This is a genomic window from Flagellimonas baculiformis (assembly GCF_033441575.1).
GTDB classification, from domain to species: domain Bacteria; phylum Bacteroidota; class Bacteroidia; order Flavobacteriales; family Flavobacteriaceae; genus Flagellimonas; species Flagellimonas baculiformis.
Map to the genome: position 1 here is coordinate 346,030 of NZ_JAUZVW010000002.1, position 57,671 is coordinate 403,700.

Sequence of the window (57,671 nt, forward strand, 5' to 3'; positions counted from 1 at the left end):
GACCACTGAAAAACTTTTTAATTCAATCTTTTCAAACTTCTCATATGCTCTCAAATAAAGGTTTAATGTTTTGGGGTCGTGGCTATGATATCCATAGAACTGAATGTCTCCTAGAAATGAGAGACTCAATGCTTGTTTTTCTATTGATTGGCTTGAAAAAGAAAGATTGTCAAAAATCGGCAGTGCTTTTTCAAAGTCATCATTCAAATAATATTTCATTGCCAAATGAAAATCATCTTCATCATCCTTATCTATGGTTTTAATTAAATTGTTCAATCGTTTTTTTGGGATGCTCAGCCGATTAGCAGCAAGAGTTAAAAATTCCTTTTTATTTAAACTAGGATAAACCCTTCTTAGTTCTATGAGCCTTTCAATTAAGAGATTATCTTCCAATTTATCTTGACGTTCATCGGAACTTTGATTTATTTTCCAACCTATTCCGGAAAGTATAATGGCAAATATTATACCGAGCACCAATTGTAAAGTATTCAATTTCATTATGAATTTTAACTTTAAAGATGTAATTTAAGTAAAAATAGGCAGACAATTCGGATAACTAAAAAACAGATACATTGTAAGGCTTTGGTAATCAATTCCCTAAAATCCTTGGTTCGAGCCCAAGAGGGGGAGCAGAAATGAAAGCCCATTCCAAAAGGAGTGGGCTTTTTTGTTGAATGTCTTTCCCTCTAAACCAATAACAACACAACCGTCAACAGAAATCCCGCTACGGCAAAGTACAGTCCTTTTTTATAGATCGGGGCGCTGGGCCGGAACATAAAAAAAGCGGAAACCGCAAAAAACAATAAGGCGACCCCAAAGAAAATCCCCAGCCAGAACAAAGGGTGGCCCGAATGCATTTTGTGTAGCTTGTTCATATTGTCCAGGATCTTTGGCAAACGTTTTTCGGTATAGGAAGCCTCTCCGGTTTCCATATTGTATGTGCCCCCTTCAAAATACACGATATCGCCCTCTGTTCTGTCCACTTTGAAGCCACGTTTCCGCAATGCGGCACCCAAAGCCTCTTCATTGAGGTTGGGTTCCAAGGTGGTGATCACCTGCACCTCGCTTTTCATGTAATCCGTATTTCGGAACGTCAGCACAATGCCGCTGATGGCATAAACGGCCATGATCCCGGCCAAAAAGAACCCCAGATAGCGATGGAACTCCCTAAACGTGTTTTCGGATTTTCTTCCCATAAGAATAAAAATAAATGGAGAAAGGTGGCCATGGACCAACCTTTCTCCTCAAAATAGTATTGATTGTTATTGTTGTGCCATTTCCAGATTGATGGTCAGGTCAACCTCGTCGCCCAAGGAAGCGGTTTCCCCGCCAACACCAAAATCCAATCGGTTGATGGTGCCGGTCAGTTTGAGTCCCGCTTTTAGTTTTTGGCTGCGCTGATCGGTGATGACACCATTCACCTTACCTTCGAGGGTAATCGGTTTGGTGACCCCGTGCATGGTAAGGTCCCCTGTCAATTTAAAGGTCTTGTCCCCTGTTTTCTCATAACCGGTACTTTTGAAGGTGATGGAGGGATACGTTTCGGCGTCAAAAAAGTCCGCACTTCTCAAATGGTTGTCCCTCCTTTCGTTATCGGTATCGATGCTAGTGGTCTTGATATCGACCATAAATTCGGCATCCCCAAACGTATCGGATGCGGTCGCCGTGATGTCAAAATCACTGAAATGGCCCTCTACCTCGGATATCATCAAGTGGGTAATGGCAAAACCGACCTTGGAATGTGATTTGTCGGATTTCCATGAGGATTGCGCAGTCGCAAACAGACCTGTCAAAAACGCAAGTGCAATGATTGTTTTCTTCATAGTGTAAAATTTAGTGTTAGTGGTGTCGTCAAATTGTTCTGAAAAATAGTGATATTAGGAATATGCTGTATCCAACAGCAAAAAACCATATCCAATTTGGGCATTTTTTTGATGGCCAGGAACTATTTTCCACAAACAACAGGGCTGGTCCCGTGACCGACCGATTCATGGTGAAAAACACGCCACAAATTGTCGTTGGGGGGAATAATAATGCTGTTCATAAACCTGTTTTTTTTAAAAAGAGGTTTAATGCATAGATTTGATTTTGAATTAATTGAAAGGCATTGATTTCCAAAAAGGAACTTCTTTTTCAGATAGTGCTCCATGTTCTTGTCCTGCTGTTTTTTTCTTTTGACAGGGTAGAGGGGGGCATCGTTGTACACAAGGCTATTTTTTTGCTGTTCTATAGTGCTGCGACTATAGTGGTCACCTATTTCTTGATGCCAAGATTTCTCTACAGGAAAAAATACTGGCAATTTTTTCTCGGGTTCATAGTGGTGGTCGTGGCAGTCATAGCCATAGAGGAATTGATCATGGAGCCCATCATGTTCCCCAATACCAAACGGGCGACCACTTTCCCCGGCATTTATATTTCGTTGTTGGGCGTGTTGCCGGTCATGTTCATTCTTTCCGGTTGTAAATTTGGCTGGGACGCCTTGCAGAAACAAGACCAGATAGATGAGTTGCAAAGTACCATACAGGAAAGCGAGCTTCAGTTCCTGCGATCACAGATCAACCCACACTTTTTGTTCAACAACCTGAACAATCTCTATTCCTACGCATTGCAGAACTCCCCAAAGACCCCGGAGATCATCTTGGAGATGAGTGGTGTTTTGCGGTACATGCTGTACGAATCCAAGGAACAGTTCGTACCTTTAAAAAAGGAACTGGAACAACTGGGCAACTTTATCCGGCTGTACCGATTACAGATTGAGGACAGGGGCAATGTCCGATTCGAAGTGGGCGAGATGGAAGGGGAGCACCGAATAGCCCCTTTGATATTGATTGTGTTCATAGAAAATGCATTCAAACACAGCCAATCGGGACAGTCCTCCAACATCGAGATCGACATTTCGGTGCAGATGAAAGGCCCTGTTCTGGAGTTCCACTGTAAGAACAATTTTGAAACCGTGCCCAGTCTTGATACCGTGGCCAAGGGGATAGGTCTCAAGAACGTAAAGAAACGATTGGAGCTTTTGTATCCCAAGAAACATCTATTGGAGATCAAAGAGAAGGATAACAGCTACGAAGTATACCTGAGACTGGAACTGGAAAAAATATAGCCGTATGAGATGTATCATTGTTGAGGACCAACCACCAGCGCAACGGATCCTTAAGAAGTTCATTGATGAAGTACCTGCCTTGGAACTTGTAGGGGTCTTTTCCGACGGTATCCAGGCCATGCAGTTCTTGAATGCCGAGCCGGTGGACCTTATGTTTCTGGACATCCATTTGCCCAAGATCAATGGATTGGACTTTCTGAAGAGCATCCCAGAGCCGCCACAGGTGATTTTGACCACCGCTTTTTCCGAATACGCCCTGGAAGGATATGACCTCAATGTAGTGGACTATCTGTTGAAACCATTTTCTTTCCAGCGGTTTTTACAGGCAGTGAACAAAGTAGGGGCAAAACAGGAGAACGGTGCATCGGGCAATGGGAATGCACCCATTAGCGAAATCTATGTGAAATCCAGTCATGAGCACATCAAGGTTTTGGTGAAGGACATCTACACCATTTCCTCGGATTCCGATTATACCGAGATCCATCTAAAGAACAAAAAGATCCTTTCCAATGAACCCCTACGCCATTGGTTGGACATTCTTGGGGCTGGCCAGTTTTACCAAGTACACAAATCCCACATCATCAACACCCAAAAGATAGACCGGATATCCGGCAACATGGTATTGTTGACGGACGGCTCAAAAATTCCCCTCGGCCGGGCATACAAAGAACATTTCCTAAAAAGTATCCTACAGCAATAAAAAAGCCCTGACGAAAGTTCAGGGCTTTTTTGTAAAATCTTTTATAGTGACTACTTGGCAAAATACACATAGATGGCAATCACGGCCACACAAATGAAGGCACTGGCCAATTTGACGTGCTTCCATGGTTCTATGGACACTTGCTTGGTGTATTCCAGTTCGAAAGGTTCCTTTCTTGGATATATCTTGCCTATGATGAGCATGATAATGATGTTGGTGATGAACAGTATCGCCATCACGTGGAGGTAATGCGGATAGGCACCCGCTTCCACCATGTGCAGTGCTTCCGGATCCGTGACACCGTTTGCCTTGGCCTCCGCCAAGGCATTGGCCACCATTCTTGGGCCCACGATGAACTGGCTGATGATGTATAAAATGGAACCTGAGAGGATGCCGATTTTGGCCGCAATGGCAGGGACCCTTTTGGTCAGATATCCCACTACAATGATGGTGAAGATGGGGATGCTATAAATACCGTTGATTTCCTGTAAATAATTGAAAAGACTACCGGCATTGGCAATCAGCGGCGCAATGAACATGGCGGCCAGTGCCAAACAGATCCCAAAGATCTTTCCATATTTCACGATGGTCATTTCGGAAGCCTCCTTGTTGATGTGCTGCTTGTAGATGTCGATGCCGAAAAGCGTCACCGAACTGTTGAGCACACTGTTGAAGGAACTCAGGATAGCCCCAAAGAGCACGGCGGCAAAAAAGCCCATCAAGGGTTTTGGCAATACGGCCCTTACCAGTTCGGGATAGGCCAAGTCACTGCTGGACAATCCGCCTTCAAAATAATAGTAAGCGATCATTCCGGGCAAGACCAAGATAATGGGCCCCAAGATCTTTAAAAAGGCGGCCAATAAAAGCCCCTTTTGTCCTTCGGCCAGGTTTTTCGCACCCAATCCCCTTTGAATGATCTGCTGGTTGGTCCCCCAATAAAACAATTGGACCAACATCATGCCCGTAAAAATTGTCGAGAAGGGGACTTCCTGCCCTGGATTTCCGGTAGAATCGAAACGTTCCGGATTTGCTGCCATCAAGGTGTCCAAGCCGTTCAAGACACTGCCATCACCAATGGCGATCAATCCAAATACCGGAATGAGCAATCCTCCAATGATGAGGCCTATCGCATTGATACTATCGGAAACGGCCACGGCCTTCAGTCCTCCAAAAACCGCATAAATGGAGCCCACGATACCGATGCCCCAAATGCAGATGAGCAATGCCGTGGAATCCGAAACACCGAGCAATTGGGGCACATCGAACATTCCGCTGATGGCCACGGACCCTGAATACAAGATCACTGGGAGAAGCACCACAACATAACCCGTCAAGAACAGTCCCGAAGTAATGGTTTTGGTGGTAGTATCGAACCTTTTGGCCAAGAATTGCGGAACAGTGGTCAAGCCACCCTTCAAATAACGGGGCAACAGGAACATGGCCGTTACCACAATGGCCAATGCGGCCAAGGTCTCCCAGGCCATTACCGACAGTCCATCCTTGTAGGCGCTACCATTGAGGCCCACAATCTGTTCGGTCGAAAGGTTGGTCAAGAGCAATGAGCCGGCAATGACTCCGGCAGTCAGGCTCCTTCCGCCCAAAAAATAGCCATCAGAAGATGTTTCGTCCGTTTTTCTGACGGACCACCAGGAAATGAACGCCACCAGAAGCGTAAATCCTAAAAATGAGATAAGTGCCATGTGTTACATTTTGATTTTTTGGCCCAAGGTGAAAGGCCGAAAGGGTTAGTTTGTTCTGTTAATTAAATTGGTCATTTGTATTTCAAATAACTCCGATGATCGTCTCCTCTTTTTGAGTGCAAGCCGTTTCAAAATTCAAGAGGGGTATGACGGTCTCTTGCCTGCTAATATAATCGGAATTTTCCAAAATACGGTTGACCGTCAATAATCAGGTGCTTAAGGTTTCCATTACAGAATTGGATCTACTCTTTAAAGTTATGGGCCATTTTTATAAAAAATGAGGGTGGGGAGACCATCTGTTTATTGCTAACCTTTTTTTAATCTTAAAGAGAAGATGGGTTTATACTAATTTGAGTTATTTGAAAAATAATTTTAGTATTTGTAAACTTTTTTTCAACTAAAATATGCTCAAAAAACGGTCAAGCTTGGTCTTTGTGCTCCACGCATCGCTCGCAGCTTTTGGCGCCTATTTTTGCATGTACGCTTTTAGGAAGCCATTTTCGGTTGCCACTTTTGAGGGGATGGCCTTTATGGGAATCAACTACAAAATTTTGTTGGTCATAGCACAGGTTTTGGGATATGCCCTCTCCAAATTTGTGGGGATAAAGATCATATCAGAACTCAAATCCAACAAAAGACTGTTTTTTTTCATCGCATTGATCCTATTGGCCGAACTGTCGCTCATTTTGTTCGCCCTTGTCCCTGCACCCTATAATCTCGTTTTCATGTTCCTGAATGGCCTTCCCTTGGGGATGATTTGGGGCATTGTGTTCTCCTATATCGAAGGAAGAAAGTTTACCGATATCTTGGGCGTTGTGCTATGTGCCAGTTTTATCGTGTCCAGCGGGGTGGTCAAGTCGGTGGGGCTTTCTGTGATGGATTTTTGGGGTGTGAGCGAGTTTTGGATGCCCTCCGTCACAGGTGCGATGTTCTTTCTGCCCCTGCTGCTGTGCGCTTACCTATTGCAAAAAGTACCACCGCCCACTGCAGAGGACATTGAATCACGTACTGAGCGTGTGCCTATGACGGGAGCGGACAGGAAACATTTGGTCAAGCAATTCTTTTTTCCTCTGCTGTTGGTGGTCGTGTTTTATACTTTTCTTACCGCTTTCAGGGATTTTAGGGACAACTTTGCCCGCGAGCTTTGGGACAGCATTGGGTACCAAGGGGACATTTCGGTATTTTCCACATCGGAGATCATCATCGCCATTGTGGTGCTCGTGATCATTGGGTCCATTTTTTACATCAAGGACAATTATCGAGCCTTGTTGACCTATCACTTACTGCTCTTGTTGGGGGCATTGGTCCTTGGCATCTCCACGTTGATGTTCCAAATGGGAGTCTTGGATTCTTTTCTATGGATGGTCTGCACAGGTTTTGGGCTCTATATCTGTTATGTGCCCTTCAACTGTCTCTTTTTTGACCGATTCATAGCCACCTTTAAAATCAAGGGAAACTCAGGTTTTCTGATCTATATTGCCGATGCCTTCGGGTATGTGGGGAGTGTTCTGGTATTGCTGTACAAAAACTTTGGACAGGCCAAACTATCCTGGCTGAATTTCTTTGTGTATGGCACATATGCCGTGGCACTTATCGGTATAGGAATTACCATCGTACTGTTCCTTCATTTTGGGGCAAGACGAAAATCTGAACAGACCAACAAACAATTGGATTATGGACAATAGATACGATGTTGCGATAGTGGGCGGGGGCATTTTGGGCACTTTTCATGCTTATCACGCACTGGAACTGGGCCTTAAGGTCTGCTTGCTGGAAAAAGATGCCTATCCGCAAGGGGCGACCACCCAAAATTTTGGGCAGGTGGTACCATCTGGAATGAACTCCAAATGGCAAAAATTGGGTAGGGAGAGCCTCCGCATCTATAAGGATATCCAATCCCAGTTTGACATCAGCATTCGCCAAAACGGAACGGTCTATCTGGCCTCCAACGAAGAAGAGGAACAGCTTTTGGTAGAGCTCAGGGCCATAAACAACAACAATGACTATGCTTCCCGAATGCTCACCAAAGGTGAATGTCTGGACCGGTACCCGGGACTGCGAAAGGAATATGTGAAGGCCGGACTTTTTTTTCCCGATGAGGTCACCGTGGAACCAAGGACCATGATCCATAGACTACAAGAGTATTTGACGACCCAAAAGGGATTGACCATGAAGACTCATTTCACCGCCGTGTCCTGCGAAAGAAACGGGGATTGGACAACGGTGAGGAGCACCGGAAATGAAACTGTGTTGGCCAAAAAAGTCATCATCTGCAATGGCAGTGATTTTAAAAATCTATATCCCGAAGTGTTTGCCCAGAGTGATCTGGAAGTGTCCAAATTGCAGATGATGCAGACCAAGCCGCAGAAAAGCTATTCCTTAAAAGGTTCCATCTTGACCGGGTGGTCCATCCGAAGGTACGAGGCGTTCCATGAATGTCCATCATTTGCACAAGTAAAGCAAAATGAGCCGGCGGACAGCCTTCAAAAAAAATGGGGAGTACACATCCTTTTCAAGCAGGCGGTGGACGGTTCGGTGATCTTGGGCGATTCGCATCAATATGCCGATGTGGACCACATGGAAGACCTTGGGTATGACCTGGATATGGACATAGATCATTTCATGCTGGAAGAGGCCAAAAAAATAATGGAACTCCCTACTTACGAGATACACAGAAGATGGTATGGGATGTATTCGCAGTGCAAAACAAAGGATATTTTTCAAACGACCATTGACGAACATATCCACATTGTCACCGGAATTGGTGGTAAGGGCATGACCGGAAGTGCGGGTTTTTCCAAAAAGAATATTGCAACTATTTTTAATAAAGAGAGAATCAATTTATGAAGGAAATAAAACTTGCGGTTTTTGATATGGCCGGCACCACGGTGAACGAGGATAATGTAGTGTACAAAACCGTCAGGAAGGCATTGGCCCGATCAGGAGTAGAGGTCACATTGGACACCGTTCTGGAATTTGGCGCCGGAAAGGAAAAGTTCAAGGCCATATCCGATATCCTGGAAGAGACGCAAACCAATGGGGTGGATGCCAAGGCCGTTTTTGAAGATTTCAAAGTGCTGCTGAAAGAGGCTTATGAAAACCTTGAAGTGACATCCTACGATGGCGTTGAGGAACTGTTCGGGGTTTTAAAGGCCCATGGGGTGAAGGTCGTGCTCAACACGGGCTATGATAGGAAAACAGCACAGTCCCTTTTGGATAAATTGGGCTGGGTCGTTGGACTTCAGATCGATGGCCTCATCACGGCCGATGATGTGGAGCAGGGAAGGCCTTCTTCGGAAATGATAGACGAGGCCATGGAAATGTTCCGAATAACAGATTCAGGACAGGTGCTCAAAGCCGGCGATTCCGTGATAGATATTGAAGAGGGCAAGAACGCCAATTGCGGCATCACCGTGGGAGTACTGACGGGAGCTCAGACCCGTGAGCAATTGGAGACTGCTCACCCGACCATGATTCTCGATTCCTTGAGCGAACTGGTCAAGGTTTTGTTCCCTTGATCAAATAAAGAAATAGACCACCAACATCTTCGAGGCCACGTTGCCCCGATTTACTGGAACATGGGGGATTCTGCCATCAAAGAAAATGGAATCCCCTTCTTGGAGCAGCACCTCTTGGTCCCCGATCTCATAATAGCATTCCCCGCTTAGCACATATTTGAACTCAAACGCATCCGTGACCACCTTCTCACGTTTGGAATTGGGCTTTACCTCCAGCAATACACTTTCAAACCCTACCGAGTTCAATTGCTTTCCAAAAATGTAACTGTAGCTGAACCCTATCGCCTCATCCTCCTTTTCAATAAGGGTGTGGTCGTCCTTTCGGGAAACCAGGAAATTTTGGCCGTTCACCTTGGGCATCCCATCAAAAAATGCGGTCATTTCGGTCCCCAGTGCACCCACAATCTTCAGGAACACGGGCAGGGAGGGAATGGTCCTTCCGTTTTCGATGCGGGAAATGAGCCCGGCGGTCACCCCAGCATCGATGGCAACTTCACTGATGGTCTTTTTATTGCCCTTTCGGATTTCCTTGATCCGCTTTCCTATGCCGATGAGATAATCTTCCATGATATGTCTTTAATAGGTGTGTCCATTTTCAATATCCATAAATACTAAAAATACGGCGTAAACTGCGCAGTAAGCCCAAGAAACATTGAAAAGTACTGTTTTTGAAGCAGTTTAAAAAGTGAATATTTGTAAATAATGTTTACCTAACATTCAAAGGATTCTTTTAACCATTCCATATCCTTTTTTTAATCTGTACAAAGGCATGCCTTAACTCTTGTGTTGGATATTTGTTGATAAATAATTAACCAATTTTTACAAATATTCAACAAATGAAAAAATCAATCGTAGCGTTTTTACTTGCCTTTACCGTAAGTATCATAGGCTATTCGCAAGGCACCTTTTCAGGAAAGGTGGTGGATGAGAACAACGTGCCGCTGCCAGGGGCATCGGTGGTTGTAAAAGGTGGTAGCGCAGGTGTGGCCACTGATTTTGATGGAAATTTCCAGATTGAACTTTCGCAAGGAGGTGAAATATTGGAGATATCCTATATAGGATATGTGTCCCAAGATTTTGACACAACGGGAAAGACCTCCGCAACCATTTCGCTGCAACCCGATTCACAACAATTGGATGAGGTGGTGGTAACGGCCTTGGGCATCCAAAGGGAGACCAAGAAGCTGGCCTATGCCGTGCAGAAAGTTTCCGGGGAGGAAATATCTGAGGCAAAGGAGACCAACGTAGTGAACTCACTGGCCGGTAAAATGGCCGGGGTGCAGGTCACGGGCGGGAACTCGGGCGTTGGGTCCACTTCGCAGATCATCATCAGGGGTGAAAACTCATTGAACCCCAGTCCAAATGCCAATTCCCCGTTATTTGTGGTCGATGGTATCCCCGTGAACAACAATGTGAACAATACCGGAAGCGAGGGCAACATGGGCGTTGATTATGGCAACGGTGCCATGGACATCAACCCGGACGATGTGGAAACCATGACCGTGCTGAAAGGCCCCAATGCCACCGCACTTTACGGTTCCAGGGGAGCCAATGGCGTCATCTTGATCACTACCAAATCAGGGAAGGGTTCCAAAGGAATCGGTGTTACATACACCAACAATACCACGTTTGAAGACCTTCTGACCTTGCCAAAATACCAGAACCGCTATGGACAGGGATCCAATGGTCAGTTTGCCTTCAATGATGGTGGCCAGAACCGTTCCTTGACCGGTGGGATCAATGATCACGTGGATGAAAGCTGGGGCCCTGCCTTGAATGGACAACTGATCCCGCAGCACGATAGCCCCACCACAAGTGGTCTGCGTGCAGGAGATGTCCATGTAAGGCCAAGAAACCCCGATGGCACGTTTGCCGATGAGATCATCGCCACTCCCTTTTCACCGCAACCAAGTAATATTGACGATTTCTTCAGGACCGGTTTTACACTGAGCAACAACATTGCCCTTACCGGGGGGAATGAGGACGGGAATTTCAGGGTGTCCTTCACCGATCTTCAGAGTGAGAGTGTAATCCCGAATTCCAACTTTAAAAGAAGGACCTATCAAGTGAACGGGTCCTATAACCTGACCGATTGGTTAAAGGTGACCGGTTCCATGAACTACATCAATTCCAATTCACGCAACCGTCCGAACAACTCCTACGGTACCGAGAACGTAATGTACCTATGGATCTGGTTTGGCCGCCACATCAACATGAACAGTTTAAGGGATTACTGGCAGCCCGGTCTGGAAGGGGTGCAGCAATTCAACTACAACTACAACTATCACGATAACCCGTTCTTCACGGTTTTCGAAAATACCAACGCCTTTAACAAGGACCGTTTGATCACCAACCTGAGGGCGGATATACAATTGGCCAAAGGATTAAGCTTCATGCTGCGTTCCGGGTTCGATTATTCCAACGAATTGGACAGGCGCAAAAGGGCCTATTCCACCCAGCGTTTCCCCAACGGACAGTATCGGGAGGATTTTATTTATGCCTACGAGCAGAACACGGATTTCTTGTTGGCCTACAACACGGAGATCAATCAAGATTTTGATTTCGGTGTTTCGTTTGGTGGAAACCACCGTTCTGCAAAGAACAGGTACCAACGGATCAGTGCCAACTCACTGTCCATTCCTGGGATCTACAATTTTGGGAATGCTGCTGAACCGTTGACACAGAGCGATTATGACGGCAAGTTTACCGTGAACAGTCTCTATGCCTTCTCGAACGTTTCCTACAAAGACTATGCATTTTTGGATGTGACCGCACGTAACGACTGGTCCTCCACATTGCCCGATGGCAACAACAGCTACTTCTACCCCTCCGTGGGATTGAGCTTTATCCTTTCCGATATGTTCACCATGCCCCAAGCCATCAGCTTTGCAAAACTTAGGGGAGGTTGGGCCAGTGTGGGTAACGATACGGATTCCTACAATTTGGCCGCCACCTACGGTTTTGGAAACACGTTCAATGGTTTTTCAAGGGTGTATTCACCTTCCGAGTTGAAGTTGGCCGATTTGAAACCCGAACGTACCAACTCCTTTGAGGTAGGTGCCGATGTGAGGTTCTTTGGTAGCAGACTGGGCTTGGACGTAGCCGCCTATACATCGGTGACCAACAACCAGATACTTTCCCTTCCGGTTTCCAATACATCAGGTTATAGTAGCAGGGTCATCAATGCCGGGGAAGTGGAGAACAAAGGTTTGGAGATCACCCTGACCGCAACACCAATTCAAACCGACAGCTTTAGCTGGGATACGAACATCAACTTTACCACCAACCGTGGAGAGGTCAAGGAACTTACCGAAGGGTTGGATAGTTATTTGGTGAAATCCAACTATCTGCAAGTGGTAGCCGAGGTAGGTGGCCGTATGGGAGATCTGTACGGAACTGGTTTCGAACAGGTAACCGACAAGAGCAGTCCTTATTATGGACAATGGATCATTGATCCCAATTCCGGTCTTCCCATCAGAAGCAATGAACTCAGAAACTTGGGGAACTACAATCCAGATTTTATGGTCGGTTTCCAGAACAGCTTTAGCTACAAAAATTTTAGGTTTGGATTCTTGTTCGATTGGAGACAGGGAGGTGTTTACCATTCCAGAACAGTGGCCATTGGAGGAACAACAGGGATGCTGGACTTTACGGTTCCCGGACGTGAATCAGGAATTGTTGCACAAGGTGTCATTGACAACGGAAACGGGTCATACACCCCCAACACCACCAGTGTGAATGCTTCCAATTACTATTCCCATGTGTACAACAGAAGCAATGAGCAAAGCTCCATGTTCGATGCCAGTTATGTAAAACTGAGAGAAGTGAAACTGGGATATACCTTCCCAAGAAAATTATTGGAAAAGACCCCGCTGAAATCGGCATCCGTGGCATTGGTCGGTCGTAACCTGGCCTTGTGGACAGAGAACGACCATGTAGATCCCGAGACCATTTCCTTGTCCGGTGGCTCCATTGTTCCCGGGGTAGAGGATATGGCCCTGCCAAGCACCAGAAGCTTCGGTCTGAACCTAAACGTAGAATTTTAATACCCAAGAATCAAGAAGATGAAAACATCAAACGTCATAACATCACTATTGTTCGCAGGAAGCGTTTTGGTTTCCTGTACGGAAAATTTTGAGGAAATCAACTCCAACCCCAACGCCCCTGAACAAGTAAGTGCCAACCTGTTGTTGTCCACCGTGACCTCCGAACTTACCAGGCAGCTTACCCAAGAGGGCTACAGCGACGGAAACACCATTACCCAGTTGATGGCCAAGAACAACTTTCCCGGTTTTAGCCAGTTTGACTGGGGAGATCAGGGAATGTGGAACCTGTTTTACAGCTATTTGCCCGAGATCAATGATATTTTGGAAATTTCAAGGGCCGAAGGCACACAGAATGCCACCTATGAAGGCATTGCCCTGACCATGCGCGCCCTTTGCTTTGCCAATCTTACAGATCTTTATGGCCATGTACCCTACACAGAGGCCATGTCCGGGGAAAGTTCGGGCATTTTCACCCCAAAATATGACGACCAGGAAACCGTGTACAACGGCGTGCTCCAAGATTTGGCAGATGCCGATGCAGCCCTGGCCAAAGGCGAGACCATTACAGGGTCAACAGGCGATGTCATCTATGATGGCGATGCAGCGCAATGGAGAAAATTGGCCAATTCACTCCGACTCCGCTATTTGATGCGAATTTCGAAAAGAAGGGATGTTTCGGCAGAAATGCAGGCCATCGTCAACGCTGGAAACTACATCAGCACCAATGATGACAATGCAGTTTTGGTATACAGTGGTACATCCAATGCCGACTCTTGGCCCGAAAGCACAGGTCGTATCGGTGGGTTCGATGAAAAGAGTTTATGTACCACTTTATTGGGCTATTTTGAAAACTTCAACGATCCAAGATTGGATATCTGGTTCGACCGCAACAGTGATGGCGAATGGGTGGGAATACCCATCGGCCTCAATCAGGACAATGCCCGTGCCTATGATGACCAATTCAGCCCAAGCCGCTTGGATGTGGAACTGTTCTATTTTTCAAGAACGGCTGCCCAGGCATACATCATGAAAAATTCGGAAGTACAGTTCATCTTGGCCGAAGCTGCAGAAAGAGGGTTTATCACAGGAAATGCCGAAACCTATTATAATGAAGGTATAAGAGCCAGTCTGTCCTACTGGGGAGTTCTAGATGCGGACATCGACACCTATTTGGCAGGGCCAACGGTACAATACGATGGCACTTTGGAATTATTGTTGACCCAAAAGACCATAGCGCTTTGGAATGTGGATTATCAAGGTTGGATGGATTACAGAAGGACCGGACTACCCGCTTTGGAAACCGGCCCAGACGATTTGAACGGAGGACGCTATCCCGTTCGCTTCCTGTATCCTTCCTCAGAACAGACCTTGAACAAGGCCAATTACGATGCAGCGGTCCAGGCCATGGGCGGTGAAGGTGATAACATCAATACCCCGGGTTGGTGGGAAACTGGAAACAGGTATTAAAACGATTCAATCATTAAATAACCGACAAATGGTTGCCCTGGAAACGGGGCAGCCATTGTTGTTAACATACAAATACATGTGGAAAAACGTATTTTTTGCGACCACTTTGGCTACGGTGGTTTTATCGGGTTGTTCTCAAAACACGGAGAATAATGCTGATATACAACACATTGTGATCATTGGTGTGGACGGGATGAGTCCCAACGGCATTCAAATGGCACATACGCCCATGATGGATTCCATGATCCAGAACGGAGCGGCCACCATGCATTCCCGTTCTGTGCTGCCCTCAAGCTCCAGCCCCAATTGGGCCAGCATGATCATGGGTGCCGATACCGAACAGCACGGCATCACCTCGAACGGATGGGAAAAGTTCGACCACCAGTTGCCCTCCGTAGTGGCGACCAAAAATGGAACCTTTCCTACCATTTTCACCTTGTTCCATGACCAACAGCCCGATGCCCATGTAGGGGCCATTTACGATTGGGATGGGTTTGGACGCTTGTTCGAAAAAGAGGATGTGGATTTCGACATTGACGGCGACCACGAGGACAATACCACAAAAGAAGCGGTAAACTACATTAAGGAGCACACCCCAAAATTCACTTTTGTGCATTTGGACCATGTAGATCATGCAGGCCATGCCTTGGGCCATGGAACTCCTGAGTATTTCAAAGCGGTGGAAAAGGCCGACTCCTTGATCATGGAGATTGTCAATGCCACCAAAGAAGTGGGCATTTTCGAAAAGACCCTGTTCATCGTTTCTGCAGATCATGGAGGAATCGGTTTTGGGCACGGGGGTGAAAGCTTGGCCGAAATGGAGATTCCCTTCATTCTTTTTGGGGCCGGCATCAAAAAAGGGTACGAAATTGAAGAGACCGTGTACCAATATGATAATGCACCGACCGTGGCCTATGCCATGGGACTGCAAACACCCCAATCGTGGATCGGGAGACCAGTAAAAGGAGCTTTTATTGGCAACGAAAAACCCAATTTGATATATAAACGAAAAGAACGGATCGCCAAACCCAAGATTCTTCCCGACGCAGGCCATTTTGAACCAGCAGGAGGTGTTTTTAAGGCAGATTCGGTGGCCGTGGTGATGCAAAATCCGAACAATCTGGGTGAAATCAGGTATACTATTGGCAACGCTGTTCCGACTATGGAGAACAGTAAAGTCTATCAAGATACTTTCTACCTGAATCAAACAGAAATTGTCAAAGCGGGGATTTTTCAAGATGGCCAATTGGTGAGCACCGTTGCAGAGGCCAATTTCCGATTGGTTTCTGAAACCAAAGAAGATCCTGTTGCCTATACCTTTTATTATGGCGAAGGGATGGACAAATTACCCGATTTCGCTACCTTGAAACCTGTAAAAGAAGGTTTTGTGACAGAATTCTCCCCGAAAGCGATATTGATGGAAGGTGTCCAACAAGAACAAGTGGCCTTGGTGCTGGAGAGTTATTTGGACATTCCCGAAGAGGGGAAATATGGGTTTTTTACCAACAGCGATGATGGGAGCAAACTCTACGTGGATGGAAAATTAGTGGTGGACAACGACGGCGACCATGGCGTTATGGAACGCGGAGAGGGTGTGGAATTGACCAAGGGCAAACATTTGATCAGGATTGAATATTTTAACGGCGGTGGAGGCTACCACTTGGATGTGAAATACCAAGGTGCCACTATTCCCAAGCAGATCATTCCTGCCAACCATTTGTACAGGGAAAAATAGCATAAAATCAACCATATGAAGCACGATAGGCACAACGCAGAATCTGTTGTGGAAGGCGACATCAACCTTACCTCTGCAAGGAGCGAATGGTTAAAGGAAGAAGTGAACGACCAGACCAAGGAACTGCTGGAAAAGGATGCCAAATACTTTTTGCACCAATCCATGTCCACCCCGTGCTTGGACGTTTTGAAAAATTGCGAAGGTTCTTATTTGGAGAGTATTTCAGGGAAGCGCTATCTGGATTTCCATGGCAACAATGTGCACCAAGTAGGATTTTCACATCCCAAAATGGTGAGTGCGCTCATGGGACAACTTCAGGAGCTCACGTTTTCAACCCGAAGGTATACCAATGAAAAGGCCATCCAGTTTGCGGAGAAATTGACGTCCTACACCCCAAAAGGCCTGAACCGTATTTTGCTTACCCCAAATGGCAGCTCTTCCATTAGCATTGCCTTGAAGTTGGCCCGTGCGGTGACCGGAAAACATAAGGTGGTTTCTTTTTGGGATTCGTTCCATGGTGCCAACTTGGATGCCATCAGCGTAGGAGGCGAATCCATTTTTCAAGAGCATATGGGGCCGTTGATGCCAGGAGTGGAGCGCATTCCGCCTCCTATAACCTATCGCGGTATTTTTGAAGGGAATGAAGAAAAAGCCTTGGAATATTTGGAGCACGTATTGTCCAAAGACGATGAGGTCGGTGCCTTTTTGGCCGAGACCATTCGCAACACCGATGTGCAGATTCCATCCGCCAATTATTGGCAAGGAGCCCGTGAACTTTGTGATAAATATGGGGTGCTGTTGATTTTGGACGAAATCCCGATTGCTTTCGGGCGCACCGGAAAAATGTTCGCTTACGAACTTTTCGGTATTGAACCGGACATTCTCTGTCTGGGCAAAGGCTTGGGCGGGGGTATTGTTCCCCAAGCGGCCATTGTTACCCGAGAGGAGTACAATCGATTCGGGCATATCTCCTTGGGGCATTACACCCACGAAAAAAGCCCGTTGGGATCTGTCGCCGGATTGACCCTTTTGGAAATCATCGAAGAAGAAAATCTATTGCAAAAAGTAAAGGCAGATGAGGAATTCATGAAAAAGGCCCTTTACAAAATGCACCGAAAATACTCTCTAATTGGAGATGTAAGAGGAGTCGGGCTTTTATGGGGCATCGAATTGGTGACCAATCGGACCACCAAGGAAAAAGCGACCGCCGAAGCTGAGGAAATCATGTATGAATGCCTGAAAAATGGGTTGAGTTTCAAAGTTTCCAAAGGAAATGTATTGCAACTTTCCCCGCCTTTGACCATATCCAGGGAAGAACTGGAAAAAGCCCTGGAAATATTGAACGAAGCCTTTTTAAAAACCAACGCCATAGCCTAATGAAAAAAATCAACCAACTACTGATCTACCTATTTGTGGGCATTGCCCCGATGATGGCCCAAACGGAGCCAAAGATGTTGATACAACCCTATCTACAGGATGCCGAGCCCCATTCCATCACCATCATGTGGGAGACCACCCATGGCGAGGAAAGCATTGTGGAATACGGAACTTCGCCAAAACTGGGCAAAAAGACCCAAGGCAAGGCCGAGGGCATCAATTTTTCAGCATCCAGGGTACATACCGTAAAGTTGACAGGTCTGGACCGCTTTACCGAATATTACTATCGGGTCAGGACGGGCAAGGCGCAATCGGAAATCTTTCAATTCAAGACACCGCCGTTTGCCAGTGATGAGGAATCGTTCAATATTGTTGCCATGAGCGACATGCAATACGACCATCAAAACCCGAATAAATTTTCAGAAGTCGTCAATCAAGGCATTATTCAATATTTGGAAAAGGAATACGGCGGCAAATTGCCCGATAATTTGGCCATGGTGATGATTCCGGGAGATTTGGTGGCCAGTGGGAGCGAATACTACCAGTGGAAGGAACACTTTTTTGACCCCGCCCAAAAATTATTTGCCAAGGTGCCCGTGTATCCAGTTTTGGGCAACCACGAACGCAACTCCATTTTTTACTTCAAATATTTCAGTCTGCCCGAAAACGGCACCCCCGCCTTTGCGGAACATTGGTGGTACAAGGATTACGGCAATACCCGTGTGATCGGACTCAACTCCAACGAAGGGTATCGGGATTTGAAAGATCAATACCAGTGGTTGGAAAAGGTGTTGGCTGACACGGAAAAGGACAACAACATCGATTTTGTCTTCGCCCAACTCCACCATCCCCACAAATCGGAGCTTTGGATTCCCGGGGAAGAGGAATCTACAGGAAAAGTGGTCAAAATGCTGGAGAAATTCTCCACAAAGACCGGAAAACCAAGCGTTCACTTTTTTGGCCATACACACGGATATTCCCGTGGACAGTCCAAAGACCATAAGCATTTATGGATCAATGTGGCCTCCGCGGGGGGCTCCCTAGACAATTGGGGCGAGTTTGAAGGCAGGGATTATGACGAGTTCACCGTTTCCCAAGACGAATATGGTTTTGTGATGGTGGAAGTGGATGGCAACCGAAACGACCCCAAATTTACCATCAAACGGATTAGTCGTGGCAATGAGTCCAAGTTTAGGGACAATGAGCTCCGCGATAGCATCACCATTTGGAGATTGGGAAAGAAACCCGAAACACCACAAACGATTTCGCCTACGAACAATGAAACGGTGGAAGGGGAATTTACGATGCTGAAAGCTGGGGAATTTTCAAGTCCGATCAACGGAGCTTTCCATGCCGCCGCCCATTGGCAGGTTTCCGAAACCAAGGGTTTTGAAAAATTGGACCTGGACAGTTGGAAACAACATGAAAACTGGTATTATGAGGAAGACCGTCAAAAAAATGACGATCTTACCGATGAAAGGACCAAACGCTTGAAATCGGGGACCACTTATTATTGGAGGGTCCGCTACCGGGATCAAAACCTCAATTGGAGTGATTGGTCTGAAACAGCATCATTCAAAACCAAATAGAAGATGAAAAAGAAGATATTACTTTTTGTTGCCCTAGCGGCTTTTCTAAAGATCAATGCACAGGATTCCGACACCAAGGTCATTTTGATTACTTTGGATGGCTACCGTTGGCAAGAGCTCTTCACGGGTGCCGATTCCCTATTGATCGGCAATAAAACCTATGTTCACGAAATGGACGCGTTGAAAGCGTCTTTTTGGAAAGAAACCCCCCACGAGCGAAGAGAAGCTTTGATGCCCTTTTTCTGGGCCAAAGTTTCCAAAATGGGCCAATTGCACGGCAACAGGAACTTGGGGAGCAAAGTGGACCTGACCAACACCCTATGGTTTTCCTATCCAGGCTACAACGAAATCCTGACCGGGGCTGCCGATGACAAGAACATCCGCAGCAATGATAAGGTGCCCAATCCCAATACCACCATTTTGGAACGCTACAATAACACCCCGAAGGGCAAGGATAAAGTGGCCGCCTTTGGCAGTTGGGATGTGTTTCCGTCCATCATCAACGAGGAGCGTTCCGGTGTTCCTGTGAATGCCGGTTTTGAAACGGCCACCGAAAATCTCACCGAAAGGGAAAAATTCCTGAACCAACTTCAGGTTCAAATTCCAAGTCCTTGGGGCAGCGTTCGTTTGGATGCCTTCACCCATCACTATGCCTTGGAGCACATGAAAAAAGCGCATCCGAAGCTGGTATTTGTCTCTTATGGGGAAACGGATGACTTCGCCCACGATGGCGATTATCAAGCGTATCTGAAATCGGCCCACAACACAGATGCTTTGATCAAGGAGCTATGGGACTTTACCCAACAGGATGATTTTTATAAGGACCAAACCGTTTTTATCATCACTACCGACCACGGTAGGGGAACCGAACCTTTGGATACTTGGAGAAGCCACGGGAGTGATATCAAAGGGGCCAATGAGGTCTGGATGGTCACTTTTGGAAAGGGGATCAAAGCCCTGGGCGAGGTAAAACAAGAAGAACAATTGCATTCCGATCAGATCGCACCCACCATATTGAAGATATTGGACGTCCCTGTACCCAAAGAAATGAAAGGGTTGCCCCTAAAGCTTTAGTTTAAGTAGGTTTTATTTCAGTTAATTAGTATGTTCAAGGCCCATACCTTAAGGTATGGGCCTTGCAATTGATGGGAATGCGAAAACAGCCCATCTTTTTTTCAAAATGGTTACCTTAGGAGGGCGATTTCTACACCATGAAAGAAGAACTTTTAGAGACGTTCAGGGGACATTTTGAACAACCACTGATGGAGGAGATTTTGGAAGTAGGAAAACTTGTGGAGGTGCCAGCGGGCGAGACCATCATGGATATCGGCCAGTACATCAGGAGTATACCCCTATTGTTGTCCGGGGCCATAAAGGTCCTTAGGGAAGATGAGGAAGGGGACGAACTACTTTTGTACTATCTCGAACAAGGGGAGACCTGTTCGGTCACTATGGCCTGCTGTATGGGACAGACCAAGAGCGAGATCAGGGCCATTGCCGAGACCGATACCAGCATTGTGATGGTTCCCGTGCAGAAAATGGAGGAATGGATGGGCAAGTACAAAGGATGGCGCAACTACGTTTTCGAAAGCTACCATAACCGCCTGAACGAGCTGTTGCAGACCGTGGACAGCATTGCGTTCAAGAATTTGGACCAACGTTTGGTGGACTACCTCAAAAAGAAGGTGGAAGTGACCAATGACAACAAGATCCAGAGCACCCATCAAGAGATTGCCTATGACCTGCATACCTCAAGGGTCGTGGTTTCCAGATTGTTGAAAAAGCTCGAAAAAATGAAAAAACTGGTGCTGCACAGAAGTTATATCCAAGTGGTGGACCTGTAACTTTGTGCCCTAAGTTACCGTGGGTTGCCCTTGGGCTCCCTATTTTTGTATAAAACCTACCGCATGATCAAGAGGTTCTTTCCATTTTTAGCATGGATGGCCACATACAACAAGGCACTGCTGCGCGGGGACCTCACTGCAGGCCTTACCGTGGGAATCATGTTGGTGCCACAGGGAATGGCCTATGCCATGATTGCGGGAATGCCCCCTATTTATGGACTATATGCCGCTTTGGTGCCGCAGTTGGTGTATGCCCTCATGGGAACGTCCCGACAGTTGGCCGTTGGCCCGGTGGCCATGGATTCCTTGTTGGTCGCAACCGGCGTAGGTGCCCTGCGGTTGCTCAACGAAGAGGACTATGTGGCCGCCGTACTTTTCTTGACGCTGCTCATTGGGGGGCTGCAACTTTTAATGGGCTTCTTCAGGATGGGTTTCTTTGTCAACTTTTTGTCCAAACCGGTCATCAGTGGATTTACATCGGCCGCCGCCATTTTGATCAGCTTGGGACAATTGAACCATATATTGGGCACCAATTTTGAACAGACCAGCAGGGTACATGAACTGATCCCCAATATCATCGGAAGTTTGGGGTATATCCATTGGCTTACCTTTGGACTTGGCGTGGGGTCCATCGCATTGATATTCCTGTTGAACAAGTTCAACAAAAAACTGCCGGTTCCATTGCTAATGGTGGTCCTTGGCATCTTGGCCGTGGTAATTTTTGGCTTGGAGACCAAGGGAATCCACATTGTGGGCGATATTCCAAAAGGGCTTCCCGGTTTTCAGGCCCCTGAATTCCAGTGGGACAAGATGGGCCAACTGATGCCCATTGCCATCACCGTGGCATTGTTCGGGTTCATGGAGTCCGTCTCCATCGCCAAGACCGTTGAGGAAAAACATCCGGAATACGAACTGGATCCCGATCAGGAACTTCTGGCATTGGGCCTTTCCAATGTTTTGGGGTCGTTTTTCCAGTCTTTTTCAGTATCGGGAAGTTTCTCTAGGACCGCAGTGAACGATCAGGCCGGGGCCAAGACGGGAATGTCCCTGATCATCAGCACCCTGATCATTGCAGGGGTACTGCTATTCCTGACCCCTTTGTTCTATAACCTGCCCGCAGTGATCTTGGGTGCCATCATCATCGTTTCCGTGATAGGACTTATCGATATTCAATACCCTTTGGCCCTCTGGAAAAACAGAAAGGACGAGTTCCTGCTGCTGGCCGCCACTTTTTTGATGACACTCTTTATCGGGTTGATGGAGGGAATCCTGTTCGGGGTATTGCTGTCCCTGATGCTGGTGGTGTATCGAATATCCAAACCGCACATGGCGGTCTTGGGAAGAATCAAGGGCACCAACTATTTCAAGAATATCGACCGTTTTTCGGGAGATGTTGAAGTGGATGCCGACAAACTGGTCATACGGTTCGATGCCCAATTGTATTTCGGGAACAAGGATTATTTCAAAAAGCAACTCTATCGGCAAATGGCGAAAAAGGGCCCCGTTCTGAAGTATATCATCCTGAATGCGGAACCCATCAACTATATAGATAGCAGCGCAGCGGCCATGCTGGAACGCCTGATTTTGGACTTTAGGCAAAGAGGAATCCACTTTATGATCGCTGCGGCCATAGGCCCCACAAGGGACATTCTGTACAGTAGCGGAATCGTTGATATCCTAGGGGAGGAAAACCTGTTTGTCCAGACCTTTGACGCGGTGGCTTCCTGTTCCGAAAAGAAGGAAAGGAGTGTCATGCAAAAAAAGATAACATTACAGTCCAAGACAAAGAGTTTGTAACTTTGGTGACTGTGCAGTACGCTGCACCCTATTAATTTTGATGAAAAATCAGAGGAGATGAAAATAGAACAGATATATACCGGATGTTTGGCGCAAGGAGCCTATTATATTGAAAGTGAAGGAGAAGCTGCCATTATAGACCCACTTCGCGAAGTGGAGCCCTATCTGAAAAGGGCCAAGGACGAAGGAGCCGTCATCAAGTACATTTTTGAGACCCATTTCCATGCCGATTTTGTGAGCGGTCACGTCACCCTTTCCAAGGAAACGGGCGCACCGATCATTTATGGCCCAACGGCCCAACCCGCTTTTGAAGCCATTATTGCCAAGGATGGACAGGAGTTCCCTTTGGGAAAATTGACCATCAAAGTGCTGCACACCCCGGGACACACCATGGAAAGCACCACTTTTTTGCTGAAGGACGAGTCAGGAAAGGACCATGCCATTTTTAGTGGGGATACCTTGTTCCTAGGGGATGTAGGTCGTCCGGACCTGGCGCAGAAAGCGGCCCATATGACCCAGGAAGAGCTGGCCGGAACCCTTTTCGACAGCCTTCGCAGCAAGATCATGCCCTTGGCCGATGATGTGATCGTATATCCGGCCCACGGAGCCGGTTCCGCTTGTGGAAAGAACATGATGAAGGAAACGGTGGATACCTTGGGCAACCAGAAAAAGATGAATTATGCCCTAAGGGCAGACATGACCCGAGAAGAATTCATAAAAGAAGTGACAGATGGCCTTTTGCCGCCCCCACAATACTTCCCCTTGAACGTGAAAATGAACAAGGAAGGTTACGAAGATATTGACACCGTTCTGGAAAGAGGTACGCAGGCCCTGACACCAGAGGCTTTTGAAACAGCCGCCAACGAAACCGGTGCTATGGTTCTTGATGTTCGCCATCAAGATGATTTTGCCAAAGGGCATGTGCCCCGCTCCATATTCATCGGTCTGGATGGAAGCTTTGCCCCTTGGGTAGGCGCATTGATCGCCGATGTGAAGCAACCCATACTCCTCGTGACCCCCGAAGGCAGGGAGGAAGAGACTGTTACCCGGCTTTCAAGGGTCGGTTTTGACCATACCTTGGGCTATCTGAAAGGAGGCATTGCGGCTTGGAAAGAAGCGGGCAAGGAAATCGATACGGTGGACAGCGTGAATGCTGGGCAATTGGAAACCCTTATGGAAAAAGGGGTGCCTGTGTATGATGTGAGGAAGGAATCCGAGTTCATTGCGGAGCATGTGGAGGATGCCCATCTGACCCCGTTGGACTTCATCAACGACCATTTGGCGGAATTTCCAGAGAAGGAAACCTTTTATGTGCATTGCGCGGGAGGCTATAGGAGCATGATCGCTTCTTCCATCCTCAAGAGCAGGGGCATCCATAACCTGGTCGATGTGGCAGGAGGTTTTGCCGACATCAAAAAGGCCGGGATCCCTGTAACGGACTATGTGTGTCCTACCACCTTGAAATAAAGAAGAAAGACAAAAGAAAAGGCCCTTTATCGGGCCTTTTTTATTTGCGATAGGGGTCGTGGTACTTTTCTTCTTTTGAAACCATAGGTCAATTGGCCGTAGAATCCTTTCGGCAGTTTCTCATCGCCCGGAAAACCGAGTTCAATTTTCCCACTGCTCTCCGGAATGTAATTTGTTTTGAACAGATAGTCCCAAATACTCAGACTGATCCCAAAATTCACCCCATAAGAACCTTCGGGGATGGTATAGGCATGGTGGTACAGGTGCATCACGGGATTGTTCAGGATATATTTCAACGGACCATAGGTCAGTTTGATGTTGGAATGGTTGAAATGCCCAATGGCAATGGCGGCAAAATGCACAACATAGGCCTGCTCAGGCTCAAACCCTCCCAATACCATCACCCCCAAGGTCTTTAGCGGCTTGTAGAGGATGTTTTCCATCCAGTGGTACCTCAAATGTGCCGCAAACCCCATTTCCTTGACGCTGTGGTGCACTTTGTGGAACTCCCAGAGCACGGGATATTTATGCAACAATATATGGGTGAACCATTGCACAAAATCCAAAATGATAAAAAACACCAAGAGCTGTGCCCATTGCGGCCAATGGCCCATTTCCAAGAGGACCAACGTTTTGGAAGAAATGCCCAAATTCAAAAAAAGGACGCCAAGCAGCTTGTACACCCCATTGATGACGATGGCGAATAGGAAAAAATTGAAGAACATATAAAAGGCATCCAGCCAAAAGTCCTTTCGGAAAACAGATTGTTCCTTACGCCAAGGGAATAGGATTTCCAAGCCCCAGACCAGTAGGGAAATCAAGATGAGACCCCAGAAATAGTTGGTGTACCAAGGCACTTCGAACCAAATGGATTTCCAGGTCCACTTGACCGTTCCCCAAAAACCGTTCATAAAGGCATCTACATAAGCTTCCATAGTTCACTTTAGTTCATACCAATCAATATTCTCCAAGTTTTGCCTTCTTCCCTGCTCTTTTGGGGCATAGTTTTTTGACAAATAGGACAAAATCAGTGTTTCGTTCGCCCCCAAATCCCATAGGTTTTGGGTTTCCTGCATCCATTCAATGGTAGCTTTCCACCCCTCCAGGTCCATTCTGTTCTGGGTCACCAATTTGGCGGAATGGCAACCGGTACAGTTCTGGATGGTTGCCTCCATCCCTTCATCCACCACAAAACCGGTGGCCACATGGACACCGTTTTCAATTTGGTCGAAATCGGCAACAGCTTCTTTCATCGGAACTTCTTCATAGGTTGGGGGAGGGGTATGGTTCGCCCAATAGAAAAGTCCTGCGAAAAGGACCACGATCACTCCCAAAAATGCCCAAAGTGCTTTGGACAGTGCACCGACCTGTTTTCGAAAATCCTCCATCATCCTAAACGATTTTGACCGCTATGCGATGACAGGCATTGTTGAGGTAGCCTTTGGGGTTCCATCCAGGCAAAACCATAGGTTGCCCCTTTCCATTGGAGTCCGTGGCCTTGGCCCAAATTTCATAATATCCCTTCTGTGGGAAGGAAATCGTGGCCTTGAAATGTTGCCATGCCAATCGGTTTGCGGGTTTTTCGAGTGAGCAAGAATGCCAAGTGCTTCCAAAATCAATGGAATATTCCATTTTGGAGACCTCAAGCTCTCCGGCCCATGCATGTCCGTTTATGGTCAAGGATTTTCCATTTTTGATCAATGCACCGCTTTTGGGAAATGTGATCAACGATTTTACGGGCATGGATTCGATGATGCACATGTTGGCATCGTCCACTTCACTACCAGGAGCCACGGTCTCACAGGGTACCCGGTACGAACTGCCGCCCATCTTTTCTCCATCGTGTTCTTTATTTCGGACGCTGATGCGTGTGAGCCATTTGCCCGATGTGGAAGCGGGCCAACCACCACAGACCAATCGCAATGGATGACCGTGCGCCAGAGGGATGTCCTCACCGTTCATGGCAAAGGCGAGCAGGGTTTCGTCTTGCAATGCCTTGGCAATGGGAACGCCCCGGGAGATGGGTTCTTTTTTCGGATCGCCGCTCAAATGGGTATCCGCGGCATGGTAGCCAATGTAAACGGCATCGGATGTGATTCCGACATCCTCCAGCACATCGCGCAAACGAACCCCGGTCCATTCGGCGCACGAAATTGCCCCAACGGTCCATTGGTTTCCCTTGGCCGGCGGATTGAACTCGCTTCGGCCATTTCCGCCACATTCCAAGGTCAATTGGTAGGTATGGTGCCGAAACTTGGATTTTAGTTCGGAAAGTGAATAGGTTTTTTGGCGTTTAACGGACTCTCCATCGATGGTAAGGGTCCATTTGGACACATCAATGCTTTCAGGGATGTTTCCATTGTTTCGAATGAACATGTATTGGTTCGGCGTCACCCTATCGTTCAATAGATGGGCCTTTGCCTCCATGTTCCAAGGGCGGTCATTCAAAACGACCATTTCCTTGTCCTTGTGGAACATGGTAAAAGGGTCTGGGTCCTGAAGGCCCAAAGGACGGTATCCTTCGGGCATGAGACTTCCATATACAATCTCAACACCCAAGATACTCGCCATGCTGGCCAATGATATTCCCAGAGTGAATTCCCTCCTTTTCATCAAACAAAGAATTAAATGTACCGTAAAAATAAGTAAAGCTATGTAACCCATGTTACCTTTTGCTGTTGGATGGATTCCTACCTTTGAAGTCATGCTTTGGGAAGCATCAAAAACTGAAGATCATGAAAAAAAACATGGGCGGCGCGGACCGCACGATTCGGATAATCTTGGCACTTGTAGTAGTAGTTCTGTACTACTTCAATGTGATCACAGGAACTTTGGCATATGTGCTGTTGACCTTGGCGGCCATATTTGTCCTGACAAGCTTTGTTAGTTTTTGCCCTTTGTACACCCTTTTGGGGATCAATACATGCAAGGTCAAAAACTAAGTTTTCTTGGTTGGTTGATACAAGGCCGCTCTGTTATGGGGCGGCTTTTGTTTTTTACCAAAGATTTTGAAAGCTGTTATGGCATTTGAGTATCGATAGGATCCCAAACATGAGAATTGTCATGATTTGAAAGTAAGATTACCTTTACTTTTAGCTTTGTAAAACCCATACTTATGAAAACATTTTTATCCTTTGCCTTGGTCTCTTGGGAGAACGGCATCATTATGATCGCTGTATTTGGTGCTGTTTCCGTGGCCTTGGTCCTTGCTGTTCTGCTGATGATGAACAGTGGCAAAAAATAAATATCTCTTCCTTCTACTACTCATATTTTTTTTGTGCTCTTGATGGTGGGTTGACCATTAGGAACAGTTACTGTTGGGGCCATTGACAGCTCCCGTGCCATTTGGATTTCAAGGTAACCAAAGTTACTGTGGGCGCAGTTGTACCATCTTAATTTTGCCTCAAAACAGAATAGAAATGAGGCATATTTTCACTTTTATCGCATTTGGTTTGATACAGCTGGCACATGCCCAGAACCCTGTCCCAATTTCTCTGGAAGAAGTATTGGCAAAGGTACAGGAGTCCAATGCCAGTATTAAGGTATCCGAGCAGGAAGCCAAGATGGCGAAATATGACTACCGGTTTTCAAGTTCCATTTTTTTGCCACAGATCGCTGTGTCACATACGGGAATGGCGACCACAAACCCATTGATGGCTTTCGGTTCCAAACTGAACCAAGAGATATTGACACAGGCAGATTTTAACCCTGCCTTGTTGAACGACCCTGACCAGATCCAGAACTATGCCACCAAAGTTTCGGTGGAACAACCCTTGATCAATCTGGACGGTTTTTATCAACGTAAAGCTGCCAAGACCACCATGGAAGCCAAGGAACTCCAGGCCATGCGGACCAGGGATTATCTCAATTTTGAAGCCCAAAAGGCATATGGACAATTGCAATTGGCCCACAGAGCGGTACAGGTATTGCAAAAAGCCTACGAAGCTGCAGATGCCAACTTGAACATGGCACAGAACAGTTATAATCAAGGATTACTTCAAAAAGCGGATCTGTTGGAAGTAAAAGTTCGGGTCACTGAGGTTTCCGATCAGTTGAAAACGGCCAAGAGCAATGTGAAAAACGCATCCGACTATCTATCATTTTTAATGAACGAACAGGAGGACGTCGTCTATGAACCATCTGAAGAGTTGGTGCCGAACGATTTTAGCGAAACTATGGACGGTTCATTGGAAAATAGGGCAGATGTAAAGGCCATGGATTTGGTGTCCGAAGCGTACAAGGCCAACATGAAGGCCGATAACATGACCTTTTTACCTCGGTTGAATGCCTTTGCCAGCTATGAGATGTATGATGACCAAATTTTTCAGGCCGATGCCAAGGGATACATTATTGGAGCAAGTCTGAGTTGGGATGTTTTTAAAGGATCGCAGCGCTTTGCTAAAGCAGGAAAGAGCAAAACAAGCTATGAGAAAGCGAAACAAGAATACGAACAATACGTCGCCAAAAGTACTATGGAGCTTCAACGCACCAAGCGGATGGTCGAAGATGCCCAGAGCAGGCTCCAGACCTCAAAATTGGCCATGGAGCAATCCGAGGAATCGTTGAGGATTCGTACAAACCGATTTAAAGAGGGTTTGGAAAAAACTACCGATCTATTGATGGCCGAAGCTACCTATGCTGAAAAACAACTGGCCTATTACCAGACCATTTTTGAATACAATCAAGCACAATCCCTATTGACATTTTTAACCAAAGAATAATTGCGATATGAAAAACACTACGATATATAAAAATGCCTTTATCGCCCTTGCATTGGGCATTACCCTTGCAAGCTGCGGAAGTGACAAGGAGCAGAAACAGGACGGTGGACCGGCTGTTCCCGTGACCGTTGCCGAAGTGGAAACAGGTGACAGTAACACCATTTTGGCCGGAAGCGGACAGATAACCGCCTTGAACAATGCCACACTCAGTACCCGGATGATGGGTTACGTGGAATCGTTGCCCGTAAAAATTGGCCAAAAAGTAAACAAAGGGGATTTGTTGATTTCCATTAACAATGTGGATCTACGTGCCAAAAAAGCGCAGGTGGAAGCCTCAATAGCCGAGGCCACAGTGGCTTTCAACAATGCAAAGAAAGATTACGAAAGATTCCAGAATCTCTTCAACGAAAACAGTGCTTCCCAAAAGGAACTGGATGATATGACCGCCCGTTACGAAATGGCAAAGGCCCGATTGGAATCGGCGAACCAAATGAAGAATGAGGTCAATTCCCAATTTGCCTACGCCAACATTCGTGCCCCATTCAGCGGAGTGGTGACCAATACCTACATAGACGAAGGCGATATGGCCAACCCAGGGGTGCCCTTGGTTTCCGTAGAATCTCCAGGAGGATTTGAAGTAGTAACCAAAGTGGCCGAGAACAACATATCTGGAATTGCAGTGGGAACGAAAGCCTTAGTCCAGGTCAAAGCCTTGGATACCATCGTTACAGGAAAAGTAACTGAATTGAGTGCCTCTGCCCAAAACACGGGCGGACAGTATTTGATGAAAGTACAATTGGATCAAACGGATGCCAGGATATTGTCAGGGATGTATGCAAATATTAGGCTGGAGACGGAGCAAGAAAGTAACGGGAGTGACATAGTTACTGTTCCGTCGAAGGCCTTGGTGCATAAAGGCCAGTTGACAGGGGTTTACACTCTGGGTCAAGACAATGTGGCCCTATTGCGTTGGTTGCGTTTGGGCGAGACCTACGGAGATGAGGTGGAAGTATTGTCCGGCCTATCTCAAGGTGAAACGTACATCGTTTCTGCCGAAGGTAAACTATACAATGGAGCTAAAGTAACCATTCAATAACCTAAAAAAGGAACAATGAAAGACGGACTTGCAGGCAAAATAGCGAGAGGGTTCATCAGCTCCAAGTTAACAGTACTCTTGATGATCGTGTTCATGGTCATCGGAGTGTACAGTTCCTTCCTGATTCCAAGGGAAGAGGAGCCACAGATCGATGTGCCCATGGCGGACATATTTGTGGGGTATCCAGGGGCCAGCCCAACCGAGGTGGAATCCAGGATCACCAAACCGCTGGAAAAGATCATATCCAACATAAAGGGGGTGGAGTATGTGTACACCACTTCCATGCAGGAGCAGGGAATGGCCATTGTGCAGTTTTATGTGGGTGAGGATATTGAACGTTCCTTGGTACGCTTGTACGATGAGATCAACAAGCATATGGACCAAATGCCCGAAGGGGTCACCATGCCTTTGGTAAAGACCCGTGCCATTGATGATGTGCCCATGTTGGCATTGACGCTTTGGAGCGATGAATACAATGATTTCCAATTGCGTGAAATCTCTGGGGAACTGATCAACGAGATCGAGAAAGTAAACGGGGTTTCCATCACTAAAAAGATAGGGGGCCGTAGCCGCCAGCTTCGCATTGTGGTGGACAAGGATAAAATGGCCGAATCCGGAATTGACCTTTTGGCGGTTGCCCAAATGATCAAGGCCAACAACCAGCAGATGGATTCCGGTAGCTTTTTGAACAACGATACCGAGTTCCATATTGCAACCGGGAAGTTCTTGGAGACCAAAGAGGATTTGGAAAACTTGATCGTGGGAACCAAACAAGGTCAACCCATCTATTTGAAGCAGGTGGCCACCGTTTTGGATGGGCCGGAATTGCCCAAAAACTATGTTTCCCTTGGATTTGGCGCCGCCAGCGAGAAATCATTGGAATACCAATCAGAGTATCCAGCGGTGACCCTTTCCATAGCCAAGCGAAAAGGGGCCGATGCCATGAAGATTGCCGATGTGGTATTGGAGAAAGTGGAACATTTGAAAAAGAATTTGATTCCAGATGACGTTCATGTGGAAGTGACCCGAAACTATGGGGAAACCGCTTCGCAAAAAGTATCCGAACTGTTGATGCACTTGATCGGTGCCATCATCGCAGTGACCTTTGTGGTGATGTTGGCCATGGGTTGGAGAGGAGGCCTTGTAGTGTTCCTTTCCGTGCCGATCACCTTCGCATTGACATTGTTGAGCTACTACATGCTGGACTACACCTTGAACCGTATCACCTTGTTCGCCTTGGTGTTCGTAACGGGTATCGTGGTGGATGACTCCATCATCATAGCGGAGAACATGCACCGCCACTTTAAGATGAAACGCTTGCCCTTCAAGGATGCGGCACTCTATGCCATCAACGAAGTAGGTAACCCGACCATTTTGGCCACGTTTACCGTAATTGCATCCGTATTGCCCATGGCGTTTGTATCTGGATTGATGGGGCCTTACATGTCCCCAATGCCCATCGGTGCCTCCATAGCCATGTTGTTGTCCTTGTTCGTGGCGTTGACCATAACCCCGTATTTGGGCTATATCTTCCTAAGGGAAAAGGACAAGAAAAAAGAAGAGGAAAAAGAACCCGTTGAGATTCAGGATACCTTCATTTACAAAGCGTATGAGCGATTTGAAAAACCCTTGATCGAGAGCCGTAAAAAAAGATGGTTGTTCATCGGTATCACGGTGGTTCTGTTGTTCGGTTCCGTGGCCATGTTCTTTACCAAATCGGTGGCGGTTAAAATGTTGCCTTTTGATAACAAGAACGAGTTTCAGGTGGTCATAGACCTTCCCGAAGGGACTACTTTGGAACGTACTTCGGCAGTGGCCAAGGAAATTGGGGCCTATTTGTCAACTCGACCCGAAGTGATGAATTATCAGAGCTATGCGGGGACTTCTGCTCCTATCACCTTTAACGGATTGGTAAGGCATTATGACTTGAGAGGCGGCAGCAATATGGCCGACATTCAGGTCAACCTTACCGACAAACACGATCGTAGCGAGCAAAGTCATGATATTGCCAAATTGCTCAGACCAAAAATTCAAGAACTCGGCAAAAAGTATAATGCCAATATCAAGATTGTTGAGGTGCCACCAGGCCCTCCGGTATTGTCAACCATTGTGGCCGAAGTATATGGTCCAGATTATAACGAACAGATTGCAGTTGCGGATAAGGTAAAAGGCATTTTGAACAACACTACCGATGTGGTGGATGTGGATTGGATGGTTGAGGACGACCAAGTGGAATACAATTTTGAAGTGGACAAGGAAAAGGCCATGCTCTACGGAGTTACGCCACAACAAATCGTTCAGGTCATGGGTATGGCTTTCCGAGAAATGCCGGTATCCCACGTGTATGATGAAAATTCCTTTGATCAGATTGGGATTGTGCTTTCCATCAGCGAAAAGGATAAATCCACCTTGGATGCCATCAAACAATTGAAGGTAGCCTCACAGCAAGGCAATATGATTGCTGTGGGAGACTTGGTGACCATCAACGAAGGCACCAAGGCGAAGAGCATCTATCGAAAAAATCAAAAAAGGGTAGTGTATGTAATGTCCGATATGGCAGGAGAGTTGGAAAGCCCCGTATATGCCATTTTGGGCATGACGGACAAGTTGAACCAATTGGAATTGCCCGAAGGTTACAACATGAACGAACTCTATATGGAACAACCCCAGTTTGAGGATGACTATACCGTGAAATGGGATGGGGAGTGGCAGATTACCTTGGAGGTGTTCCGAGATTTAGGCATTGCCTTTTTGGGAGTTATTGTAATCATTTACATGTTGATTGTGGGATGGTTCCAAAACTTTAAGGCGCCCATGGTGATGATGGTGGCGATTCCACTTTCCTTAATCGGAATTGTGCTGGGCCACTGGATGTTGGGGGCATTTTTTACAGCAACTTCTTTTATCGGGATGATAGCCCTGGCGGGGATCATGGTGCGGAACTCGGTGTTGCTCATCGACTTCATCAACCTAAGGTTGAATGAGGGTATTCCATTGAAACAAGCGGTAATCGAGGCTGGAGCGGTCCGTACCACACCCATCCTTCTTACGGCGGGTACCGTTGTTATCGGAGCTTTTGTGATCTTGTTCGACCCTATTTTTCAGGGATTGGCCATTTCACTCATGGGCGGAACCATAGTGTCGACCATTTTGACCCTTTTGGTGGTGCCATTGGTGTATTATATGATTGAACGTAAAAATTATGATTGATATGAAAATGATCATTGTTACCACCGTTGAAGAATACGAAAAGGAAGTTTTCAACTTATTCAAAAAAGCAGGGATAGAAAATTTTAGCGGTTCCGATATAGATGGGTACAAGAACACGCCTCCGTTGTTCTACACCAATAGTTGGTTCCCAAGTGAGAAGGGAGGGGCGGCCTCCAACCTGTTTTTTTCCTTCACCGAAGAAGAGAAAGTCACTGAATTTTTCAAGTTGTTGAAAGAGTTCAATACGAAGACTGGAACCACCAACCCCATCAGGGCCGTTGAAGTTCCCATTGAAAGAACCGTTTAAAAAAATCAAAAATGAGAAATAGAATTGTAAGGGGTGTGGCAGGTACGTTTATCCTGATGAGTTTGGCCTTGGCCATTTATGTGAACATCAACTGGTTGTGGTTCACGGCCTTTGTGGGGGCCAATTTGTTGCAATCTTCCTTGACCAAATGGTGCCTGTTGGAAGACATCCTGAAGAAATTGGGGGTTTCCAACTCCGATAAAAACTGTTGTTAACTCCCACATTGTTTGTTATGTAAGGCATTTTCGTGACCTTTACCAAAAACTTCACGAGAATGCTTTATCAACCTTGGCCCTGGTACGTAGCGGGGCCGCTCATAGCCTTGGTCATGGCCGTTTTGATCCTGATGGGGAAACGCTTTGGCATGTCTTCCAACTTGGAGACTTTTTGTTCCATTGGCGGTGCAGGCAAGTTTACGGACTATTTTAAGGTGGATATCAAATCCAAACGTTGGAACCTTCTGGTCGTATTGGGCTCTGTGATTGGCGGATTTTTGGGAGCACAGGTGCTTTCCCCCAATCCTGCGGTCGAAATTTCGGAAAAGACCGTCACCAAGTTGAACCAACTCGGTTTTGAAAGCGCGGGGTCTGCCTATCTGCCTACTGAACTCTTCAGCATAGAGTCGCTGGCCGATCCCAAGGTGTGGATGATACTTCTGATAGCCGGTTTTTTGGTCGGCTTCGGCACAAGATATGCAGGAGGCTGTACCTCGGGACATGCCATTTCGGGTTTGAGCAATTTACAACGGCCTTCGCTGATCGCCGTCATCGGCTTTTTTCTAGGCGGACTGATCATGGTCCACTTATTGTTCCCCTTAATCTTTGGCTCATGAAAAGTGTATTGTACATCATCATAGGGACCTTTTTAGGGGTAATCCTCTACAAATCGGAAGCTGCGTCTTGGTTCCGTATCTATGAAATGTTCCAGTTCGATTCGTTCCATATGTACGGCATCATTGGCTCGGCATTGGCAGTTGGCATTGTTTTGGTCCAATGGATCAAAAGAACTAAAGCGAAATCGTTTTTTGGGGAACCCATTCGAATAGAGGAGAAGGTAAGGTCTTTCACCCGTTATATCATTGGCGGAACGCTGTTTGGGTTGGGATGGGCCTTGGCAGGTGCGTGCCCCGGACCCATATACATTTTGGTTGGAGCAGGGTATTGGCCCATTCTCATCGTACTTGTTGGAGCGGTATTGGGAGCCTTTATGTATGGAATTTTGAGGGATAAATTGCCCCATTAAGGCTTTCTCAACGGGATTTTGGGCAAAACAACGATTTTGGATGGCTCGGTACGGGCAAGAGTTTAGCTTTGCTGGCAACCCAAATCCATCTAAATCCGGAATGAAGCTTACCGCCTGTATCATAGACGATGATCTGGTGTCGCAATTTGCGACCCGCTACTGCATTCAACAATCCAATGGGAATTTCGATATCATTACCTGCTCCAGCGGTGAGGAAGGACTAAAATCCTGTCTCGAACTACTGGAAAACAGCAACAAACTCCCGGACATTATTTTTTTGGACCTGGTCATGGGTGGAATGAGCGGTTGGGACTTTCTCCACAACCTACAGAACTTGTTCACGGGCCATGAGCTGCCCAGTGTGTATGTGCTATCTGCCTTTGTAAATTCAAGTGACCGCAGCATTGCCAAGGACCACAAGCTCATATCGGGCTATATTGATAAGCCATTGTCCCGTTCCTTTTTGGACAAAATCCTTAAGGAAGAGGGAAAAAAGCGCAGTGCACTTTAAGAAAAGCAGCTTTTTTGGACAGTTTTTTTCATATTTCGGGGTGATGAAAGCATTGATTCGTGGAAAGTTTTCCAAAAAAACATATTTTTGCACTCCATTATGCAAATGGCCTCGTAGTTCAATGGATAGAATAGAAGTTTCCTAAACTTTAGATGCAAGTTCGATTCTTGCCGAGGCTACAAAATAGCATCGCAAAGGTGCGAAAGCACCAAAAGCGAAGCTTTGAAGCGAAGTCCATATTGAGCGTAGCCGAAATGATTCTTGCCGAGGCTACTTTTTCTTTTTCCACTCCGAATAAATTTTTACCGACCCCATCCAAGATTTACGGAGCTATTCCGATAAGCCAACCGCAACAACATTCCCGATTATAATATCATAAATACGTCAATTGCCGTATTGAGGCGGTTTTTATTTCCCCTTAGGTTTGTGCCATAACTGTTTAACAACCAACTACCATGGGAAAATTTAGATGGATTTTGGCCTTTGTAGCACTTTCAACCTTGACTACATCTGCCCAACAAAGCATCAAATGTGTCAAAGGCGATTGCCAAAACGGATATGGCTTTGCAACACTTTCGGAAGGCAACAAGGAAATTGGCTATCAGGTCGGTTTCCATGAAAATCAGCTTTTGCAGGGAATAGGCAACGAGACCGGCGACTTTGGCAAGTATTGGGGCATGTTCAAAAATGGAAAGAAGGAAGGTTTCTTCAGCTACGAAAGCGAAGGAAACATGTATGCCTTCGGGTTTTTTGTGGATGGAAAACGGGAAGGACTGCATGTGATCAGGAACAAAGCAGGATACGAATTCAGGGATTACCAAAATGACAAACATGTCAGCAACAGCCCGTTGGTGACCACAGGCATTTCACCCTGCGTGATGGGCAACTGTGAAAACGGCAAGGGGGTCAAGGTGAATGGCAACGATGCCGTTTACAGCAATTGGAAAAATGGGCAAAAGAATGGTATGACCATGGAATTCTTGATGTCGGAGAAAAAAATCATTTTTTCAGAGTTCGTCGAAGGTATTGTTGATGGCCTACAAATGATATGGCATTTTGATGGAAGCAAGGAAATCATGCAAATGCAAAATGGTGCCATAAGCGGGCAATACCTCAAAAGGAACCAGAACAACACCCACGAGGCCGCCATGTACAAGGACGGTCAGTTGACAACATCTTTATAGTCTTTCCAAACATCATTTTAAAAGCGTACCATGCGAAACTTTATGTTAGTGGCGTTCCTTTGTGCCCATCTATGTGGTTGGTCACAACTGACCATTCCCCCGAACGATCCCACATCACATCCCGGCTATGCCGCCTATTTGGAAGCGGGCAGATTGAGGAACAACAATGCCCGATTGGTATCCGCAGGGGAACTGTTGGAAACCTATCCTGAAAATTCCAAAACCTTTGGTTGGATGGCAAGTGCCCTGTATGGAAGCAACAGACCCGATGATGCGGTGATGTTCTCGCAATGGGCCATGGCCTTTGACAGCTACAATCCGGAGACCGGTTTTTATGGGTTCACCTATTCCGTATTTGCGAATAGGCCAACTGAGGCCAAGCTCTTTTTGGAAAACAAGCAGGCCGTGGGCCAAGATCAGGCGACCATGCAACGGGACCAACAGGCATTGAGCGATTATGTGAATTCCTTGGCCAAATACCCGCAATTGTCCGCAACAGTGCAGATGGCGAACGGATTTCTATCTGACTATAACAACCGGAGCATAACTCGGGCCAAGGCCGCTTTTGAAAACCTGGCCTCCAGTTTAGGGGCCACCTATGAGGACATAGCCCAAAATGCGGCCGCCGAAAAAATACTGTCCGATTGGGTAAATGCCGAAAAAGCGGTGAAAGAAGGCTTGATTTCCAGATCCCTCTATACCGAAGCCTTGGTTTCTATGGCCCAGTTGTCGGAAAAAGTCAATTTTTCCTTCGGGCAGAAATTGGAACCACATTTGGAAAAAATCGTTTTTGACCAGAAAAACTATTCTTTGCCCTCAAGGTATAGGGCTTTTTTAAGATTGGCACGGGTGCAGGCGGCTTTAAAACGGTGGGATCGGGTATTGGCCTCCAGTAGCTTCATGATCGATGAACTCAAAGGGAAGGCTCCCTCCACGGCCGTGCTGGCAAAAACCTATTTCTATACGGTCCTGGCACTTACCGGGCAGCAAAAATATGACGAGGCCGCCCAAATTTCGGATGGTTACATCAATCTGTTACCCAAGCTGAAATCGCCCGAATATGTTGCCGAAGCCTATTATGTGTTGCTGCGTGCCTATGCCTTCAACAAAGATGTGGAAAAAGGAAAGGCCATACGTAAAAAGGCCCAGGAGTTCCTAAAAATTCCCGGGATGGAAAATCAGTCATACGCCGCTTTTGTGACGGACGGGCTGTCCGCTACAGAAAATATTCTTGGTGAAGGAGCTGTGGCCTTAACGGGCAATGCCTATAATGACGGATTGACATTGGTCGGGCTAAAAAAATATGCCGAAGCTGCCCATCAATTTGAAAAAGCCAGAGAAGAGGAAATAAAAATACTGGAAGGACTTTCCATCTTGGCCCAAAGGGGCTATTTGGACAAGTTCCAACGGATAAACGGTAATTTGGCCGCCTCCTATTATGAGACTCGGCAGTTCGATAAAATCTATGACGTTATTGAATCCAACCGCTCCTATTCCCTTTTGAACGATAAAAGGAGCACTATAAAACAACTCCCATTGAAAGAACTTCAGGCCGTTCTGGGAGCCAATGAAGCCTACCTGTCCTTTATCGATGTGTCCAAAGGAAGTACCTATGAGGGGACCTATTTGATGTGTTTGGTACGCAAGAATGATGTCACCGTAAAATACAATAGATCCGCCGGGGCCTTTGCCGATTTGTTGTCGGACGACAAAGAACTCATCGAACTGGAAAAGGAAATGGCCACGAACGAATTCCGCCAACCCAATTTGGATTATCTGAACGGGACGAAGACAAGAAAAGATGGGATGTTTGCCCCTGGGGAATTCAAACTGATGACCCAATACCTGCGCAAGCACATGGAGGCCAAAGTGGTGGATGGGCAATATGTGTTCTATCAAAAAGAGAAGATGCCGGACCTGCTCCGCCGATTCTATATCACTTTTATAGATGGATTGGAGGATAAATTGCAGGGTGTCACCAAGCTTGCCATAAGTCCCGAAGGATTGACAGGCACCATTCCATTTGATGCGTTGATCGATGGTCAGGGCCGTTACTTGGCCGAGCGGTTCGAGATAGGTTACATCCCGAGTGCCTCCTTGCTGTACAGCCTCAGAAAACAACCCAAGAAGAAGTTTGAAAAGAATGTTTTGGCCTTTGGTGGGGCTACCTATGAGCTGCATTCGGCTCCTAAGGCACCTTTAAGTTCCATCGGCGACCTTGAAAAGTTGCGATACCGGGTTCGCGAAGACTTGGAAAAAGGTCTGCCCTTGGACTATGCCTTTGCTACCTTTCAAGGGAAAGAACCCATGAGCTTTTTGCAGGGAGGAAGAAATGAGGTGGTATTAATTCAGAAACAAGTACCGCTTACGGACACTCGACTCGATAGTATGATGACCGAGAACGAACTCAAACGGATGAGCAGGGCCAACGAACTGGGCAAATACCGTGCACTCCATCTTTCCAGTCATGCCAGTGTGCACCCTTATGTATTTGATTTGAGCGCCTTCGCCATGACGGTGAAACCCACACCTGTGGATGGGGAAGATGGCATGCTCGTCGTGGGTGAAGTGGAAAAACTGAACCTTCCCATCGATTTTGTGATGCTGAGCGCCTGCCAGACCGGCTTGGGCATTGAATCGCCGGGCGATGGTATCAAGGGACTCAACCAGGCCCTTTTCAATGCAGGGGTGAGCAGCACCTTGACCTCCCTGTGGAGCGTTAGCGATTCAGGAACCATGTTTTTGAGCGTGGAACTCTATGATAGGATGTTCAACAAGAGCATGGCCACACCCACGGCCTTGGCCGAAGTGAAACGCAACTTCATCAAAGGATTGTATGGCGACCAGTCCCACCCTTATTTTTGGGCACCATTCATCTACACCGGGTATTGATATCCTTCTCAAAAAGACATTTTCAATGCCAGTAAAGGAGCATTTACCCCTAGAACCCGCCGACTTCAAAAAACTCAGGCAACAACTGTTTGCCATGTTGGCGTTCCCCGTGGTCGTGATTGGGATGTTCCTGCTGTTCATTTCCTTTGTGTTCAAGGATTTCAAGACCAGTTTTGTAGGGGATACCGTGGTGATGTATGTGTTCATCGGTTTTTGTCTGTTCTTTTTTGGCATCATCGCCTATATGATTGGCACCACTGCCATCGATTTACGCCGCGGGATAAAACATCGCATCTCAGGGAAGGTAACGGACAAAAGGCTCAACGTGCAGACCACGGGCGGCGGATCGGGAGCAGGAGGGAAAACGAGGACCACCAGGCAGTATTACCTCTATCTGGATGATGAGGAGTTTTCGGTGGACTACAGGGAATATGCCCAAGTAAAGGTAGGGGTGGACGTGGTGATAGACCGGGCACCCAAATCCAAAAGGACGCTCAAACTCGATATTCTTTCCCAGTCCGATGCAACAAATGATCCCCTTCCCCGTACGGATACGGATAGGTTCCTTGAAAAACGGATTCCACATACCCGTTATACCCCAAAGGACTTTGAGGCCCTTAAAAGAATTTGGCACGCAGCGTTAAAAAGACGTTTGTTCCTGGCCGCTCCGTTCGTTTCCATAGGAATTTTGTTGCTAGTCAGTGGGTTTTGGGGCTTTGCGGTGTTTCTTTTTCCAATTTGGGCGGTTCCCTTATATCAGGCCTTCAAACTTTATAGGGCCCATAGAAATTACCGAAGGAATACATTCAGTGCCCATAAAAAAGGAGTGGCCGCATTGGTGGAGGACAAACTTACCATCACCTCCAACCGAAGGTCCAACTCGAACAGCATACGAACTACCCAAGGAACAATCACAGTGAATACAGTGTTGTACGACAAGCTTTCCACGGGGGACGGCATCACCATATACTTCACACAATATGGAAATATGCCCATTAGCCTATTGACTAGGGACCAAGAAGAATTTTACCTGGTATAGTGCAATATCGACCAAACCGATGACTCATGATTGGGATTGTTCTTTTGTTGATTGCATTGATCGGGCCAATGGTGTTGCTTTCCACTTTTTTATATTTCCGTTTTCCGGACGAAACGGTCGGGCGCATGGACCGATGTATTCCCCCGTTGACCTCTGCTTTGGCCACCTGGGCGCTTTGCACCAGTTGGTTGTGGTTCTATCTCTTTAACCTGTACATCAGTTTACCGGTATTGGTTTTGGCCGTTTGTTTGCAGGGATACGCCACATACAAGGACCTGAACCCGAAGTTGCGCCGCATCAATGCCATATTGATCTGCACCGCATGTGGCATCGGCCTCCTAGGCTATTTTTATTTTGATATTTGATCAGGGGGCACTTTACGGCAATTGCCGTATTGATTGCCAAAGGGTTCGGGTCTATGTTTGTCCTAATCTGAAAAGAACAAATCAAACTTAAAAACATATGAAGAAAATATCCTTTTCGATGGCAGTTTTCCTGTTTGCCATCTTTGCCGTTTCCGCCCAAACTGTGGGCGAAGTAAAGATCAAGACCCTCGGCCCAGCCAATCTCAGCTATAGAAAAAGCCCCAAAAAGGTGATGATCTCCGATTTTCAGGTCAATTACCAAACGGCCCTTAGTCTCGAAGATTCCAAAAAAGGGGGCAAGCTTTGGAGAGGAGGACTCAAGGGAGATGCAAAGGCATCGCTGACCTTGGTGCTGGATGGCCTTGATCCTGATGACCTCCAAAAATTGACGGATCGATTATTTCAGGACTATGTGGCGGATTTGAAATCCAAAGGTTTTGAGATTGCCCCTATCGAAGAACTCTGGAACCACAAGGCGTATGAAAAGAACCGTGAGAAAAGATGGGAACTCACTGCCGGCCAAGGCCCTGAAAAAGGGAAGGAATTCGGTACCATCCTCACCAGGCCCACCACCCAGAAATTTGTGGTTCCGTTCAGGACCATGGGCAAAGATGCAATACCCCTTGCAGGCTTTGCCGATTATGCAGGGAACACGGAAAGCAGGGTAGTGAACCAAAAAACTGATTTCATCTTCAACAAGGTCGTTCTGGTGGTGAATGTTTTTGAGGACAGCCAAAGCGAGGTTTCAAGAACGCTGAACCGTCATGCCGGAAATGCGAGGGTAAAAGCGGAGACCACCTTTGTGATCAGTGAGGAAAGCAGCATCATGTTCGATATGGGCCATTTTGTCCCCAGGGGAGGGGTCGAGGTCTCCGGGGTCATGGAACGGCAAAAATTCGATGTGGCCCAAACCCCGGACCGGGACAAATTGGGAACCGACATGGGAGTGCTTCGCGTGTGGAGTGTGGACCATCAGGAAAAGGCCAATTATTCCATTGTAAAGTGTGATCCCAAAAAATATTTGGAAGGTGCCGAAAAAGGGTTGAATGCATACTTGGACGCCGTGGTGCAAAAACTGGCGGACAAGGCCGATTAAATTTGAAAAATAAGTACGTCCCGCCTCAAAAATTATGCTATTTTTAGAAAATGTCCTCTATAAAAAACTTTTATACGCTACCGCTTGTACTGGCATTGATGCTGACCTGTTGCGCACCGCTTTCGGCCCAAAGCTTGGAAGAGCAAATACGGGATTTAAAAGCTGAACTAGAGCAAAAATCGGGCGAGGACAAGGTAATGGCATTGAAAGACATAGGGATGAAGTTTCGTTCCATAGATTATGACAGTGCATGGTATTATATCAAATTGGCCCATACCGAAGCCGAAAGGCAGCAAAATGATTATCTCGTGGCAAGGATGTTGGTATCGTTCGGGATACTTGAGAACGGGAAAGGCAATTCTGGCCAAGCGCTAAAATATTATCAAGACGCTTTGCCGGCCATTGAAAATTCAGAAGACCATTTTGCCATAGGGGCACTTTATACCAATATGTCCAATGCTTACGAAAAAACAGGCGAAGTGGACAAATCGGTTGCCTACCAATTAAACGCACTGAAAGAGTTTGAGGCTTCCCAAGATTCCATCTGGATTGCCGGAAGCCTCAATAATTTGGGCAGTAGATACCAAGCTGTCCATGAATGGGAACTCTCAAGGGACTATTTTCAGAAGGCCTTGGAACTTTACCAGCAATTGGGGCAAGAGTATTACGTAGCATTGACCTATAATAATCTGGCCAGTGTTTATCTGCACTTTAAGGATTACGAAAAAGTCATAGAATACTCCGATAAGTCGTACCGTAGTTTTAATGCATTGGGTGCGCCATTTGAATCAGCATCGCCACTTTATAATTTGGGATATGGTTATCAAGGGCTGAACGAATTGGACAAAGCGAAGGAATATTTTACGCAGGCCCTGCAAATACAGCAAGAAAAGGGCGATTGGTATGTGGCCGTCCATCTTAAAAATGACATAGCCAAAACACTCCTGATGCAAGGGAAGTTCCAAGAAGCAGAAAACTTGGCATTGGAAGCCTATGACGAAGCATTGGAACATGAACTTGTTTTGGCGCAGGTGGAATTGTCGAAGACCCTGTCATCCGTAAGTGAAAGTATGGGAAAGTACAAGGATGCGTATGGTTACCTACAAATACATAAGGAGGTGCTCGACAGTCTGCAAGGTTTGGAAAGGACCAAGGAAGTGCTCAATCTGAAGGAAAAGTATGAGACCGAACAAAAAGAGAACGAAATCCTTCGCCAACAGAACGAACTGGTCGAAAGTGAACTGTCCATAAAAAAGCGCAACAATATGCTGATGGGCAGCGGTGGTCTTTTGGCAATACTGTTGATCGTAGGTTTTGTGGTCTTCCGGGAGCAAAAAATAAAAGCAAGGAACATGGCAAGGGAGACAGCACTGGAAAAGGCCATGGCCGAAGCCAAGGCACAGGAGAACCTGAAAGAACAGCGTATCCGTATTGCCCGTGACCTGCACGATAATATCGGTTCGCAGCTTACCTATTTGACCTCCATCACCGATTCGGCCAAACGGGGCATCGATAAAGGCGAGGTTTTCCTTATGGAAAAGCTCACCCAAATGAAACAGTTTTCCTTGGTGACCATTTCCGAACTTCGAGACACTATTTGGGCCATGAACAAGGATGAGATAGGATTGGAGGACATCAAGGAACGGACCCAGCAATTGGCCGCGACCATCCACGAGGCCATGGACGACAAGATCAAGGTGCGCATCGGGGGTGACCCTTCCGACAAGGTGCTCAATGCCTTTGTGGGGATGAACTTGTTCCGGATCATCCAAGAATCCGTCAACAATGCCGTGAAGCATTCGGGCAGTACTGAAATTGTTGTGACTTTTTCAGAGCAGGAGAATCAAGTAGGTATCATGATCGAGGATTTTGGCCAAGGGTTCGATACCACAAAGGAATCAACAGGGAACGGTCTCCAGATCATGCGCAACCGCGCCGAAAAAATAGGCATCGATTTTAAACAGACCAGTGTGCCGGGAAAAGGCACGAAGGTGGAGTTGAAGGTGAACGTATAAATTCAAAAACAAAGCGATGGGCAAAATCAAGTTGGCCATAGTTGATGACAATACATTTTTGGCAAGGGCCATCCATGAAAAACTTGCCGATTATGAAGATCTGGACATCAAATACATGGTGTACAATGGCAGCGAGCTTTTGGCAAAACTGGAGAAGAGCCATAATCTGGACCTGGTGCTCATGGACATTGAAATGCCGATTTTGGATGGTATAGAGACGGTGAACATCATCAAGCAGAAATACCCGCACATCAAGGTGCTCATGCTCACCGTTTTTGATAATGACGAAAACATCTTCAATGCCATTCGGGCAGGGGCAGATGGCTATCTGCTCAAGGAAGTGGATGCGGACAAACTGTACGGGGCCATCAAGGAGACCATGGGGGGAGGCGCGGCCATGAGTCCTTCCATAGCCGTAAAAACATTGCGGTTGTTGCGCTATCCCGAAAAGCAGGAAACCTTGTCCATAAAGGAAGAAGTGGTCGAACTGAGCACTCGGGAGCAGGAAGTGCTGGAGCAATTGGCCGAGGGACTAAGCTATACCGTCATTGCCAACAATCTGTTCCTTTCACCCAGCACTGTGCGCAAACATATCGAGAACATCTACAAAAAACTCCAAGTACACAACAAATTGGAGGCGGTACAAAAAGCTAGGAGGCAAAGCCTTATTTAAGTAAGGCCCTGAATCTTCAACATTCTGAAAACGACAAGTGGAAGCTCCATTAAAAGTGGATTTAAACAAATTAATCGATTCTCGCCGAGGCCACTTTTTCTTCTTTTTCGCAAAGTTGAATTTTGATCTTGATTCAATTTTTCTTCAGGATCTGTTTCTCGGGCCATAATGGCTCCCATCATACACAGCATCAACATTTTATTTTTTCAGAATGCATTATATAAAGATATTTTCGTTTACTTTGTAATTCAAAGTACTTTTAAATTGTGTTTTTATGACAAATTCATTCAGATTGTTTTCAGCGGAAATCGATACGAAGAACGTATTAAAAAGAATGGCCTTTGGCGCCTTGATAGGGTTTGTTGCCATTTCCTTACTAGTGTTCGGGGTAGATGATCCCGACCCATCCTGGCCTGCCAATTGGAAAGTGAAACCGTTGGTCGTCACACCTTTGGTGACCGCTTTTGGGATGTTGTCCTTTTACCTGAAGGACATCGTGGGGGTAAAAGGGGATTGGCCCAAAATATTCCTGTTTTTTGCAAGCGCCATCTTATTTTTGATATCCTTATGGCTGGGCACCGTATTGGGCCTGAACGGAACCCTATGGAATTAAGCTCTTCCCCACATCAATCCAATTATAGATGAAAGAAAAATATATAGAGGATCTCAGTGACATCAAGAAGATCATGGACCGTTCCACCCGGTTCCTCTCCTTAAGTGGCCTTGCGGGGATATCCACGGGGATTTCCGCACTGGTGGGAGTCTATGTGGCCTATGAGGTGGTTTTTAAGGGGAATGATTATTTAGTGCCCAGTGCGGTGGAGCTTGCCAATGCCCAAAAAGGATACTTGCTACTGATCGCTTTGGGGACTTTGGCCCTGTCCATAGGGAGTGCCATGTTCTTTACCGTCAGAAACACCAAAAAACGTAATCAAAGGGCATGGAACACGCAGAGCAAGGAACTTTTGGTCAACTTGCTCATTCCGTTGGTTGCGGGTGGAATATTGTGTTTGATGCTGTTGTCCAGAGGATTTTTGGGCTTTTTACCATCGCTGACATTGCTGTTTTATGGCCTGGCGTTGGTAAATGGGAGCAGGAACACCTTGCCGGAAATAAGGAACCTGGGATTGATCCAGATCGGTATTGGCCTTGTTGCCTTTCAGTTTATGGAGTATGGACTGTTTTTGTGGGCGGTCGGTTTCGGCTTTTTTCAAATCGTGTATGGTGCAATTGTCCAAAAGAAATATAGATAGTGAAGGAGTTCCTGGATAGTTTGGACAAAGCATTTGAAAACAAAACGCGGTTGGGCATTATGTCTGCCTTGGTGGTGAACGATTGTTTGGACTTCAAGGCCCTGAAGGAACTTTTGGGCACAACGGATGGCAATCTCGCCAGCCACCTTAAATCACTGGAAAAAAGTAAATACGTGGTCTATGAGAAGGATTTTCTGGACCGAAAACCCAACACTACCTACTATGCCACTGAGTTGGGCAGGGAGGCCTTTAAAAAGCATCTACACGCCATAGAACAATTACTGAAAAAACTGTAACGCCTTCATTGATTTTGATTGGTGCGAGTAGCATCGGTAGGCAAAAGACCATCGTCACATCATAAAACAAACTTCTAATAAACGAGGGGGCAATTGTCCCCCATTATGGGGACAAAGCATCCAAAAACTGGCCATTTTCTTCAAAAAAATGTAAACTGCGCACAAAAATTGCCAATAACTATATAGTTTTATGGGTTTTAATCCAAAAGCCATTCACATAGTTGGTCCAAAAAACAGACCCAGTGGCTACAAGGAGGTAATATGTACTGTGACCATAAAACAACCAAACCCATGCAACTCCAATTGGAACCCTTCTTTGAACAATCGATGGATTGTCTCTGTATTGCCAATTATGAGGGCTATTTTGTGAAAATCAACCCTGCTTTTGTGAAACTCCTGGGATATTCCGAGGAGGAATTGGGCTCCAGAAAAATTTCAGAGTTCATTTATGAAGAGGATAGGAAACTCACGGCAGAACATAGGGAGAGACTGAAGAACAATGTGCCCTTGGTCAATTTTGAGAACAGGTATGTGTGTAAGAACGGGGAGCTGGTCTGGTTGCATTGGACGTCAATTCCCATGGAAAAGGAACAACTGATCTATGCCATAGCAAAGAACGTCACACATAAAAAAAAGCTCGAGAGCGAACGTATTTCCCGTCTGAACCAGCTTTCCGAGACAAACGAGAAACTCAAACGCCTGAACTATACCACCTCACACGACCTTAGGTCGCCCTTGAACAACCTGATTTCCATTATCGATCTCATCGACCTTTCCAAGATTGAGGATGTGGAAACACAGGAAATACTCAGCTTTATAAGGCTTTCAGCGGAAGGGCTGAAAACATCTTTGAATTCATTGGTGGATGCGTCAAAGCAGAATCACATTTTTCAGGACGAACTGGAAAAGGTCAGTTTTGGGACTATCCTTCGCAAGGTCCAAAATACCATAGGCTCCCTGCTCCAGAAGGCGGACGCCTGCTTTACAGTGGATTTTTCAGATTTGGAGAGCATTGATTTTATCGAATCCTATATGGAGAGCATCTTTCTCAACCTGATCACCAACTCCATCAAATATGCGCGGCCAGAGGTGCCTCCCGTCATTTCCATACGGACCGGTCTCGAAAATGGTGTGCCAACATTGACCTATTCGGACAATGGGCTGGGTTTTGATATGGAAAAAGTGGGACATCTTGTCTTTAACCTGGACCAGAAATTCCACGGAAATGAAGATAGTAAAGGGGTGGGCCTGTATTTGGTGCACAGCCATGTGACCAGCCTTGGGGGGACGATTACAGTGGACAGCAAAGTCAACGAAGGGACCACGTTTACGATCAGGTTCGACCCTAAAATGCCTTTGGTTACCAGGGATTAGATTTTCAATTTAAAGGGTAACCGCATCAACCCCAGCATATACGATATTGAAAAAAGAAAGCAGCTTAGAAGATCAGATATTGACAACCATTAATTTTTTTCATATTTTTTTTCCGAGCAATTACTTTTATTCTAATTTTAGCTCGATTTGAACAAATCTTATTGCTATGGATAACCTCAAACGTGTTATTGTCGATTATAAAAAGTTGACCCCGGAAGTACTCAAGCTTTTGGTGGAAAAATATCCGGATGGATACGGGGACAACGATGTCATCAATTTTAGGAACCTCAAGGGAGAGTTGGTGGAGGCCGTTGAAGTATCGACGGACGATACTAAATATTTGGTCAAGATAAGCTCGAAACTCGAACGTACCATGGCAAATTATGACGATGATGATGACGATGATGGACTTGATACGGACGACTTGGGTAAACTTCCAGGGGATGACGATGACTTTTCGGATTCCGATGCGGACGACGACAGCGACGACAATGACCGTGACGATGTCGAGGATTCCGAGGATATGGACGATGACGAAGAGGAATAACCGCCTCCTATTTCTTCAGATTGCTTAGCATCTCATGCGTGGTCAGGTCCAAGTCAAATCTGGGCATCCAACCCCAATCTTTTTTTGCGGCTGAGTCGTTTATGCTGCTTGGCCAGGAATCCGCGATCTGTTGCCTAAAATCGGGCGCATAGCTGATCGTAAAGTCCGGAATGTGCTTTTGGATGCTTTCTGCCACCTCTTCAGGGGCAAAACTCATGCTTGCCAAATTGTAGGAAGACCGTACCTTGATCTTTTCGGACGGACTTTCCATTAAATCAATGGTCGCCCTGATGGCATCGTCCATGTACATCATGGGCAATTGGGTGCCCTTGTCCAAAAAGCATTCGTACGTGCCTTTTTTGAGTGCCTCGTGGTAAATTTCCACCGCATAGTCAGTGGTACCGCCCCCGGGCATGGTCTTCCAGCTGATCAGTCCCGGATAACGGACACTGCGCACGTCCACCCCATATTTTTTAAAATAGTATTCGCACCAGCGCTCCCCCGACTGTTTGCTGATCCCATACACCGTGCTGGGTTCCATGGTCGTGTTCTGCGGGGTGTCTTCTTTGGGCGTGTTCGGTCCGAACACAGCAATGCTCGACGGCCAAAAAACCTTGGAGATCTTCCCTTCTTTGGCCAAGTTCAGCACATTGAACAGCGAGTTCATGTTCAGGTTCCAGGCCCGCATCGGAAACTTTTCGGCAGTGGCGCTCAGCATGGCCGCCATCAAATAGACCTCATCGATCTCATAATGCATCACCACATCCTCAATGGCGGCGTAGTTGGTGGCATCCAAAAGCTCAAAAGGTCCCGAGCCCATCAAGGTATCGCCACCTTCCCTGATATCGCTGGCGACCACTCGTTCGCTGCCATATTTTTCCCTGAGTTCCATGGTAAGTTCCGTGCCTATTTGGCCACATGCGCCGATGATAAGAATGGGTCTGTGCATTAAAAATGAAGTTAATTCCGATTCCCCGCAAAGATACCCTTTATTAAAATTTGTACATTCGCCTATGCGAAAATTGTTAAGCATCCTGATTGTTTTTTCAGTTGTTTGGAGCTGTAAAAAGACAGAGTCCGCTCCCTCGGAAACCACTGGGGAGGAACTTGTGTTCCAGTACCAAAAAATGCCCCCGAAGGCCAGCATAAACCCAGAGGCTACTGCCATTGTGGAAACATGGGAGGAATTCAAGGCACTGAACACCAGTATGGATGTGCTGTACAAGGCCACCAACACGGAAGATCTTGCCCTTGCCATTGACGACCTTATCGAAAAGGAAAAGAAACTGGAAGCTGGCCAATACCCTGAACTCTTTGATAATTTTCAGATGAAGAGCCGGCAACGAGTGCTGCGGACCTATCTCTATAAAGCAAAGGCGGCCATTGTTGAGAACCAGCCCCCTACGGAACCCATCGTTCAGATGTTGGACGCCTATAACGCCATTCGCAAACAATTGAACGTGATCGTGAACAGTCAACTGGACAAAAAATTGATATTGGATGAAGAATAAGATGCTATGGTCTTGCTTTCTGCTGATGATGGGGACATTGAGCGCCCAGATGACCGAAAAAGAAAAGATCGGGAAGGTTTTGGACAGTTGGCACCTCGCCGCTGCAAATGCCGATTTTGATGCCTATTTTGGAAAAATGACCAACGATGCCGTCTTTATTGGTACGGATGCCATGGAAAATTGGCAAAATGCAGATTTCAGGACGTTCTCCAAACCGTATTTTGATAAGGGAAAGGCATGGAGCTTCACTGCGGTCCAGCGGAACATCTACCTGGACGAAAGCAAGAATTTTGCCTGGTTCGATGAATTATTGGACACCCAAATGAAAATCTGTCGTGGTTCTGGGGTGCTCAAAAAAGAAAATGGGCAATGGAAGATTGCCCATTATGTACTTTCCATAGCCGTTCCCAATGAATATGTGGACGAACTGGTCCAGATCAAAGAAAAGCGGGACGACGAACTGCTGTTGGAACTCAAAAAGAACCAATAGCTGGTTAGTTCTCTTCTGTAGCGGTCTTCTCCTTTCGGGATAACAGGGCCTGCTTGCTCAGACTGGCCAAATTAAAATTCGGTGCGATCTTCAACGCCTCGTCAAACGAAACGATGGCCGCATCGATACTATTTTTGTCCACATTGAAGTCCGCCAAGCCCTTCAGATGGTAAAAGGCAGCCTTTAACGGCACTTCATAGGGTTGTTGTCTTTCGTAAAAAGCATATTGCATCTCATCCGTGGCATTGGCTATGCCATATTCGATATTGGTAAGGGCCCCATTGGTGTCCCCCGTCTGTATCTTAAGGTCCGCCAATTCATAGGCAATATAGGGAGACGGATTTCGGCTGAACAACGCCTCAAAATGTTCCAAGGCCCTTTTGGGTTGGTTCAGCGCCTTCAGCGAAACAGCTTTTATCTGGATGGCAAGTTCGGAATCATCAGCATTTTTCTCGATTCCGATGGTGTTCAGGGCCTGAATGTGCTGCCCATCGTTCATATAGACAAACGCCAACGTATCCCTTCTTTCTTTCGATGGGGAAAGCACGTTCATATGGGTCAGTGCCCCAATGACACCATTCACATCGCCCTGCATGCGCATTTCCTTGTAATAGGCTCTGTAATGTTCCAAAAGTTCGTTCTTGGTCTGTGAGAAACCTGCAAAACCCACGAGCAAGAAGAGTAGCAATACGGTCTTTTTCATTCATTATCACTTTAGTGCGCCAAAACTAAAAAAATAATCGGTACTATCCTGTTAAGAATGCCATAAGTAATAGTAGTACTATGACACAATCGAGGTTTTGAAAATGGGATGGCCTTGATCAAAATACGTACTGACCACCGTTTTCCCTTTTTTTTCTGAAGTTTCATCCTGATAGGCAGGTGGGGAAATCCCTCTTTTTTTCGCTTCCAAACTATAATATTCCCTTTTGGCGGGATGCAGTGGATATACCCCATTAAAGGTTTTGCCCCATAGTTCTTCATCTATGATGCTGACCATCATGCGGATACAATCATCTTGGTGGATCAGGTTGATGGGGTCGTTCCCATTGGAAAGGTTGTCCCTGCCCGACAGCATGGTGACAGGATGCCTATCGGGGCCTATGAGTCCCCCAAACCGTAGGATGGTGGTCTGTGTAAAACCCATATTTTTCAAAAGTTCCTCGCTGGCCAAGAGTTGTCGGCCGGACTCCGTGCTGGGTTTGGGATGGGTTTCTTCCGTCACCTCCCCTTCAATATCGCCATACACCGAGGTACTGCTGATAAAAAGAATCTTGTTGACGGGGCTTTTTTTGATCTTCTCCAGAAGAAGTTCCATCTTTTCAATAAAACTTTCCGTATGGTTGCCCCGCAATCTGGGTGGTATATTGATAATCAAAATATCGATGTGGGACAGAAACCCTTCGAGGTCTCCATGAATCTCATCGGGAGACAATGAGATAAGGTAGGGCGCAATGCCTTCTTTCCGCAATGGTTCCAGCTTGTCCGGACTGGTCGTGGTGCCATACACCTGATGGGCGTTTTTCACCAATTGTCTTGCCAAGGGCAATCCCAGCCAACCACAGCCCAAAACCCCTATTTTTTTACTCAAATCGTAAGGTTTTGATGGTCAGTATGGCATCGTTCAGCACAAAGGGCATTGGGATACTGTTGCTGGGCCGCTTGGGAATACTGAACTCCCCATGGTCCAAAAGATCGTTGGATGCCTCATAAAAGGTAAGCTCCAAAATGGAATCTTTGGGGAAGCTCAACTCCAACTCAGTAAAATCGTTGTTGGAGATATAATGGGTGATCAATCGGTTGCCGCGGTTTTCCAGAAAATGGGAGGAAAGCGAAATTTGGTTCGCCTTGGCCGATTTCAGCGGTATGGGATTGGTATAGATGTCCAGGCGGTTCACGTTCCTTTTTGGGGTCACGCAGAGTTCCACCAGCCTGTCCTCGCCAATAATGGTATCCCGAATGGTCTCGATATAGGGCAGGGCGATGTTCTTTTTGGGGGCATCGGCAATATAGCTGAGCTTGGTCCTGTACTTGCTAAAAAGCGTTTCCGCCTCCGGTTTTCTTTTGGTATCCCCCAGAAACTGACTGTTCCATCCGATGAGTTTTTGATCATAGGTGGCCCAAACTGAGGAATCCTTTTCGGCATTGTAAACATAGAGCAGGCTGCTGGGTTTTGGTCGTTTTTCGTTGAAATCGGACTGAATGTGGCTTGCGATCCCAAAGGCAAAGAAAAGGAGCAGGAACAGATAGGCCAAGCGACCCATACTCTTCAATTGTCCGAAAAAGGGCAGTACCAAGAAGAACACCAGCGTGGTGAGAACGGTAGAGGCCACCATCATTTTCAATCCGAGGCCCACAGGGAACATTTTGATGAACGGGGCATAGATGATGACCGCTGGCAGGGCCAAGAAGACCAACAAGAAAGGGCTGGGTTCCTCTTGGTTGAGGGTCACCATAAAAGCGGCCAGTAATCCGAACAAGGGCACAATGAAGAAACTCGCGCCCTGTAGATAAGCGGCCACCAATCCACAAATGATCAACCAAAGTACAATGGGGGCGACCAAAAGATTGGGTGTGCCCGTTTTTCGGAATTTGTGGTAGGTGTAAAAGCAGATGGCGAGTGACAGGGCCACATACACCAAAATATAGGTGTAGCCGTTATAGGTGAACCCGTGGAGCATGTCCTTAAAACCGGGATACCACCAGGTGATCACCGACCAACAGAAATACCCAATGACCCCATTGACGGCCAAAGTAATGAGCAGAGGTAAAAAACTTTTAAAGATTCCTCCGATATTTAATTTTTTCTTTTTGAACCCAAGGACGAGCAAGACCACAAAAGCCACGACGGCAATTACGAACATGGGCCAGATCCATTCAAAGGGATAGGAGACAAACTTAAAAAAGGGCAGGTTGAAATAGACCTTGTCATTCAAACTCTTGAGATTGCCCAGATCGGCATTGCTGAAATACTGCAGAAGCGACATCAAATAGCTGCCTTGGTGTGCCAAGGTATTCTTGTCCAACCGATCGGCCCTGTCCAAGGCCGTGTGGTAATCAAAATGGTCGTCGATAAAGGCAAAATTGAATCCCTCAATGTCACCATCCTCCCGAAATACCGTAAGATCGGTATCGTTGGGCAACATTTTGTAAATGCTATAGACCAAGGAGTTTGCTACGGGATATTCAGGATTGGCCTCGGTGAATTCCTTGATCAATTTGCCGTTGCCACGATTGGTCTCGATGAGCATATAACTTGGGCCACCACTGCCACGTGCCTCAAAATTCAGGACAAGCCCCACGTCTTTTGCCCATGGATGGTTGTTCACAAAGAGGTCCGCACCATTGAGGCCCAACTCCTCGGCATCGGTGATGAGGATGATGATATCGTTTTTTGGTGTCTTTCCCTCAGTCAAAAATGCCCTGATCCCTTCCAAAATGGTGGCGACACCACTTCCGGCATCACTGGCGCCCAAAGAGGAATGCGGACTGCTGTCATAATGGGACAGCAACAAAAGTGCCTTGCCGTTGCCAGAGCCCTCTATCCGGGCCAAAATGTTGGTGGCCTTGCTCAGGTTGGCCCAGTCGCCAGCGGTGTAACCTTCTTGGGTCGTGGTCTCCAGTCCCATTTTTTTCAGTTCCGAAATGACATAGGCCCTCGTGCGCGCATGCCCGGGAAATCCCACCGCATGGGGCTCCATGGACAGGCTTTTTACGTGGGACAGCGCCCTATCGGTGGAAAAGGAACTGGGTGCCGAATCCGCATCCGGTTCGTAGTCGGGCATCAACGAGTTGAAGCTCCAATAGGCTGCTAGAAAAAGGAGAAGAAGGGCTAGGGTCCGGGAGAATTTCATGGTTTGGTAATGTTGCTGCATAAAAATATGAAATTATGAAAGGTTCACATATTTGGATGTGAAAAATTAGGTTATTCGCTAAAAAAAGCTATATTTAATGTTCAACTTCAAATTCTAACCACATGGCAATCAAAAGTTTTCAAGGAGTACGATCGAAGGAGGAATCCAAGAAGAAGTACAATGCCCCAATTTTGGTGGAGGACTACATGACCAAAAAATTGATCACCTTTTCTCCCGACCAGTCCATTTTGGAAGTTATGGAGACTTTTGCGAAATACCATATCTCCGGTGGGCCCGTGGTGGACAACAGTGGTTTTTTGGTAGGAATCATCTCCGAAGCGGACTGTATGAAGCAGATTTCCGAAAGTAGGTATTTCAACCAACCCATCCTTGACAAGAGTGTGGAACGCTTCATGACCAAAAATGTGGAGACCATTCCGCACGACATGAGCATTTTTGACGCTGCCGGTGTTTTTGACAGGCACAACAGGCGCAGGTTGCCCGTCATGAAAAATGACATCCTTGTGGGCCAGATCAGCCGAAAGGACATTGTGGTGGCGGCCCTCAAACTGACCGCCCATAGTTGGAAATGATCCCTGTCATTCCCTTTTGACGATCATGTAATAATCGTTGTCCAGGGGCAAATACCCCATGTCGTACACAAAATAGTAGGTGCTGCCCTTTTTAGTGGTATATAGGTTGGTGATAAGATCAAAGTCGAAGCCCTTGTCCAGCAAGCGCATTTTTGTGGTCTTGGCCTTTCCTTCCTTCAAGGGAAAACTGCCCAAGATGCGGTAGTTCTTTCGGAGTTTGTTGTTGATATTTCGCAGCAGGTTCTTGCTGTCCCGGTTCAGGCGGTTGTTGTAGGCATTGCGGCAGTGGTCCGAGCAGTACTTTTGGTCTATGCGTCCAAGGAGCTTTGTGCCACATTCCAAGCATTCTCTTTGGGTCATGGGATAAGATTAGGTGACCACAATATCATACTTTTTTAGCAAACCGATCAATCCTTCCTTACTGAACTTGCACTTTTTCAATGTGTTGATGGATGGGTCTATATCAAAACCAACGGCAGATGAAAGGTCGGCCCCTTCCAGATTGGTGGAGTGGAACAGCGTGTTTTCCATAGTGCAGCCAGCAAAAGTGGATCGGGAAAGGTCTGCCCCGGTAAAGTCCGTCTGGGTCAACGTGCAATCGATAAAAGGGGTTTCCTTCAACGAAAGTCCATTGAAAGAGGCCAGGATCAGGTTGCAACCTTCAAACCGGACCGACATCAAAAAATCGTTGCAATCCTCAAAGCGGAGCCCCACCAATTTACACCCTTTAAAAAAAGTTTCCTTGAAAATGGTGTGTTTTATATTGGCATTGGTAAGGTCGCACTCCTCAAAAGTGCATTCCATGAAATTTTGGTTGTCCAAAAAGGCATCGGAGAACCGGCATCCCCTAAAAGTGCAGTTTTCATATTCGCCCTTGGCCAACGGAACGGTGGAGAAATCCTGTTTTTCAAACAGTTGGTCAAAAATAAAAGGCTTCTCCATGGCGAATGGTCTATTTCACCCTCTTGTAAGCGAACAGCACTTCCTCCGCACTGTCTTCCTCTTCGATGAGCACGGTCACGTTCATTTGATCGGGACCTATCTTTTCCATGGTCAAACCTTCAAAATAAACTTTGTTCTTTTCAATCTTGACCAGCCTGAAGTCCACGGTTTGGTCCTTTTCCTCCCAACCACGTAGGGTGCCGTCGAAGTGTTTCAACTGTAGGATGATGGTGTGGTCCAATTTCTGGATGTGGCCAACCTCATAAAAAGAGATTGCGTTGTCCTTCGCCAGCTTGAACACGAACATCATGGAGCCCCCGAGCGGGGGGCTCCAGATTTCTTCTGCTATTCCACCAAAAGCCTCACCTTGCCAATGCCCCTCAATCCAGGCTACGTCGTGTAAGGAAGCAGCGGGAGACGCCTGCCCTTTGGGCAATTGCATGGTCTGCTGTGCCGAAGCTAGGGCAACGCAGCAAAAAAAGAGGGTCAATGTCAGTTTCATGTGTTAGGTTTTTGGGGTTTGGTGAATGAATATCAATTGGTGAGCGCAAACTTCACGTTCACTAGGGTCTCTACCCGTATCTTTTCAAAATCGATGTCCAACGGTTGGGCACCACCCATATCGGCGGAAACGGCTTTCATTTCCATCATTGGGGCTTGGTTGTATCTGGGGTAATAGGGTTGCGAGTTGTCCATGATGTGGAGAGCGGCACCCAACTTCTGTCCAAGTGGCTTGGTCAGGGCATCGGCGCGCTTTTTGGCTTTTTTTATGGCCCTGGTCTTCAGTTCCAGCTCCAGTTCGTCCATTTTGGAATATTCCGTTTTTTCCACATAGGCATTGGCAATGTCCAACTGCTCCAAAGCGACCATCACCTCACCGGCCTGCTTGCCCGAATAGACCACGAGGGAATATTCCTTGCTCTTCAATACTTCTTTTTCGCGAAGAAAGTATTTCTTGAAATTGCTGCTCATGTCCTTGATCACCAATTGCTCGTCCAAATCTATCCCAAGGGCCTTTAGGCGTTGCGCCATTTTGTTCTCCTGCTCCTCAACGGAGACCTTTCCTTTGGTATCCTTTTCCTGGATGGTGATGTTGAGGTGGATCTTGTCAGGCGTCACCAAGGTGTCCACTTGGGCCGAAGTTTCCAGATAAGGGGTGTCCAAAAAGTTTTTGGATTGGGCAAAAATTGAAGTCGAAAGCAACAAGGCTGCCAAGGGTAAGATTATTCTTTTCATAGTAGAGATTTTTTGTTTAAAGGTATATACTTCACCCCAATGAGCAAAACCTGTGCCGTTTTTATGCCAAATTGATGGGAAAATAAAAGTGCCACTTCATTTATCTTGATTACATTGTGGGGATGAAATTTGTTCTGGCACCCGATAAATACAAAGGCTCCTTGACGGGAAGGGAATTCTGCGATACGGTGGAAAGTGGCCTCAAAAAAGTGTTCCCCGAAGCCAAAGTGGTCAAAACGCCCTTGGCCGATGGAGGCGATGGCACCATTGAGGTGGTTGCCGATTATCTCGATGCATCTTCCGTGTCGGTACAGGTGAAGGATCCCTTGTTCAGAAACATAGAGGCGCGCTATCTACTTTCTGGGGATGGGCTTACGGCCTATATCGAAATGTCCGAAGCTTCCGGGTATAGATTGCTCGAAAAGGGGGAAATGAACTGCATGCACACCACCTCTCTCGGCACAGGTGAACTCATTGTGGATGCCCTGGAGAAAGGCGCGCGCAAAATTGTCCTGGGCATTGGAGGGAGCGCCACCAACGATGGAGGTATGGGCATGGCACAGGCATTGGGCCATACTTTTCTGGACAAAAACGGAAAGGTGTTGGAACCTGTGGGGAAAAATTTGGTCCATGTGAATCAAATACTACGTAAAAATGTACATCCAAAATTGTCACAGGCGGTTATCCAAGTGGCCTGCGATGTGAACAATCCCTTCCATGGCGAAAATGGGGCTGCCAAAGTATATGGCGCCCAAAAAGGGGCTTCCGCTGCAGAAATTGAGTTCTTGGACCAGGGGCTGGCCCATTTTGCCCAAATGCTCCACGGCGTTTTCGGGGTGGATGTGCAAAAGATTCCAGGTGGCGGTGCAGCTGGCGGA

The 57,671-nt window shown here is 46.7% G+C and carries 56 protein-coding genes and 1 tRNA gene (2 of these 57 only partly in view); 41 read left to right on the plus strand and 16 right to left on the minus strand.

Going from position 1 to position 57,671, the window contains the following annotated elements:
- The 3 genes from SD450_RS04250 to SD450_RS04260 form a co-directional block, all read right to left on the minus strand.
- Positions 1-498, minus strand: partial view of a tetratricopeptide repeat protein gene (locus tag SD450_RS04250; RefSeq protein WP_318343389.1) — the 5' portion only. 921 nt of this gene lie to the left of the window's left edge; 498 of the gene's 1,419 nt are visible here — the first part of the coding sequence; its start codon is at positions 496-498; its stop codon lies beyond the left edge, outside the window.
- Positions 499-686: 188 nt separating this feature from the next.
- On the minus strand, positions 687-1,196 hold the full coding sequence (locus SD450_RS04255) for a PepSY domain-containing protein (protein ID WP_318343390.1): 510 nt from the start codon (positions 1,194-1,196) through the stop codon (positions 687-689).
- A gap of 66 nt (positions 1,197-1,262) precedes the next feature.
- Positions 1,263-1,823 (minus strand): YceI family protein, encoded by a 561-nt coding sequence (locus tag SD450_RS04260; RefSeq protein ID WP_318343391.1) that lies wholly within the window; start codon positions 1,821-1,823, stop codon positions 1,263-1,265.
- Positions 1,824-2,107: 284 nt separating this feature from the next.
- Here SD450_RS04260 and SD450_RS04265 point away from each other — a divergent pair, with 284 nt between their 5' ends.
- Entirely contained in the window at positions 2,108-3,106 is a 999-nt protein-coding gene (locus SD450_RS04265; RefSeq protein WP_318343392.1) for a sensor histidine kinase, read from the plus strand.
- Positions 3,107-3,110: 4 nt separating this feature from the next.
- Positions 3,111-3,806, plus strand: coding sequence for a LytR/AlgR family response regulator transcription factor (locus tag SD450_RS04270; protein WP_318343393.1), 696 nt, complete (start codon positions 3,111-3,113; stop codon positions 3,804-3,806).
- Between the two features lie 50 nt (positions 3,807-3,856).
- On the opposite strand, the gene SD450_RS04275 is transcribed toward SD450_RS04270, so the two are convergent.
- A complete protein-coding gene (locus SD450_RS04275) occupies positions 3,857-5,506 on the minus strand; it encodes a solute:sodium symporter family transporter (RefSeq protein ID WP_318343394.1) in 1,650 nt (549 codons plus the stop codon).
- Between the two features lie 404 nt (positions 5,507-5,910).
- Between SD450_RS04275 and SD450_RS04280 the strand changes: the two genes are divergently transcribed.
- The 3 genes from SD450_RS04280 to SD450_RS04290 are packed head-to-tail and all read left to right on the plus strand — an operon-like array spanning position 5,911 to position 9,024.
- Positions 5,911-7,191 (plus strand): DUF5690 family protein, encoded by a 1,281-nt coding sequence (locus tag SD450_RS04280; protein WP_318343395.1) that lies wholly within the window; start codon positions 5,911-5,913, stop codon positions 7,189-7,191.
- On the plus strand, positions 7,181-8,353 hold the full coding sequence (locus SD450_RS04285; protein WP_318343396.1) for a TIGR03364 family FAD-dependent oxidoreductase: 1,173 nt from the start codon (positions 7,181-7,183) through the stop codon (positions 8,351-8,353). Before SD450_RS04280 ends, SD450_RS04285 begins: the two co-directional genes overlap by 11 nt.
- A complete protein-coding gene (locus SD450_RS04290; RefSeq protein WP_318343397.1) occupies positions 8,350-9,024 on the plus strand; it encodes a phosphonatase-like hydrolase in 675 nt (224 codons plus the stop codon). Before SD450_RS04285 ends, SD450_RS04290 begins: the two co-directional genes overlap by 4 nt.
- Here the strand turns inward: SD450_RS04290 and SD450_RS04295 are convergent, their stop codons facing one another.
- Positions 9,025-9,591: a helix-turn-helix domain-containing protein gene (locus tag SD450_RS04295; RefSeq protein WP_318343398.1), complete on the minus strand. Its 567-nt coding sequence runs from the start codon at positions 9,589-9,591 to the stop codon at positions 9,025-9,027.
- A gap of 269 nt (positions 9,592-9,860) precedes the next feature.
- On the opposite strand from SD450_RS04295, the gene SD450_RS04300 reads away from it, so the two are divergent.
- The 9 genes from SD450_RS04300 to SD450_RS04340 all read left to right on the plus strand — a co-directional run bounded on the left by SD450_RS04300 (position 9,861) and on the right by SD450_RS04340 (position 24,346).
- Positions 9,861-13,070, plus strand: coding sequence for a SusC/RagA family TonB-linked outer membrane protein (locus SD450_RS04300; RefSeq protein ID WP_318343399.1), 3,210 nt, complete (start codon positions 9,861-9,863; stop codon positions 13,068-13,070).
- Between the two features lie 18 nt (positions 13,071-13,088).
- Positions 13,089-14,537, plus strand: coding sequence for a SusD/RagB family nutrient-binding outer membrane lipoprotein (locus SD450_RS04305; RefSeq protein ID WP_318343400.1), 1,449 nt, complete (start codon positions 13,089-13,091; stop codon positions 14,535-14,537).
- Positions 14,538-14,613: 76 nt separating this feature from the next.
- The gene (locus SD450_RS04310) at positions 14,614-16,272 is read left to right on the plus strand and encodes an alkaline phosphatase family protein (RefSeq protein ID WP_318343401.1); all 1,659 of its coding nucleotides are present in this window, start codon (positions 14,614-14,616) and stop codon (positions 16,270-16,272) included.
- Between the two features lie 15 nt (positions 16,273-16,287).
- Positions 16,288-17,649 (plus strand): (R)-1-hydroxy-2-aminoethylphosphonate ammonia-lyase, encoded by a 1,362-nt coding sequence (gene pbfA, locus SD450_RS04315; RefSeq protein WP_318343402.1) that lies wholly within the window; start codon positions 16,288-16,290, stop codon positions 17,647-17,649.
- Positions 17,649-19,238 carry a fibronectin type III domain-containing protein gene (locus tag SD450_RS04320; protein WP_318343403.1) on the plus strand — a complete coding sequence of 530 codons (1,590 nt, stop codon included), beginning with the start codon at positions 17,649-17,651 and terminating at the stop codon, positions 19,236-19,238. The genes pbfA and SD450_RS04320 overlap by 1 nt, the downstream gene beginning before the upstream one ends.
- 3 nt (positions 19,239-19,241) lie before the next feature.
- Positions 19,242-20,312: a sulfatase-like hydrolase/transferase gene (locus SD450_RS04325; RefSeq protein WP_318343404.1), complete on the plus strand. Its 1,071-nt coding sequence runs from the start codon at positions 19,242-19,244 to the stop codon at positions 20,310-20,312.
- Positions 20,313-20,449: 137 nt separating this feature from the next.
- Positions 20,450-21,082 carry a Crp/Fnr family transcriptional regulator gene (locus SD450_RS04330; RefSeq protein ID WP_318343405.1) on the plus strand — a complete coding sequence of 211 codons (633 nt, stop codon included), beginning with the start codon at positions 20,450-20,452 and terminating at the stop codon, positions 21,080-21,082.
- Between the two features lie 63 nt (positions 21,083-21,145).
- The gene (locus tag SD450_RS04335; protein WP_318343406.1) at positions 21,146-22,879 is read left to right on the plus strand and encodes a SulP family inorganic anion transporter; all 1,734 of its coding nucleotides are present in this window, start codon (positions 21,146-21,148) and stop codon (positions 22,877-22,879) included.
- A 57-nt stretch (positions 22,880-22,936) separates the two neighbouring features.
- Positions 22,937-24,346 carry an MBL fold metallo-hydrolase gene (locus tag SD450_RS04340; RefSeq protein WP_318343407.1) on the plus strand — a complete coding sequence of 470 codons (1,410 nt, stop codon included), beginning with the start codon at positions 22,937-22,939 and terminating at the stop codon, positions 24,344-24,346.
- Between the two features lie 26 nt (positions 24,347-24,372).
- Here SD450_RS04340 and SD450_RS04345 read toward each other — a convergent pair whose 3' ends face one another.
- The 3 genes from SD450_RS04345 to SD450_RS04355 are packed head-to-tail and all read right to left on the minus strand — an operon-like array spanning position 24,373 to position 26,959.
- Complete coding sequence (locus tag SD450_RS04345) at positions 24,373-25,281, minus strand: sterol desaturase family protein (RefSeq protein ID WP_318343408.1); 909 nt, start codon at positions 25,279-25,281, stop codon at positions 24,373-24,375.
- Positions 25,282-25,284: 3 nt separating this feature from the next.
- Positions 25,285-25,737 (minus strand): monoheme cytochrome C, encoded by a 453-nt coding sequence (locus SD450_RS04350; protein ID WP_318343409.1) that lies wholly within the window; start codon positions 25,735-25,737, stop codon positions 25,285-25,287.
- A gap of 1 nt (position 25,738) precedes the next feature.
- Positions 25,739-26,959 carry a sulfite oxidase gene (locus SD450_RS04355; protein WP_318343410.1) on the minus strand — a complete coding sequence of 407 codons (1,221 nt, stop codon included), beginning with the start codon at positions 26,957-26,959 and terminating at the stop codon, positions 25,739-25,741.
- A 122-nt stretch (positions 26,960-27,081) separates the two neighbouring features.
- Here SD450_RS04355 and SD450_RS04360 point away from each other — a divergent pair, with 122 nt between their 5' ends.
- The 23 genes from SD450_RS04360 (at position 27,082) to SD450_RS04470 (ending at position 48,167) form a co-directional block, all read left to right on the plus strand.
- Positions 27,082-27,288, plus strand: coding sequence for a YgaP family membrane protein (locus SD450_RS04360; RefSeq protein WP_318343411.1), 207 nt, complete (start codon positions 27,082-27,084; stop codon positions 27,286-27,288).
- A 173-nt stretch (positions 27,289-27,461) separates the two neighbouring features.
- Positions 27,462-27,590 (plus strand): hypothetical protein, encoded by a 129-nt coding sequence (locus tag SD450_RS04365; protein ID WP_318343412.1) that lies wholly within the window; start codon positions 27,462-27,464, stop codon positions 27,588-27,590.
- A 175-nt stretch (positions 27,591-27,765) separates the two neighbouring features.
- Positions 27,766-29,067 carry a TolC family protein gene (locus SD450_RS04370; RefSeq protein ID WP_318343413.1) on the plus strand — a complete coding sequence of 434 codons (1,302 nt, stop codon included), beginning with the start codon at positions 27,766-27,768 and terminating at the stop codon, positions 29,065-29,067.
- A 7-nt stretch (positions 29,068-29,074) separates the two neighbouring features.
- Positions 29,075-30,163, plus strand: a complete 1,089-nt coding sequence (locus SD450_RS04375) for an efflux RND transporter periplasmic adaptor subunit (protein ID WP_318343414.1) — start codon at positions 29,075-29,077, stop codon at positions 30,161-30,163.
- Between the two features lie 15 nt (positions 30,164-30,178).
- The gene (locus SD450_RS04380) at positions 30,179-33,373 is read left to right on the plus strand and encodes an efflux RND transporter permease subunit (RefSeq protein WP_318343415.1); all 3,195 of its coding nucleotides are present in this window, start codon (positions 30,179-30,181) and stop codon (positions 33,371-33,373) included.
- A 1-nt stretch (position 33,374) separates the two neighbouring features.
- Complete coding sequence (locus tag SD450_RS04385) at positions 33,375-33,680, plus strand: hypothetical protein (protein ID WP_318343416.1); 306 nt, start codon at positions 33,375-33,377, stop codon at positions 33,678-33,680.
- A gap of 11 nt (positions 33,681-33,691) precedes the next feature.
- Positions 33,692-33,895: a YgaP family membrane protein gene (locus SD450_RS04390; RefSeq protein WP_318343417.1), complete on the plus strand. Its 204-nt coding sequence runs from the start codon at positions 33,692-33,694 to the stop codon at positions 33,893-33,895.
- 59 nt (positions 33,896-33,954) lie between these two features.
- Positions 33,955-34,512 carry a YeeE/YedE family protein gene (locus SD450_RS04395; protein ID WP_318343418.1) on the plus strand — a complete coding sequence of 186 codons (558 nt, stop codon included), beginning with the start codon at positions 33,955-33,957 and terminating at the stop codon, positions 34,510-34,512.
- Positions 34,509-34,922, plus strand: coding sequence for a DUF6691 family protein (locus SD450_RS04400; protein WP_318343419.1), 414 nt, complete (start codon positions 34,509-34,511; stop codon positions 34,920-34,922). Before SD450_RS04395 ends, SD450_RS04400 begins: the two co-directional genes overlap by 4 nt.
- Before the next feature lie 100 nt (positions 34,923-35,022).
- Positions 35,023-35,433, plus strand: a complete 411-nt coding sequence (locus SD450_RS04405) for a response regulator (protein WP_318343420.1) — start codon at positions 35,023-35,025, stop codon at positions 35,431-35,433.
- Positions 35,434-35,540: 107 nt separating this feature from the next.
- A tRNA-Arg gene (locus tag SD450_RS04410) sits at positions 35,541-35,612 on the plus strand.
- Positions 35,613-35,888: 276 nt separating this feature from the next.
- Entirely contained in the window at positions 35,889-36,617 is a 729-nt protein-coding gene (locus tag SD450_RS04415) for a hypothetical protein (protein ID WP_318343421.1), read from the plus strand.
- 30 nt (positions 36,618-36,647) lie between these two features.
- On the plus strand, positions 36,648-39,509 hold the full coding sequence (locus SD450_RS04420; protein WP_318343422.1) for a CHAT domain-containing protein: 2,862 nt from the start codon (positions 36,648-36,650) through the stop codon (positions 39,507-39,509).
- Between the two features lie 25 nt (positions 39,510-39,534).
- Positions 39,535-40,548, plus strand: coding sequence for a hypothetical protein (locus SD450_RS04425; protein ID WP_318343423.1), 1,014 nt, complete (start codon positions 39,535-39,537; stop codon positions 40,546-40,548).
- Between the two features lie 26 nt (positions 40,549-40,574).
- Positions 40,575-40,913, plus strand: coding sequence for a hypothetical protein (locus tag SD450_RS04430; protein WP_318343424.1), 339 nt, complete (start codon positions 40,575-40,577; stop codon positions 40,911-40,913).
- Positions 40,914-41,010: 97 nt separating this feature from the next.
- Positions 41,011-42,009, plus strand: coding sequence for a hypothetical protein (locus SD450_RS04435; protein ID WP_318343425.1), 999 nt, complete (start codon positions 41,011-41,013; stop codon positions 42,007-42,009).
- A 50-nt stretch (positions 42,010-42,059) separates the two neighbouring features.
- Positions 42,060-44,024, plus strand: coding sequence for a tetratricopeptide repeat-containing sensor histidine kinase (locus tag SD450_RS04440; RefSeq protein ID WP_318343426.1), 1,965 nt, complete (start codon positions 42,060-42,062; stop codon positions 44,022-44,024).
- Positions 44,025-44,040: 16 nt separating this feature from the next.
- Positions 44,041-44,697 carry a response regulator transcription factor gene (locus SD450_RS04445; protein ID WP_318343427.1) on the plus strand — a complete coding sequence of 219 codons (657 nt, stop codon included), beginning with the start codon at positions 44,041-44,043 and terminating at the stop codon, positions 44,695-44,697.
- A gap of 274 nt (positions 44,698-44,971) precedes the next feature.
- Positions 44,972-45,310: a potassium transporter KefB gene (locus SD450_RS04450; RefSeq protein WP_318343428.1), complete on the plus strand. Its 339-nt coding sequence runs from the start codon at positions 44,972-44,974 to the stop codon at positions 45,308-45,310.
- Positions 45,311-45,338: 28 nt separating this feature from the next.
- Positions 45,339-45,950: a hypothetical protein gene (locus SD450_RS04455; protein WP_318343429.1), complete on the plus strand. Its 612-nt coding sequence runs from the start codon at positions 45,339-45,341 to the stop codon at positions 45,948-45,950.
- Positions 45,950-46,246, plus strand: a complete 297-nt coding sequence (locus tag SD450_RS04460) for a winged helix-turn-helix domain-containing protein (RefSeq protein WP_318343430.1) — start codon at positions 45,950-45,952, stop codon at positions 46,244-46,246. Before SD450_RS04455 ends, SD450_RS04460 begins: the two co-directional genes overlap by 1 nt.
- A 291-nt stretch (positions 46,247-46,537) precedes the next feature.
- Complete coding sequence (locus SD450_RS04465) at positions 46,538-47,620, plus strand: PAS domain-containing sensor histidine kinase (protein ID WP_318343431.1); 1,083 nt, start codon at positions 46,538-46,540, stop codon at positions 47,618-47,620.
- Between the two features lie 166 nt (positions 47,621-47,786).
- The gene (locus SD450_RS04470) at positions 47,787-48,167 is read left to right on the plus strand and encodes a hypothetical protein (RefSeq protein WP_318343432.1); all 381 of its coding nucleotides are present in this window, start codon (positions 47,787-47,789) and stop codon (positions 48,165-48,167) included.
- 7 nt (positions 48,168-48,174) lie between these two features.
- Here SD450_RS04470 and SD450_RS04475 read toward each other — a convergent pair whose 3' ends face one another.
- A complete protein-coding gene (locus tag SD450_RS04475; RefSeq protein ID WP_318343433.1) occupies positions 48,175-49,116 on the minus strand; it encodes an NAD-dependent epimerase/dehydratase family protein in 942 nt (313 codons plus the stop codon).
- Positions 49,117-49,180: 64 nt separating this feature from the next.
- On the opposite strand from SD450_RS04475, the gene SD450_RS04480 reads away from it, so the two are divergent.
- On the plus strand, positions 49,181-49,678 hold the full coding sequence (locus SD450_RS04480; RefSeq protein ID WP_318343434.1) for a hypothetical protein: 498 nt from the start codon (positions 49,181-49,183) through the stop codon (positions 49,676-49,678).
- A complete protein-coding gene (locus SD450_RS04485) occupies positions 49,668-50,168 on the plus strand; it encodes a nuclear transport factor 2 family protein (RefSeq protein WP_318343435.1) in 501 nt (166 codons plus the stop codon). Before SD450_RS04480 ends, SD450_RS04485 begins: the two co-directional genes overlap by 11 nt.
- A 4-nt stretch (positions 50,169-50,172) precedes the next feature.
- Here the strand turns inward: SD450_RS04485 and SD450_RS04490 are convergent, their stop codons facing one another.
- From SD450_RS04490 to SD450_RS04500, 3 genes are all read right to left on the minus strand, one after another.
- Positions 50,173-50,871, minus strand: a complete 699-nt coding sequence (locus SD450_RS04490) for a hypothetical protein (protein WP_318343436.1) — start codon at positions 50,869-50,871, stop codon at positions 50,173-50,175.
- Between the two features lie 78 nt (positions 50,872-50,949).
- Positions 50,950-51,759, minus strand: coding sequence for an SDR family oxidoreductase (locus SD450_RS04495; RefSeq protein ID WP_318343437.1), 810 nt, complete (start codon positions 51,757-51,759; stop codon positions 50,950-50,952).
- Positions 51,752-54,022, minus strand: coding sequence for a M28 family peptidase (locus SD450_RS04500; RefSeq protein ID WP_318343438.1), 2,271 nt, complete (start codon positions 54,020-54,022; stop codon positions 51,752-51,754). The genes SD450_RS04495 and SD450_RS04500 overlap by 8 nt, the downstream gene beginning before the upstream one ends.
- Before the next feature lie 122 nt (positions 54,023-54,144).
- Between SD450_RS04500 and SD450_RS04505 the strand changes: the two genes are divergently transcribed.
- Positions 54,145-54,615 (plus strand): CBS domain-containing protein, encoded by a 471-nt coding sequence (locus SD450_RS04505; protein ID WP_318343439.1) that lies wholly within the window; start codon positions 54,145-54,147, stop codon positions 54,613-54,615.
- A gap of 6 nt (positions 54,616-54,621) precedes the next feature.
- On the opposite strand, the gene SD450_RS04510 is transcribed toward SD450_RS04505, so the two are convergent.
- The 4 genes from SD450_RS04510 to SD450_RS04525 are packed head-to-tail and all read right to left on the minus strand — an operon-like array spanning position 54,622 to position 56,793.
- Complete coding sequence (locus tag SD450_RS04510; protein WP_318343440.1) at positions 54,622-54,975, minus strand: hypothetical protein; 354 nt, start codon at positions 54,973-54,975, stop codon at positions 54,622-54,624.
- A gap of 9 nt (positions 54,976-54,984) precedes the next feature.
- On the minus strand, positions 54,985-55,557 hold the full coding sequence (locus tag SD450_RS04515) for a pentapeptide repeat-containing protein (protein ID WP_318343441.1): 573 nt from the start codon (positions 55,555-55,557) through the stop codon (positions 54,985-54,987).
- Positions 55,558-55,567: 10 nt separating this feature from the next.
- Complete coding sequence (locus SD450_RS04520) at positions 55,568-56,059, minus strand: DUF6265 family protein (protein ID WP_318343442.1); 492 nt, start codon at positions 56,057-56,059, stop codon at positions 55,568-55,570.
- A 32-nt stretch (positions 56,060-56,091) separates the two neighbouring features.
- Positions 56,092-56,793 (minus strand): SIMPL domain-containing protein, encoded by a 702-nt coding sequence (locus SD450_RS04525; protein WP_318343443.1) that lies wholly within the window; start codon positions 56,791-56,793, stop codon positions 56,092-56,094.
- Positions 56,794-56,915: 122 nt separating this feature from the next.
- Here SD450_RS04525 and SD450_RS04530 point away from each other — a divergent pair, with 122 nt between their 5' ends.
- Positions 56,916-57,671, plus strand: partial view of a glycerate kinase gene (locus tag SD450_RS04530; RefSeq protein WP_318343444.1) — the 5' portion only. The gene runs 381 nt beyond the window's last position; only the first 756 of its 1,137 coding nucleotides appear in the window; the start codon lies at positions 56,916-56,918; the stop codon falls past the right edge of the window.

Coding starts and splice junctions, on each gene's coding strand:
- SD450_RS04255 (WP_318343390.1), bottom strand. CDS start 1,196: ATGGGAAGAAAATCCGAAAACACGTTTAGGGAGTTCCATCGCTATCTG.
- SD450_RS04260 (WP_318343391.1), bottom strand. CDS start 1,823: ATGAAGAAAACAATCATTGCACTTGCGTTTTTGACAGGTCTGTTTGCG.
- SD450_RS04270 (WP_318343393.1), top strand. CDS start 3,111: ATGAGATGTATCATTGTTGAGGACCAACCACCAGCGCAACGGATCCTT.
- SD450_RS04275 (WP_318343394.1), bottom strand. CDS start 5,506: ATGGCACTTATCTCATTTTTAGGATTTACGCTTCTGGTGGCGTTCATT.
- SD450_RS04280 (WP_318343395.1), top strand. CDS start 5,911: ATGCTCAAAAAACGGTCAAGCTTGGTCTTTGTGCTCCACGCATCGCTC.
- SD450_RS04285 (WP_318343396.1), top strand. CDS start 7,181: ATGGACAATAGATACGATGTTGCGATAGTGGGCGGGGGCATTTTGGGC.
- SD450_RS04290 (WP_318343397.1), top strand. CDS start 8,350: ATGAAGGAAATAAAACTTGCGGTTTTTGATATGGCCGGCACCACGGTG.
- SD450_RS04295 (WP_318343398.1), bottom strand. CDS start 9,591: ATGGAAGATTATCTCATCGGCATAGGAAAGCGGATCAAGGAAATCCGA.
- SD450_RS04300 (WP_318343399.1), top strand. CDS start 9,861: ATGAAAAAATCAATCGTAGCGTTTTTACTTGCCTTTACCGTAAGTATC.
- SD450_RS04305 (WP_318343400.1), top strand. CDS start 13,089: ATGAAAACATCAAACGTCATAACATCACTATTGTTCGCAGGAAGCGTT.
- SD450_RS04310 (WP_318343401.1), top strand. CDS start 14,614: ATGTGGAAAAACGTATTTTTTGCGACCACTTTGGCTACGGTGGTTTTA.
- pbfA (WP_318343402.1), top strand. CDS start 16,288: ATGAAGCACGATAGGCACAACGCAGAATCTGTTGTGGAAGGCGACATC.
- SD450_RS04320 (WP_318343403.1), top strand. CDS start 17,649: ATGAAAAAAATCAACCAACTACTGATCTACCTATTTGTGGGCATTGCC.
- SD450_RS04325 (WP_318343404.1), top strand. CDS start 19,242: ATGAAAAAGAAGATATTACTTTTTGTTGCCCTAGCGGCTTTTCTAAAG.
- SD450_RS04330 (WP_318343405.1), top strand. CDS start 20,450: ATGAAAGAAGAACTTTTAGAGACGTTCAGGGGACATTTTGAACAACCA.
- SD450_RS04335 (WP_318343406.1), top strand. CDS start 21,146: ATGATCAAGAGGTTCTTTCCATTTTTAGCATGGATGGCCACATACAAC.
- SD450_RS04340 (WP_318343407.1), top strand. CDS start 22,937: ATGAAAATAGAACAGATATATACCGGATGTTTGGCGCAAGGAGCCTAT.
- SD450_RS04345 (WP_318343408.1), bottom strand. CDS start 25,281: ATGGAAGCTTATGTAGATGCCTTTATGAACGGTTTTTGGGGAACGGTC.
- SD450_RS04350 (WP_318343409.1), bottom strand. CDS start 25,737: ATGATGGAGGATTTTCGAAAACAGGTCGGTGCACTGTCCAAAGCACTT.
- SD450_RS04355 (WP_318343410.1), bottom strand. CDS start 26,959: ATGAAAAGGAGGGAATTCACTCTGGGAATATCATTGGCCAGCATGGCG.
- SD450_RS04360 (WP_318343411.1), top strand. CDS start 27,082: ATGAAAAAAAACATGGGCGGCGCGGACCGCACGATTCGGATAATCTTG.
- SD450_RS04365 (WP_318343412.1), top strand. CDS start 27,462: ATGAAAACATTTTTATCCTTTGCCTTGGTCTCTTGGGAGAACGGCATC.
- SD450_RS04370 (WP_318343413.1), top strand. CDS start 27,766: ATGAGGCATATTTTCACTTTTATCGCATTTGGTTTGATACAGCTGGCA.
- SD450_RS04375 (WP_318343414.1), top strand. CDS start 29,075: ATGAAAAACACTACGATATATAAAAATGCCTTTATCGCCCTTGCATTG.
- SD450_RS04380 (WP_318343415.1), top strand. CDS start 30,179: ATGAAAGACGGACTTGCAGGCAAAATAGCGAGAGGGTTCATCAGCTCC.
- SD450_RS04385 (WP_318343416.1), top strand. CDS start 33,375: ATGAAAATGATCATTGTTACCACCGTTGAAGAATACGAAAAGGAAGTT.
- SD450_RS04390 (WP_318343417.1), top strand. CDS start 33,692: ATGAGAAATAGAATTGTAAGGGGTGTGGCAGGTACGTTTATCCTGATG.
- SD450_RS04395 (WP_318343418.1), top strand. CDS start 33,955: ATGCTTTATCAACCTTGGCCCTGGTACGTAGCGGGGCCGCTCATAGCC.
- SD450_RS04400 (WP_318343419.1), top strand. CDS start 34,509: ATGAAAAGTGTATTGTACATCATCATAGGGACCTTTTTAGGGGTAATC.
- SD450_RS04405 (WP_318343420.1), top strand. CDS start 35,023: ATGAAGCTTACCGCCTGTATCATAGACGATGATCTGGTGTCGCAATTT.
- SD450_RS04415 (WP_318343421.1), top strand. CDS start 35,889: ATGGGAAAATTTAGATGGATTTTGGCCTTTGTAGCACTTTCAACCTTG.
- SD450_RS04420 (WP_318343422.1), top strand. CDS start 36,648: ATGCGAAACTTTATGTTAGTGGCGTTCCTTTGTGCCCATCTATGTGGT.
- SD450_RS04425 (WP_318343423.1), top strand. CDS start 39,535: ATGCCAGTAAAGGAGCATTTACCCCTAGAACCCGCCGACTTCAAAAAA.
- SD450_RS04430 (WP_318343424.1), top strand. CDS start 40,575: ATGATTGGGATTGTTCTTTTGTTGATTGCATTGATCGGGCCAATGGTG.
- SD450_RS04435 (WP_318343425.1), top strand. CDS start 41,011: ATGAAGAAAATATCCTTTTCGATGGCAGTTTTCCTGTTTGCCATCTTT.
- SD450_RS04440 (WP_318343426.1), top strand. CDS start 42,060: ATGTCCTCTATAAAAAACTTTTATACGCTACCGCTTGTACTGGCATTG.
- SD450_RS04445 (WP_318343427.1), top strand. CDS start 44,041: ATGGGCAAAATCAAGTTGGCCATAGTTGATGACAATACATTTTTGGCA.
- SD450_RS04450 (WP_318343428.1), top strand. CDS start 44,972: ATGACAAATTCATTCAGATTGTTTTCAGCGGAAATCGATACGAAGAAC.
- SD450_RS04455 (WP_318343429.1), top strand. CDS start 45,339: ATGAAAGAAAAATATATAGAGGATCTCAGTGACATCAAGAAGATCATG.
- SD450_RS04465 (WP_318343431.1), top strand. CDS start 46,538: ATGCAACTCCAATTGGAACCCTTCTTTGAACAATCGATGGATTGTCTC.
- SD450_RS04470 (WP_318343432.1), top strand. CDS start 47,787: ATGGATAACCTCAAACGTGTTATTGTCGATTATAAAAAGTTGACCCCG.
- SD450_RS04475 (WP_318343433.1), bottom strand. CDS start 49,116: ATGCACAGACCCATTCTTATCATCGGCGCATGTGGCCAAATAGGCACG.
- SD450_RS04480 (WP_318343434.1), top strand. CDS start 49,181: ATGCGAAAATTGTTAAGCATCCTGATTGTTTTTTCAGTTGTTTGGAGC.
- SD450_RS04485 (WP_318343435.1), top strand. CDS start 49,668: ATGAAGAATAAGATGCTATGGTCTTGCTTTCTGCTGATGATGGGGACA.
- SD450_RS04490 (WP_318343436.1), bottom strand. CDS start 50,871: ATGAAAAAGACCGTATTGCTACTCTTCTTGCTCGTGGGTTTTGCAGGT.
- SD450_RS04500 (WP_318343438.1), bottom strand. CDS start 54,022: ATGAAATTCTCCCGGACCCTAGCCCTTCTTCTCCTTTTTCTAGCAGCC.
- SD450_RS04505 (WP_318343439.1), top strand. CDS start 54,145: ATGGCAATCAAAAGTTTTCAAGGAGTACGATCGAAGGAGGAATCCAAG.
- SD450_RS04510 (WP_318343440.1), bottom strand. CDS start 54,975: ATGACCCAAAGAGAATGCTTGGAATGTGGCACAAAGCTCCTTGGACGC.
- SD450_RS04515 (WP_318343441.1), bottom strand. CDS start 55,557: ATGGAGAAGCCTTTTATTTTTGACCAACTGTTTGAAAAACAGGATTTC.
- SD450_RS04520 (WP_318343442.1), bottom strand. CDS start 56,059: ATGAAACTGACATTGACCCTCTTTTTTTGCTGCGTTGCCCTAGCTTCG.
- SD450_RS04525 (WP_318343443.1), bottom strand. CDS start 56,793: ATGAAAAGAATAATCTTACCCTTGGCAGCCTTGTTGCTTTCGACTTCA.